This window comes from Bibersteinia trehalosi (genome assembly GCF_004346205.1).
GTDB lineage: Bacteria > Pseudomonadota > Gammaproteobacteria > Enterobacterales > Pasteurellaceae > Bibersteinia > Bibersteinia trehalosi.
In genome coordinates, this window is sequence record NZ_SMAM01000003.1 from 1 (window position 1) to 57,671 (window position 57,671).

At 40.6% G+C, this 57,671-nt stretch carries 51 protein-coding genes, 5 tRNA genes, 3 pseudogenes and 1 riboswitch (1 of these 60 running past the window's edge); of the genes and pseudogenes, 22 read left to right on the plus strand and 37 right to left on the minus strand.

Annotated features, from left to right (window positions below):
- The 5 genes and pseudogenes from EDC51_RS03555 to EDC51_RS11045 form a co-directional block, all read left to right on the plus strand.
- Positions 1 to 1,880, plus strand: a 1,880-nt coding sequence (locus EDC51_RS03555) for a VENN motif pre-toxin domain-containing protein (protein ID WP_170169265.1), incomplete at its 5' end; no start/stop codon positions are given.
- Between the two features lie 9 nt (positions 1,881 to 1,889).
- Positions 1,890 to 2,192 carry a hypothetical protein gene (locus EDC51_RS03560; protein ID WP_131928192.1) on the plus strand — a complete coding sequence of 101 codons (303 nt, stop codon included), beginning with the start codon at positions 1,890 to 1,892 and terminating at the stop codon, positions 2,190 to 2,192.
- Between the two features lie 352 nt (positions 2,193 to 2,544).
- Positions 2,545 to 3,111, plus strand: coding sequence for a hypothetical protein (locus tag EDC51_RS03565; protein WP_131928193.1), 567 nt, complete (start codon positions 2,545 to 2,547; stop codon positions 3,109 to 3,111).
- Positions 3,111 to 4,349: a VENN motif pre-toxin domain-containing protein gene (locus tag EDC51_RS03570; protein ID WP_131928194.1), complete on the plus strand. Its 1,239-nt coding sequence runs from the start codon at positions 3,111 to 3,113 to the stop codon at positions 4,347 to 4,349. Before EDC51_RS03565 ends, EDC51_RS03570 begins: the two co-directional genes overlap by 1 nt.
- A gap of 447 nt (positions 4,350 to 4,796) precedes the next feature.
- Positions 4,797 to 4,976: pseudogene (locus tag EDC51_RS11045) on the plus strand (VENN motif pre-toxin domain-containing protein); the annotation flags it as partial.
- A 196-nt stretch (positions 4,977 to 5,172) separates the two neighbouring features.
- Here EDC51_RS11045 and EDC51_RS03580 read toward each other — a convergent pair.
- Positions 5,173 to 6,558 (minus strand): Do family serine endopeptidase, encoded by a 1,386-nt coding sequence (locus EDC51_RS03580; protein ID WP_015433204.1) that lies wholly within the window; start codon positions 6,556 to 6,558, stop codon positions 5,173 to 5,175.
- A 300-nt stretch (positions 6,559 to 6,858) separates the two neighbouring features.
- On the opposite strand from EDC51_RS03580, the gene EDC51_RS03585 reads away from it, so the two are divergent.
- Positions 6,859 to 8,358, plus strand: a complete 1,500-nt coding sequence (locus EDC51_RS03585; RefSeq protein WP_025266816.1) for a carbon starvation CstA family protein — start codon at positions 6,859 to 6,861, stop codon at positions 8,356 to 8,358.
- A 44-nt stretch (positions 8,359 to 8,402) separates the two neighbouring features.
- On the opposite strand, the pseudogene EDC51_RS11050 reads toward EDC51_RS03585, so the two are convergent.
- From EDC51_RS11050 to thiB, 18 genes and pseudogenes are all read right to left on the minus strand, one after another.
- A pseudogene (locus tag EDC51_RS11050) lies at positions 8,403 to 8,558 on the minus strand (integrase core domain-containing protein); the annotation flags it as partial.
- A pseudogene (locus EDC51_RS03595) lies at positions 8,547 to 8,985 on the minus strand (helix-turn-helix domain-containing protein); the annotation flags it as partial. The pseudogenes EDC51_RS03595 and EDC51_RS11050, both read right to left, overlap by 12 nt.
- A 95-nt stretch (positions 8,986 to 9,080) precedes the next feature.
- Complete coding sequence (locus EDC51_RS03600; protein WP_015433199.1) at positions 9,081 to 10,055, minus strand: GMP reductase; 975 nt, start codon at positions 10,053 to 10,055, stop codon at positions 9,081 to 9,083.
- 134 nt (positions 10,056 to 10,189) lie between these two features.
- On the minus strand, positions 10,190 to 11,830 hold the full coding sequence (pgi, locus tag EDC51_RS03605; RefSeq protein ID WP_025289738.1) for a glucose-6-phosphate isomerase: 1,641 nt from the start codon (positions 11,828 to 11,830) through the stop codon (positions 10,190 to 10,192).
- 23 nt (positions 11,831 to 11,853) lie between these two features.
- The gene (gene ubiK / locus EDC51_RS03610; protein WP_015433197.1) at positions 11,854 to 12,108 is read right to left on the minus strand and encodes a ubiquinone biosynthesis accessory factor UbiK; all 255 of its coding nucleotides are present in this window, start codon (positions 12,106 to 12,108) and stop codon (positions 11,854 to 11,856) included.
- 100 nt (positions 12,109 to 12,208) lie between these two features.
- Positions 12,209 to 12,283: transfer RNA gene (locus tag EDC51_RS03615), tRNA-Gln, on the minus strand.
- 50 nt (positions 12,284 to 12,333) lie between these two features.
- Positions 12,334 to 12,408: transfer RNA gene (locus tag EDC51_RS03620), tRNA-Gln, on the minus strand.
- 24 nt (positions 12,409 to 12,432) lie between these two features.
- A tRNA-Leu gene (locus EDC51_RS03625) sits at positions 12,433 to 12,517 on the minus strand.
- 2 nt (positions 12,518 to 12,519) lie between these two features.
- Positions 12,520 to 12,596 (minus strand) — tRNA-Met (locus tag EDC51_RS03630).
- 142 nt (positions 12,597 to 12,738) lie between these two features.
- Positions 12,739 to 13,557 carry a shikimate dehydrogenase gene (gene aroE, locus EDC51_RS03635; protein ID WP_131928195.1) on the minus strand — a complete coding sequence of 273 codons (819 nt, stop codon included), beginning with the start codon at positions 13,555 to 13,557 and terminating at the stop codon, positions 12,739 to 12,741.
- A 2-nt stretch (positions 13,558 to 13,559) separates the two neighbouring features.
- Positions 13,560 to 14,114 (minus strand): Sua5/YciO/YrdC/YwlC family protein, encoded by a 555-nt coding sequence (locus EDC51_RS03640; RefSeq protein WP_131928196.1) that lies wholly within the window; start codon positions 14,112 to 14,114, stop codon positions 13,560 to 13,562.
- Positions 14,101 to 14,631, minus strand: a complete 531-nt coding sequence (locus EDC51_RS03645) for a DNA topoisomerase family protein (protein WP_131928197.1) — start codon at positions 14,629 to 14,631, stop codon at positions 14,101 to 14,103. Before EDC51_RS03645 ends, EDC51_RS03640 begins: the two co-directional genes overlap by 14 nt.
- Positions 14,631 to 14,945: a N(4)-acetylcytidine aminohydrolase gene (gene yqfB, locus EDC51_RS03650; RefSeq protein WP_025266818.1), complete on the minus strand. Its 315-nt coding sequence runs from the start codon at positions 14,943 to 14,945 to the stop codon at positions 14,631 to 14,633. Before yqfB ends, EDC51_RS03645 begins: the two co-directional genes overlap by 1 nt.
- Complete coding sequence (gene recX / locus EDC51_RS03655; protein ID WP_131928198.1) at positions 14,932 to 15,405, minus strand: recombination regulator RecX; 474 nt, start codon at positions 15,403 to 15,405, stop codon at positions 14,932 to 14,934. The genes yqfB and recX overlap by 14 nt, the downstream gene beginning before the upstream one ends.
- Positions 15,406 to 15,444: 39 nt before the next feature.
- Positions 15,445 to 16,566: a recombinase RecA gene (gene recA / locus EDC51_RS03660; protein ID WP_185735041.1), complete on the minus strand. Its 1,122-nt coding sequence runs from the start codon at positions 16,564 to 16,566 to the stop codon at positions 15,445 to 15,447.
- A gap of 130 nt (positions 16,567 to 16,696) precedes the next feature.
- Positions 16,697 to 17,299 (minus strand): aminotransferase class IV family protein, encoded by a 603-nt coding sequence (locus tag EDC51_RS03665; protein WP_015433190.1) that lies wholly within the window; start codon positions 17,297 to 17,299, stop codon positions 16,697 to 16,699.
- A complete protein-coding gene (locus EDC51_RS03670) occupies positions 17,277 to 18,245 on the minus strand; it encodes an aminodeoxychorismate synthase component I (RefSeq protein WP_131928199.1) in 969 nt (322 codons plus the stop codon). Before EDC51_RS03670 ends, EDC51_RS03665 begins: the two co-directional genes overlap by 23 nt.
- Before the next feature lie 106 nt (positions 18,246 to 18,351).
- Positions 18,352 to 19,338, minus strand: coding sequence for a thiamine ABC transporter substrate binding subunit (gene thiB, locus EDC51_RS03675; RefSeq protein ID WP_131928200.1), 987 nt, complete (start codon positions 19,336 to 19,338; stop codon positions 18,352 to 18,354).
- A 47-nt stretch (positions 19,339 to 19,385) separates the two neighbouring features.
- A riboswitch (TPP riboswitch) is annotated at positions 19,386 to 19,482 on the minus strand.
- Positions 19,483 to 19,582: 100 nt separating this feature from the next.
- Here thiB and EDC51_RS03680 point away from each other — a divergent pair.
- Positions 19,583 to 20,650: a PhoH family protein gene (locus tag EDC51_RS03680; protein ID WP_025289731.1), complete on the plus strand. Its 1,068-nt coding sequence runs from the start codon at positions 19,583 to 19,585 to the stop codon at positions 20,648 to 20,650.
- A gap of 71 nt (positions 20,651 to 20,721) precedes the next feature.
- Here EDC51_RS03680 and greB read toward each other — a convergent pair whose 3' ends face one another.
- Together greB and EDC51_RS03690 are read right to left on the minus strand one after the other, a co-directional pair.
- Complete coding sequence (gene greB, locus EDC51_RS03685; RefSeq protein WP_025289730.1) at positions 20,722 to 21,198, minus strand: transcription elongation factor GreB; 477 nt, start codon at positions 21,196 to 21,198, stop codon at positions 20,722 to 20,724.
- A gap of 2 nt (positions 21,199 to 21,200) precedes the next feature.
- Positions 21,201 to 22,136: a KpsF/GutQ family sugar-phosphate isomerase gene (locus EDC51_RS03690; RefSeq protein ID WP_015433185.1), complete on the minus strand. Its 936-nt coding sequence runs from the start codon at positions 22,134 to 22,136 to the stop codon at positions 21,201 to 21,203.
- Positions 22,137 to 22,296: 160 nt separating this feature from the next.
- Here EDC51_RS03690 and EDC51_RS03695 point away from each other — a divergent pair, with 160 nt between their 5' ends.
- A complete protein-coding gene (locus tag EDC51_RS03695; protein WP_170169266.1) occupies positions 22,297 to 23,127 on the plus strand; it encodes a transferrin-binding protein-like solute binding protein in 831 nt (276 codons plus the stop codon).
- Positions 23,128 to 23,242: 115 nt separating this feature from the next.
- Complete coding sequence (gene gltX / locus EDC51_RS03700) at positions 23,243 to 24,682, plus strand: glutamate--tRNA ligase (RefSeq protein ID WP_131928202.1); 1,440 nt, start codon at positions 23,243 to 23,245, stop codon at positions 24,680 to 24,682.
- A gap of 49 nt (positions 24,683 to 24,731) precedes the next feature.
- Here the strand turns inward: gltX and EDC51_RS03705 are convergent, their stop codons facing one another.
- Entirely contained in the window at positions 24,732 to 25,547 is an 816-nt protein-coding gene (locus tag EDC51_RS03705; RefSeq protein WP_131928203.1) for a helix-turn-helix domain-containing protein, read from the minus strand.
- 128 nt (positions 25,548 to 25,675) lie between these two features.
- Here EDC51_RS03705 and EDC51_RS03710 point away from each other — a divergent pair, with 128 nt between their 5' ends.
- The 3 genes from EDC51_RS03710 (at position 25,676) to EDC51_RS03720 (ending at position 28,095) form a co-directional block, all read left to right on the plus strand.
- Positions 25,676 to 26,512 (plus strand): cysteine hydrolase family protein, encoded by an 837-nt coding sequence (locus tag EDC51_RS03710; protein ID WP_015433181.1) that lies wholly within the window; start codon positions 25,676 to 25,678, stop codon positions 26,510 to 26,512.
- A gap of 92 nt (positions 26,513 to 26,604) precedes the next feature.
- Positions 26,605 to 26,680 (plus strand) — tRNA-Ala (locus tag EDC51_RS03715).
- A 191-nt stretch (positions 26,681 to 26,871) separates the two neighbouring features.
- Positions 26,872 to 28,095, plus strand: a complete 1,224-nt coding sequence (locus EDC51_RS03720) for a uracil-xanthine permease family protein (protein WP_131928204.1) — start codon at positions 26,872 to 26,874, stop codon at positions 28,093 to 28,095.
- A 291-nt stretch (positions 28,096 to 28,386) separates the two neighbouring features.
- Here the strand turns inward: EDC51_RS03720 and EDC51_RS03725 are convergent, their stop codons facing one another.
- The 3 genes from EDC51_RS03725 to EDC51_RS10925 form a co-directional block, all read right to left on the minus strand.
- Positions 28,387 to 28,818: a hypothetical protein gene (locus EDC51_RS03725; RefSeq protein ID WP_131928205.1), complete on the minus strand. Its 432-nt coding sequence runs from the start codon at positions 28,816 to 28,818 to the stop codon at positions 28,387 to 28,389.
- A gap of 451 nt (positions 28,819 to 29,269) precedes the next feature.
- Positions 29,270 to 30,079 carry an ATP-binding cassette domain-containing protein gene (locus tag EDC51_RS03730; RefSeq protein WP_249038462.1) on the minus strand — a complete coding sequence of 270 codons (810 nt, stop codon included), beginning with the start codon at positions 30,077 to 30,079 and terminating at the stop codon, positions 29,270 to 29,272.
- Positions 30,069 to 30,923, minus strand: coding sequence for an HlyD family secretion protein (locus tag EDC51_RS10925; protein ID WP_249038463.1), 855 nt, complete (start codon positions 30,921 to 30,923; stop codon positions 30,069 to 30,071). The genes EDC51_RS03730 and EDC51_RS10925 overlap by 11 nt, the downstream gene beginning before the upstream one ends.
- 745 nt (positions 30,924 to 31,668) lie before the next feature.
- Here EDC51_RS10925 and EDC51_RS03740 point away from each other — a divergent pair.
- Positions 31,669 to 32,652, plus strand: a complete 984-nt coding sequence (locus EDC51_RS03740; protein ID WP_131928206.1) for a dihydroorotate dehydrogenase — start codon at positions 31,669 to 31,671, stop codon at positions 32,650 to 32,652.
- Positions 32,653 to 32,679: 27 nt separating this feature from the next.
- Here EDC51_RS03740 and EDC51_RS03745 read toward each other — a convergent pair whose 3' ends face one another.
- The 3 genes from EDC51_RS03745 to EDC51_RS03755 are packed head-to-tail and all read right to left on the minus strand — an operon-like array spanning position 32,680 to position 34,341.
- Entirely contained in the window at positions 32,680 to 33,450 is a 771-nt protein-coding gene (locus EDC51_RS03745; RefSeq protein WP_457911971.1) for a TPR domain-containing protein, read from the minus strand.
- On the minus strand, positions 33,426 to 33,809 hold the full coding sequence (gene nrfF / locus EDC51_RS03750) for a heme lyase NrfEFG subunit NrfF (protein WP_025289723.1): 384 nt from the start codon (positions 33,807 to 33,809) through the stop codon (positions 33,426 to 33,428). The genes EDC51_RS03745 and nrfF overlap by 25 nt, the downstream gene beginning before the upstream one ends.
- Before the next feature lies 1 nt (position 33,810).
- Positions 33,811 to 34,341: a redoxin family protein gene (locus tag EDC51_RS03755; RefSeq protein ID WP_131928208.1), complete on the minus strand. Its 531-nt coding sequence runs from the start codon at positions 34,339 to 34,341 to the stop codon at positions 33,811 to 33,813.
- Positions 34,342 to 34,582: 241 nt separating this feature from the next.
- On the opposite strand from EDC51_RS03755, the gene EDC51_RS03760 reads away from it, so the two are divergent.
- The gene (locus EDC51_RS03760) at positions 34,583 to 35,104 is read left to right on the plus strand and encodes a DUF805 domain-containing protein (protein ID WP_131928209.1); all 522 of its coding nucleotides are present in this window, start codon (positions 34,583 to 34,585) and stop codon (positions 35,102 to 35,104) included.
- A gap of 42 nt (positions 35,105 to 35,146) precedes the next feature.
- Here the strand turns inward: EDC51_RS03760 and EDC51_RS03765 are convergent, their stop codons facing one another.
- The 8 genes from EDC51_RS03765 to glpA form a co-directional block, all read right to left on the minus strand.
- A complete protein-coding gene (locus EDC51_RS03765; RefSeq protein ID WP_131928210.1) occupies positions 35,147 to 37,060 on the minus strand; it encodes a heme lyase CcmF/NrfE family subunit in 1,914 nt (637 codons plus the stop codon).
- Between the two features lie 94 nt (positions 37,061 to 37,154).
- Positions 37,155 to 39,053 (minus strand): monovalent cation:proton antiporter-2 (CPA2) family protein, encoded by a 1,899-nt coding sequence (locus EDC51_RS03770; RefSeq protein ID WP_015433173.1) that lies wholly within the window; start codon positions 39,051 to 39,053, stop codon positions 37,155 to 37,157.
- Positions 39,054 to 39,328: 275 nt separating this feature from the next.
- Complete coding sequence (locus EDC51_RS03775) at positions 39,329 to 41,830, minus strand: class I adenylate cyclase (protein WP_131928211.1); 2,502 nt, start codon at positions 41,828 to 41,830, stop codon at positions 39,329 to 39,331.
- A 289-nt stretch (positions 41,831 to 42,119) separates the two neighbouring features.
- On the minus strand, positions 42,120 to 43,622 hold the full coding sequence (glpK, locus tag EDC51_RS03780) for a glycerol kinase GlpK (protein WP_015433170.1): 1,503 nt from the start codon (positions 43,620 to 43,622) through the stop codon (positions 42,120 to 42,122).
- Positions 43,623 to 43,625: 3 nt separating this feature from the next.
- Positions 43,626 to 44,405: an MIP/aquaporin family protein gene (locus EDC51_RS03785; protein WP_015433169.1), complete on the minus strand. Its 780-nt coding sequence runs from the start codon at positions 44,403 to 44,405 to the stop codon at positions 43,626 to 43,628.
- A gap of 169 nt (positions 44,406 to 44,574) precedes the next feature.
- Positions 44,575 to 45,852, minus strand: a complete 1,278-nt coding sequence (gene glpC, locus EDC51_RS03790; protein WP_015433120.1) for an anaerobic glycerol-3-phosphate dehydrogenase subunit GlpC — start codon at positions 45,850 to 45,852, stop codon at positions 44,575 to 44,577.
- A gap of 1 nt (position 45,853) precedes the next feature.
- Positions 45,854 to 47,128, minus strand: coding sequence for a glycerol-3-phosphate dehydrogenase subunit GlpB (gene glpB / locus EDC51_RS03795; protein ID WP_025289719.1), 1,275 nt, complete (start codon positions 47,126 to 47,128; stop codon positions 45,854 to 45,856).
- Positions 47,118 to 48,809 carry an anaerobic glycerol-3-phosphate dehydrogenase subunit A gene (gene glpA, locus EDC51_RS03800; protein ID WP_015433118.1) on the minus strand — a complete coding sequence of 564 codons (1,692 nt, stop codon included), beginning with the start codon at positions 48,807 to 48,809 and terminating at the stop codon, positions 47,118 to 47,120. The genes glpB and glpA overlap by 11 nt, the downstream gene beginning before the upstream one ends.
- A 245-nt stretch (positions 48,810 to 49,054) precedes the next feature.
- Here glpA and glpQ point away from each other — a divergent pair, with 245 nt between their 5' ends.
- On the plus strand, positions 49,055 to 50,122 hold the full coding sequence (gene glpQ, locus EDC51_RS03805; protein ID WP_131928212.1) for a glycerophosphodiester phosphodiesterase: 1,068 nt from the start codon (positions 49,055 to 49,057) through the stop codon (positions 50,120 to 50,122).
- Between the two features lie 68 nt (positions 50,123 to 50,190).
- Positions 50,191 to 51,630, plus strand: a complete 1,440-nt coding sequence (gene glpT, locus EDC51_RS03810; protein ID WP_015433116.1) for a glycerol-3-phosphate transporter — start codon at positions 50,191 to 50,193, stop codon at positions 51,628 to 51,630.
- Between the two features lie 154 nt (positions 51,631 to 51,784).
- On the opposite strand, the gene rpe is transcribed toward glpT, so the two are convergent.
- A complete protein-coding gene (gene rpe / locus EDC51_RS03815; protein WP_025289717.1) occupies positions 51,785 to 52,465 on the minus strand; it encodes a ribulose-phosphate 3-epimerase in 681 nt (226 codons plus the stop codon).
- Between the two features lie 249 nt (positions 52,466 to 52,714).
- Here rpe and EDC51_RS03820 point away from each other — a divergent pair, with 249 nt between their 5' ends.
- The 6 genes from EDC51_RS03820 to napG form a co-directional block, all read left to right on the plus strand.
- Positions 52,715 to 52,981 carry a type B 50S ribosomal protein L31 gene (locus EDC51_RS03820; RefSeq protein ID WP_015433114.1) on the plus strand — a complete coding sequence of 89 codons (267 nt, stop codon included), beginning with the start codon at positions 52,715 to 52,717 and terminating at the stop codon, positions 52,979 to 52,981.
- Between the two features lie 9 nt (positions 52,982 to 52,990).
- Positions 52,991 to 53,116: a type B 50S ribosomal protein L36 gene (ykgO, locus tag EDC51_RS03825; protein WP_015433113.1), complete on the plus strand. Its 126-nt coding sequence runs from the start codon at positions 52,991 to 52,993 to the stop codon at positions 53,114 to 53,116.
- A gap of 231 nt (positions 53,117 to 53,347) precedes the next feature.
- Positions 53,348 to 53,896, plus strand: a complete 549-nt coding sequence (gene napF / locus EDC51_RS03830) for a ferredoxin-type protein NapF (RefSeq protein WP_131928213.1) — start codon at positions 53,348 to 53,350, stop codon at positions 53,894 to 53,896.
- Positions 53,886 to 54,158, plus strand: coding sequence for a chaperone NapD (locus tag EDC51_RS03835; protein ID WP_025289714.1), 273 nt, complete (start codon positions 53,886 to 53,888; stop codon positions 54,156 to 54,158). Before napF ends, EDC51_RS03835 begins: the two co-directional genes overlap by 11 nt.
- A gap of 171 nt (positions 54,159 to 54,329) precedes the next feature.
- Positions 54,330 to 56,813, plus strand: a complete 2,484-nt coding sequence (napA, locus tag EDC51_RS03840) for a nitrate reductase catalytic subunit NapA (protein ID WP_015433110.1) — start codon at positions 54,330 to 54,332, stop codon at positions 56,811 to 56,813.
- 150 nt (positions 56,814 to 56,963) lie between these two features.
- Positions 56,964 to 57,671 carry the 5' portion of a ferredoxin-type protein NapG gene (napG, locus tag EDC51_RS03845; RefSeq protein WP_015433109.1) on the plus strand. It continues 207 nt past the right edge of the window, so the window shows 708 of its 915 coding nt (coding positions 1-708); it begins with the start codon at positions 56,964 to 56,966; its stop codon lies beyond the right edge, outside the window.

The following is a 57,671-nucleotide window of genomic DNA, read 5'->3' on the forward strand; positions in this document are numbered from 1 at the left end:
TCTTTGCAGAAGATGGCGGCTATGGAATCAATGCGAATAATGTTGAGTTAATAGCAGGGGCGATAGCCTCAAGCAACCCGGAAAATAGCGAATTGGCAACGAATAAGTTGAGCTTCCGAGATATAGAGAACCAAAGCAGCAGCGAAGCGTTGAGTGCAGGCGTAAGCGCTAGTGTAAACCTAAACAAAGCCGTAGGCACAGAGGCAAAAACCGAGGCACAGGCAGAACAACAAGCCCAAACCGCCAAACTCACTGGCACGCCACAAAGCAACGGCATTAGCCCAAGCATTCCAATGTTTAACAGCAGCGAAGAGCGTAGCATCACCAAAGCGACGCTGACGGAAGGGAAAATCACGCTGAATAAAGACAGCAATCCAACCCAAACCACAGCCAAAGCGCTGGGCATTAATACGGATTTAAGCCAAGCGAACCGAGAAGTGGCAGGGTTGAAAGACATCAATCAAACACTCAGGGAGCAACAGATACTCAGCCAAGCGGCAGGAAATGTGGCAGAAGCAGTGATGACTTATGCGGAAAACCAAAAAGCTGAACTTCAACAAGCGGAACAAAATGCCAGAAAATCCGCAGAACAGGCAGCAAATGCAGGTGATAGCGCAACAGCACGAGCCAAACTGCAAGAAGCCGAACAGTTAAAAGCAGAAGTGGAACGTTGGGAAACCGGCGGCGACCACAAACGAAAAGCGACAGCAGTTGCAGCGGCATTGAGCCTCGCTGTGGCAGGTAAACCGGCGGAGGCGATAGCAGCAGGGGCAGCTTCGCCTTACCTCAACGAAGCGATTAAACATATTACGGAAAACACCGATAACAAAGCCCTAGAAGCTTTGAATGTTCCGCTACATATTTTATGGGGAGCAGTGGAAGCCGAACTTGCAGGTGGTAGTGCCACAGTAGGCGCGGTTGCAGCAGGCGTGGGCGAACTCGGGGCAAAAGTGCTGGCTGAAACGGTTTACGGTAAGCAACCGAGTGAGCTGAATGAAGAGGAAAAACAGAACCTACTTAATGCAAGCAAAGCATTGGCAGGGATTGCGAGCGGAGTGGTAAGTGGAGGTAATGGAGCTGAGACTTTAGCGAATGCAAGTGTTGGAATGGTTGTGGCTGAGAATGCGGTGGAGAATAATGCTTTAAATGCCAGTGATTCTGTCAATTACCTGAGAGATTTGAGTGAAGCTTATAAAAAGGGGGAGTCTCTAGAAGTCGTTCATGAAAAATATGCAATTCTTAGTCAGAGAGAATTTGAAAAGGATATTGATGCTTGCAAAAATGGCGGCTTAATGTGCTATGTAGGTGTTTTATCTGCAATGAAAGCTGGCGTGGACTCGATAGAAGGATACAAAGACTTTTACGCACTACCTACTGAAATCAAACAAGAAGCTGTTGATTGGGTAAGCTCTGAGGCAGCTAAACATAGCATTGAATTTATTGATGGTTCTCCAACAGCAATATATCTTGCATTAACAGCAATAGAAATTGCTCAGGAAATGTATGAAGCCAAGAATGCAGGCAGAAATTTTTCAGTTGATAAGGCACAGGCTAAGTTTGCTCAGAAAATAAATGCTTATAATCCCCACAAACATTCTGTAGGGAATATGAATGATTTCTTGAAAAATAAAGAGTTTGGTCAAAATTTGTCTCAGATTTTAACTAAAACTTCTAAGAGATATCAAGGGCAGACTATATATGAGGTTAATAAAAGTGAGTTAGGATTTAAGAAAGGAGATCAAATATATCTTGATAATTTGCACAAAGATCATTTGGAAGTGTTTGATAGAAATGGAAACTTTAAAGGAGTTTATAATTTAGATGGTTCTTTAAATGCAGAAAAAACTAAGAATTCTTATGGCAGAAAGTTATCTAAGTAGGCGATTTATATGTGTTTAAATAAAATTATAATTATGTTGGTTGAACTTGCGAAGAGTAAAGGGATATCTAAAGAAGAATTATGTAAACTTAGAGATGAAAATAATTTCATGATGTTTGGATTAGATTATTCTCTAGAAGATATTGACTTAGAGATTAACAAAGAATTAGAAGAGCTTTCAGAGCTAATAAATAGATTAAAAGAACATAATGAAGACTTGAATTGGCTTAATATAGCAATAAAGCTACAGGATATAGGGAATTATTTTATATATTTGAATGAAGATATAAGAAAAATAATTTCAATGCAATAAAGAGGTCTTGATAGAGATTAACAATCTATATTCCTAAGCTGGGGCTATTTAAGTTGTATTCGGTTAATTATGTTGAGTATGCTGCAAATAACAGTGACAGCGCAGGCTTCGGTGGACGGGGCAAGGGGCGATAGGCACGGCGTGGGGTGCAAGTGGTTATAGCAATCTGGCAAGTGGCGAAGCAAACCGCAGACAAGTAACCCAACAATCGGGATTATTTGCGGAAGAGGGTGGCTATCATATCAACGCCAACAATGTTGAGCTGATAGCCTCAACCAATCCTGAAAACAGTGAATTAGCAACAAATAACCTCAAATTCCAAGACATTGAAAATTACAGCAGCAGCCACGCAGTGAGTGCAGGTTTAAGTGCTAGCGCCAGCCTAAACAAAGCCGCAGACACAGAGGCGAAAACCGAGGCACAGGCAAAACAGCAAGCGGAGATTGCCAAACTCACCGGCACGCCACAAAGCCACGGCATTAGCCCAAGCATTCCGATGTTTAACAGCAGCGAAGAGCGTAGCACCACCAAAGCGACGCTGACGGAAGGGAAAATCACGCTGAATAAAGACAGCAATCCAACCCAAACCACAGCCAAAGCGCTGGGCATTAATACGGATTTAAGCCAAGCGAACCGACAGGTGGCAGAGCCGAAGGACATTCACCAAACACTCAGGGAACAGCAGATACTCAGCCAAGCAGTGGGGAATGTACTGGGAGCGGTAAGTACTTATGCAGAACAAAAAGCGAAACAAGCGGAAGAAGAAATCAAGCAAGCCGAGGCAGCATTACAAGCGGCTGAAAAAACGGAAGATTTTGCAAAAATCGACGAAAAACAGACCGCTTATGCTGAAGCCAAAGCTCGCAAAGAGAGTTGGGAAGACGGCGGAGCAAACAAGCGCCGAATGGATGCGCGGTAATGGCGATTACCACAGTTTTAAGCGGTGGCAGTGCAGGGCAAGTGGCAGTAGCAGCCGTTTCCCATGAGCTGAACGCCCAAATCCACGAACTGACGAAAGACAGCAAAACGGCAAATTTACTGGCGCACGCTGCACTTTCTGCATTAGAGGCAGGCGTATCCGGCAACAACGTTGGTGCAGGGGCGGTGGCAGGTTTAGTCGGTGAAGGCAGTGCAATGTTACTGGCTGAAACGGTTTTCAACAAACAACCGAACGAACTCACCGCCGAAGAGCGTAATCTGCTGAAAGTAGCAGGACAGCTTGCAGGCGCAGTAGCTGGGCAAACCACGGGTGGCACTACAGCGGATACGGTGTTTGGGGCAGAGACGGCTCAGAGGGCGGTGGAGAATAATTTACTAGCTAAAGAAGATGATGAATATGTATTTGAGAGTTCAAAAATATTCGATAAAGATGGTTCTCTAAATGAGAAAAGGAAGTATAAAACACAGCAACTTTTGATAAAAAGTAAAGAAATTGATCTTTTATTACAGCAGTATCAAAAAGATCCTAGTAGTTTAAATGAAACCCAACGTAACTATTTACATAATGAGTTAATAGAAATATCTAATTCTTATGGAATATCCGTAGATAAATTGTATAACTGGGATTTTAACAGTGGATATAGGAGAGATGATTCTAGTCTATCAAAATATTTAGCATCTGAATATTATAGGCAAAATTTATCTTATGAAGCTAAACAAGGACAATCAATGGCGACAGGTATAGTTTCATTACCAAGTGTAGCTTATGGTTATCGCTTTGTTCCTGAATTAGGAAAATTTGTTTCAGCTAATCCGATTAAATCAGAAACCGCAATGGTTGTAGGATATAAATCAGGAGAGCTTGTGGGTGAAGGAAAAGTTTTTGTTAATGGGAAATTTAATCAACAAGGTGTTGAAGATATAGCTAAAGATGGATTAAAGACATTGGCATTAGGTAAGCTACCTTGGTGGCAACAAAGTTTATATGGAACAGCTATAGATTATGGATATGAAGTAAACAAATCTAATGCAACACCTCAATCTGTAAAGGCGGAAATGATTGGTTCTGGGGCTGGTGTTGCTGTCTCGGGTATATCCGAACTAGGTAGCAAAATAGAGCCAAGATTAAATGGAATAAATAAAATTATTTTTAATGTTATTGGTGGCGATAAAATTTCTGATTATATTAAAGAAGAAGTAAAAGGGGTTGAACAATGAATTTGTTTATTTTTTTTATTATTTTTTATATCCCTGTTTTTTTATCCTATTTTATTATTTTGCTTGGGGTTGATATATTTATTCTTGAAAAAATACATGTAAATTATCAGCGATTATTAGAAAGGTCATTTGATTTTAGTATATATATTTATATTTTATGGTGTTTTCTGAAGTACTTAAGTGCAATTGGAAAAAATGAAAAATGATTATTTTTTGTTAATGTAAGTAAAATTGTAAACCCTGATAGCGTTAGCGTCCACACTAGTGCTATTTAATATAAGTAAAAATCGGTTAATTATTCCAATATTTTGCAAATTTTATCGGTAAATCAAGCGCTTGTTTGGTAATAGTTAAGATGCTCGCATTATCGGGGCCGAACTTGCAGGTGGCAGTGCCACAGCAGGAGCAGTTGCAGCAGGCGTGGGCGAACTTGGGGCGAGAATACTTGTGGAAACGGTTTACGGCAAACAACTGAGTGAGCTTAACGAGGAGGAAAAACAGAACTTACTCAATGCAAGCAAAGCATTAGCAGGCATTGCGAGCGGAGTGGCAAGTGGAGGTAATGGGGCTGAGACTTTAGCGAATGCAAGTGTTGGAATGGTTGTGGCTGAGAATGCGGTGGAGAATAATTTGTTACTGACAGATTATATGATAATGGTTATGTATTTAAAACAAGCAGGTGGCTTTATTGCTACCATAGAAAATAGAATTGTGATATTTACAATAAATACAGGAAGTGAATTGTCTGATCTTCTACAACGGGATATCATTTTGCTCTTATGCCTAAAAATAAGGCGGTGTGTAACCGCCCTATTTTCTCTTTTTACTGCAAGATTACATAGAAATTTGCACCATCTCGTACGACATTTAGTGCCACAACAGACGGTTTTTTATCTAAGATTTTGCGTAATTCACCAATATTTTCAACTTTACTGCGGTTTACACCAACAATGATATCGCCTTTTTTAAAGTCATAACGCTCTGCGATTGAGCCTTTTTCAACTTTAGTGATCTCAACACCTTTTAATCCTTTTTCGTCATAGTTGCTGAATTCAGCTCCTTTTAACGCAGGTAGCAGATTATCGGCGGTCGTTTTTGTTTGTTCATCAGATTGCAAGGTCACTTTAACCGTATCTTCTTTATTATCACGTAGATAGGTTAATTCGATTTCTTTGCCTGCACCAGTGGTTGCGACTTTAGCTCGTAATTCGGCAAAGCTGCGAATTTTTTGGCCGTTTAAAGCAGTAATCACGTCACCTGCTTTTAAGCCAGCTTTTGCCGCAGCAGAATCAGCCATAACCTCGCTAACAAAAGCTCCTTGTTGAGCATCGACATTGAATTCTTTAGCAAGATCAGCGTTTAATTCGCCCCCTTTAATCCCTAGTAAACCACGTTTTACTTCGCCAAATTCAATAATTTGCTGGACAAGGTTATTCGCCATATTACTCGGAATAGCAAAAGCAATTCCAGCATTGCCGCCACTAGGCGAGATAATAGCAGTATTAATCCCGATTAATTCGCCTTGCAAGTTGAGTAATGGGCCTCCGGAGTTACCGCGGTTTACAGCTGCATCGGTTTGAATATAGCTTTCATAACCAGAATCAATACTACCTGTTGAGCGCCCAAGTGCAGAGACAATACCCGAAGTAACTGTTTGTCCTAAGCCAAATGGATTACCGATTGCAACAGTAAAATCGCCTACACGTAGTTTATCTGAATCGGCGATTTTAATTTCAGTTAGGTTTTTAGGATCTTCAAGCTGGAGCAAGGCAACATCTGATTGTGGATCTGCACCAACTAATTTGGCTTTAAACTCACGCCCATCTTCAAGTTTTACCGTAATTTTATCGGCCTTATCAATAACGTGGTTGTTCGTTACTACATAGCCTTTTTCCGCATTAATGATGACACCAGAACCTTCTCCTCGGAATTGCCGTGGGCTACTTTGACGATCGCCAAACATATCTGGGCCAAAGAAGAAATCAAATTCATCTGGTACCATTCGCTGTCGAGTTGAACGGCTCTCTGTTTTACCTTCAACTGCAATACTAACCACCGCGGGGCGAACTTTTTCAATCATAGGAGCAAGGCTAGGTAGTGTTTGTCCATCAACCGCATTTGGTAAGCTAGCGTGGGCATTTATTGGAAATGATAAAGTGCATAAGCCTAAGATGAGTGAAGAGAGTAGTGTTTTATTTAATTTTGTCATTCTATTTCCTTACTATTATTGATTATGAAATGAGCGGAGAACATCCGTAATCTGTAGCCGATATGACAGAGAAAAATTTCAGCGGTTCGAAAAATTGTGTACGATAGCTTGAAATTTCAACAAAAGACAGAGTTTGCTTTTTACAATTCGGCTAAATATGTGAAATGCTTCACATATTATTGACATTAGCATAACTTTTAGACGTGTGGAGATTTATTCTTTAGCATGAAAAAAGTAAAATATCCTGCCTTTCTGGTATTTATTATTCTACTTTCATTTCTGTTTATAGGAAATCCGACTATGTTATGGTTTCTACTTTGTGTAGCTATGTTACTTTTAGGTTACTTTATTTATGGAAAAGTAATTGAAAAGATCTTTGTTATTAAGCCTGAACGTGAGACTCCGGCCTATTCTATGCGAGATGGCATTGATTATGTGCCAATGTCTAAAAAGAAAATTTGGCTCATTCAATTATTAAATATTGCAGGCACAGGGCCAATTTTTGGTCCAATCCTAGGGGCATTATATGGCCCAGTGGCCATGCTTTGGATTGTATTCGGTTGCATTTTTGCTGGTGCAGTGCATGATTATTTAACAGGTATGCTTTCTATCCGTAATGGTGGTGCGAATGTACCATTTTTAGCGGGCAAGTATTTAGGCACTCCGATTAAACATTTTATGAACGGCTTTGCAGTATTGCTACTTTTATTAGTTGGCGTGGTATTTGTGGCTAGCCCGGCATCTCTTCTAACTAATATCACTTCTGATATTATTAATTCAGGAGGAGTAAGCGCAGGGGCAGTAAATGATGAAGCAGGAGCCTCTAAAGGTACTATTTTAATTGTTTGGACAACCATTATCTTTGCTTACTACATCATCGCGACGCTTGTGCCGGTAGACAAAATTATTGGTAAAGTTTACCCATTCTTTGGTGCTCTCTTGCTATTTATGACTTTTGGGATGCTATTTGGCTTAATTTTTAACGGTATTCCATTTTTCCAAACAGTCGGAGGTGATGTTGGTATTGCTGATTTTTTCCGTAATATGCATCCTAATGGTGCACCAATCTGGCCATTACTTTTCATCACTATCGCTTGTGGGGCGATTTCTGGGTTCCACGCAACTCAGTCGCCATTGATGGCTCGTTGTACTCAAAATGAAAAAGAAGGTCGCTTTATTTTCTATGGTGCAATGATTGCTGAAGGCGTTATCGCTTTAATTTGGTGTATGGTTGGCTTAAGTTTCTATGATAGTACAGCTTCATTCCAAGAAGCTTTAAAAGGTACTCCATCTAAAGTGGTTTATGACTCTGCCGTAGGTATGCTTGGCTTAGTGGGGGGAATTATTGCGGTGCTTGGTGTAGTTATCTTGCCAATTACTTCAGGTGATACTTCTTTCCGTGCGGCACGTTTATTAATTGCAGAGTTCTTAAAATTTGACCAGCGTCCATTTGTTAAACGCCTAATGATTGCTGTGCCTCTATTTGCAATCGGTTTTGCGGTATCGTTAGTGGATTTTCAAATCTTGTGGCGCTATTTTGGTTGGGCAAATCAAACTACAGCAACTATTACATTATGGGCTGTAAGTGCATATCTGTATCGCACTAAGAAATTCCACTGGGTGGCAACACTGCCTGCAATTTTTATGACCAGTGTATGTTCAACCTTTATTTTAAATGCGCCAATTGGACTGAGCCTAGATTATACGCTGTCTGTATGGCTTGGTTTTGCGGTAGCATTGTTGTGCGCAGGGCTATTCTTTAAATTACTCAAACCGTTCGATAAAGAAGTCGAAGAGTAATTAAAATACCCTTAAATGATCTGACCCCAAAAAGTTAGACAAATTTAATTCAAGGACTGAGTTCTGTACTCCACAGGGCTCAGTCCTTTTAATTTCACTTGAATACGCTTATGGTTGTAATAATGAATGTCATCGAAAATCGTTTGTTCAAGCTGTTCGAAGGTCTCAAACCGCTCGGTAAAATAACATTTCGTTTTCAGTTCTAAAATGCGATAACGCAAGCGTTCTTCTTCGGTTTTTTGGGGGAGCATTTTCGGGTATTTCGGTTTCATTGACGGACAAGCTTTAGGTTTGGGCACTGAACCGTTTATTACCTTGTTTATCAAAGGCGTGCAGCCATTGGCTGATAATGCCGGAATTGGCAATAGCAAAATAGAGATGCATATTCTGCAGAAAATTGACCATTTTTGACCGCTTGTATCACGGATAATTTGAATTCAGGTGAGTAAGCCTGTTTAGTATGACAAACAGCTAACTCATTGATGCCATTGTGATTATATTGCTGAATCCAACGTCGTAATGTTTTACCTGTAAGCTGAAAATGCCGACGGGCAGTGAGCTGTTTTTACCCTGTTGAAGATAAAATTCAATAACTTGTCGTTTGAAAGATTGGTTGTATTTAGTCATAAAAAATCTGCACCTTAATCTGTTGGTTGTTTAGTCCAACTTTTGGGGTGCAGATCATTTTAGTAAAAATCTAATTTTTTATGGCTTTTATTTGATCATCTGTCTCCGTTATATACGGTATTACGAACGATGACATAATCTACCGTGCGGATTGCTGCTAAATCTCGACCACCAGCGTAAGAAATAGCAGATTGAATATCTTGTTGCATTTCATTCAATGTGTCGGCAAGTTTACCACGAACTGGAATCATCTCTTTTTTGCCTTCCACATTTTTACGCTCGCCTTTTTGGAATTCAGAGGCACTACCGAAATACTCTTTATATTGTTTGCCATTGATTTCTGCATTTACGCCTGGGCTTTCTTCATGAGCAGCAAGCAGTGATCCAATCATTACCATCGAGGCGCCAAAACGTACTGATTTTACTATGTCACAATGGTGACGGATACCGCCATCGGCAATAATTGGTTTACGTGCTGCTTTTGCACATAAGCGAACTGCAGCTAACTGCCAGCCACCGGTACCAAAGCCTGTTTTCAGTTTCGTAATACAAACTCGACCAGGTCCAATTCCCACTTTAGTAGCATCAGCGCCTGCATTTTCTAATTCACGTACGCCTTCAGGAGTACCAACATTACCAGCAATTAGAAATGTAGATGGTAAGTGTTGTTTTATAAATTGGATCATTCTAATTACATCATCTGAATGTCCGTGAGCCACATCAATAGTGATATAGTCAGGAACGAGATTTTCAGCAACGAGTTCTCGTACAAAGTCATATTCGTAATCTTTAACCCCAATACTGATTGATGCGATTAATCCTTTTTCTTTCATCTTTTTGACAAAAGGTTTGCGAGCGCTTTCATCAAAGCGATGCATAATATAGAAGTAGTGATTTTGAGCAAACCATTCTGCAAGTTCTTCGTTGATGACGGTTTGCATATTGGCGGGAACAACAGGGATTTTAAAAGTATGGTTACCGAATTTAACGCTGGTATCGCACTCTTTACGGCTACTAACAATACATTTATTGGGGATAAGTTGAATATCTTCGTAATCGAAAACTTCCATGAGACACTCCTGTATATAAAATAATAAAAGGGTGTCAATACGGTGGTATTGACAAAGAATTCTACTTTGCAACCGTTTGCTTTGCAAGAGGTAAAAATAAAAAAGCCTACAAATTATGTAGGCCTTGATACAAATTATCGCCACGCTTTAAACTGGTTAATTAAGCCATTGGTAGAACTATCGTGGCTTGTGATTTGTTCGTTATTTTCCAGCTCTGGGAGTATGCGGTTAGCAAGTTGTTTACCTAGCTCAACACCCCATTGGTCGAAGCTATAAATATTGAAGATCACACCTTGTACAAATATTTTGTGTTCATACATCGCAATCAATGCGCCAAGCGTGTATGGGGTGATTTTTTGTAGCAAGATAGAGTTGGTTGGTTTATTGCCTGTAAATACTTTAAATGGCACAATATTTGCAACTTCTTCGAGTTTTTTACCCGCTTGTAAGAACTCTTGTTCAACAATCTCTTTTGCTTTTCCGAAAGCTAATGCTTCAGTTTGGGCAAAGAAGTTAGATAGTAATTTGCTATGATGGTCAGCAAGAGGATTGTGGGTTTGTGCTGGGGCAATAAAATCACACGGAATTAATGTTGTACCTTGGTGAATTAATTGGTAGAAAGCATGCTGACCATTGGTGCCAGGTTCTCCCCAGATAATTGGACCGGTTTGGTAGCCCACCGCTTTGCCGTCTCTGCCGACAAATTTACCGTTCGACTCCATATTACCTTGTTGGAAGTATGCCGCGAAACGGTGCATATATTGGTCATAAGGCAGGATAGCTTCACTCTCTGCACCTAAAAAATTATTATTCCAAATGCCGATAAGTGCAAGGGTAGTTGGAATATTTTGTTCAATTGGCGCATTGAGGAAATGTTTGTCCATTGCGTGCGCACCAGCAAGCAGTTGCTCAAAATTTTCAAAACCGAGTGAGAGCGCGATAGATAAGCCAATTGCTGACCAGAGTGAGTAGCGGCCTCCCACCCAATCCCAGAATTCAAACATATTGGCTGTATCAATGCCGAATTTCTCAACTTCTTTTGCATTGGTAGAGAGTGCGATAAAGTGTTTTGCTACCGCGGACTCATCTTTTGCCGCAGCCAATAACCAATTACGAGCAGAATATGCATTGGTCATGGTTTCTTGAGTCGTAAAAGTTTTACTTGCTACCAGGACTAGAGTGGTTTCTGGATTCACTTTGCGTAGAGTTTCGGCAATATGTGTACCATCCACGTTTGAGACAAAGTGCATATTCAGATGATTTTTATATGGGCGTAGAGCCTCTGTAACCATGTAAGGGCCTAAATCTGAACCACCAATCCCAATATTGATGACATCGGTAATTGCTTTGCCAGTGTATCCTTTCCATTCGCCTGAGATTACTTTCTCGCAGAAATCTTTCATTTTTGCCAGTACTGCATTTACCTCAGGCATCACATCTTTACCATCTACTACTACAGGAGTATTTGCTCGATTACGTAATGCAGTGTGTAGTACGGCGCGGTTTTCTGTGCGATTAATTTTTTCGCCGTTGAACATTGCATAGGTTGCAGATTTAAGCTGGCACTCCTCTGCAAGTTGGCGTAGTAGGGTTAAGGTCTGTTGGTTCACCGCATTTTTAGAAAAATCAACCAATATTTGATCTTCAAAGCGGAGGGAGTATTTATCGAACCGGTTTGGTTCATCAGCAAAAAGTTGTGGAATAGTGAGGTTTTCCATTTTATGCTGAGCTAACGCGTTCCAAGCAAAAGTTTGAGTTGGATTGATATTTTGCATTGATAGTCCTCTAAGATTAAAAATTAATTCTGTTCAGATTTGTCATTTAGTAGTGTATCAAGACGTTTTTCTAACTCGTTCAGTTTCTCACGGGTGCGTAATAATACTTGTGATTGAACGTCAAATTCTTCGCGGGTAACTACATCCAATTTCGCGAGCTGAGCTTGTAAAATCTGTTTAAATTTTTCTTCAAGATCGATACCAAGATTTTTTAACGGTTGCGGTAGAGCATTATGAAGCTGCTGTGCGATTGATTCTAAATTTTTGGGATTAAGCATAACATTCTCCTAGAAAAATACAGCGGAGAATTTTAAAGAATTTCAGCGATAAGCAAAAGCAAATAATGCGATATTTATTAAGAAATTTATTGGGAAGAAATGGCTGGGGTACTAGGATTCGAACCTAGGAATGCCGGGATCAAAACCCGGTGCCTTACCGCTTGGCGATACCCCAAATGAAAAAAACTAACTTTAAGTTAGCTATTAGAGATATGATTAATAAGATGGCTGGAGTACTAGGATTCGAACCTAGGAATGCTGGGATCAAAACCCAGTGCCTTACCGCTTGGCGATACTCCAGTCGTATTTTTGCAAGCCATTAAATGGTGCGGGAAGAGGGACTTGAACCCACACACCTCTCGGCGCCAGAACCTAAATCTGGTGCGTCTACCAATTTCGCCATTCCCGCAATGGTGGCTACAGCGAGATTCGAACTTGCGACCCCAACATTATGAGTGTTGTGCTCTAACCAGCTGAGCTATGTAGCCATTTGCGTAACCATATCGGCTTTGCGGGGCGTATTATGCTGATTTCCCCTTTGTTCGTCAAATACTTTTTAAAAAAAAATAAATTTTTGCGTTCTTTTGCATAGAGTTTCGGCAAATTGCGTAAAAAACAGTAGAAAACTGCTTAACTATTCATTTCTGCTGATAATTGTTGTAGTACTGGCACAATTTCTGGAAAGCTTCCCTCCCATAATTGGAAAGCATAGGCTGCCTGACCAACAAGCATACCTAAGCCGTCTTGGCAATTTTCTGCACCATTTGCTCGAGCATAATTTAAAAAAGGGGTCTTTTGCTGAGGCGCATATTGCATATCATATATATTGGCAGACACAAGTAGTGATACGGGTAATTCCACACATTTTCCTTGTAAGCCTAGTGAAGTGGCATTAATGATTAAATCAAATTGTTGCTGGCAGATTTCGTTCCAACAAGCGGCTTGAATTTCACCAAATTTTGCAAATTTTTCAGCTAAATCAACCGCTTTCTGGGGGGTGCGATTATAAAGTGTAATGCTTTGTTGAGCTTGTAATAGTGGATAAAGCACGCCTTTTGTTGCGCCGCCAGCACCTAAAATTAATACTCGTTGTGTCGGTTTTAACCAAGTTAAACGTTTTAAATCTGCGATTAATCCCAGCCCATCTGTATTGTCGGCATATAATCTTCCATCGTCTAAGCGCTTTAATGTATTACAAGCTTGGGCTTGTAAACAAGCTTCACTATGTACATCCGCTAAGGCAAAAGCGCGTTCTTTAAACGGTGCGGTAATATTGGCTCCTTTCGCTCCCGAGTTAAAGAAGCCCGTTAATTGCTGTTCAAATAGGGTTTCATCACCTAATTTAGCAATATAATTGATTGCTTTAGCTGTCTGTTTGGCAAAAAGTTGATGAATACGGGGAGATTTACTCTGTTGGATAGGGTTTCCCCATACGGCATATTGGTTCATTGTTATCCTTTTCGTAAAATCTGTTGTGTGAAAATATCACGAATTTCTGAAGGGTTGCTTTTTCCACCTGTAGGCATATCCAAAACCGGAAAATGGGTTCCAAATTGTGCCAATACTTCAGTGACTGTTTTACAAGGCGGTAAGCCGCTTAAATTAGCACTGGTTGAAGTGAGCGCAAAGCCTACGCTATTGCATAGCTGTTCAACGGCAGGAATTTGACATAGACGCACAGCGATAGAATCAAATTTTCCTTTTAGATAAGATGGTACATTCGCTTTAGCAGGCATAATCCAAGTTATTGCGTTATCTGAAATTTGGTGGAAACGCTGCCATTCCTTCTCGCTTAAACGGTTATCGTCAATATAGGGCATTAAGAAATCTAAATGAGGAGCGATCAATATTAGCCCCTTTTCCTCTGGGCGATGTTTCAGAGCAAGTAACTTCTTTACAGCCTGTTCGCTATTCGGATTACAGCCCAATCCGAACACTGCTTCGGTTGGATAGGCTACGACTTGATCCTGCTTTAGTTTTTCTGCAATTTGTTTAATTGTTGTCATTTGGCTTTTCATTAAAAATATGCTGACATAGTTTATTGGCGCATTGGTATTGCTGTTTTTGGGCAAGAGCCAAAGGGTAATTGCACTCAGGGCAGCACCTTTTTACAGGCTTTATTGCTAAAGTAAATTTACATTTTGGATAGGCATTACAAGCATAGAATGCTTTACCTGAACGCCCTGTACGTTTAACCAATTTACCCGTGCTACATTCAGGACAATCAAATTCTTCTTCCTGTTCCACTTGTTCATGTACGACAAAACGGCAATTGGGATAATCACTACAGCCAATAAAAATACCGAATGAACCCTGTTTCAGTTGTAATAGGGCGTTGCAATCTGGACAAGGCTCATCTAGTGTTTTGATTATATGATAACTCTGTTGCAATGGTTTAATGTAATGGCATTGCGGGTAAGCACTGCAGCTAAGAAATAAGCCTTGCTTGCCACGTTTAATCTGTAACATTGCACCGCATTCAGGGCAAATCTCTCGCTGTTTGCTGGATTCAAATAGACTCATTATTTGATTAGCTCAAATGTAATTACAAAAAGTTGCTGTTCTTCTGGATAAATCTCTTTAATCACTTGGCGTAATTCTGACAAGCTCATATTCTCTTGTTTAGCATGTTGCTCTGAAAGCTGTTCAACGTGGATAGGTTCAACAGATAATACTTGAATTTTGGCAAACAAGCGGTCTGTTTCATTGGTAAAAACACAAAGCTCTTGTCCTGCTTGATAAAAAGATTCTGATTTATCTCGAATTGTAATGGTTTTTTTACCATTAACAATATCGTTTTCAAAGCGTGAGAAAAAGGTAATTTTATTCATCTGTATATTCTGCATCGCAATTATCGCTGTAATCTAAATCCATTAAATGTGAAAAGTGATCATTAGCAAAGCCATGGCTTACCATATATCGCCACATTTTCTGTTTTGACTTGAGATCCCAAACCTGTGGCCGCTTTTTCTCAAAAACGCTTTCGGCTAATTCAAACCAATCGACTTCACAATTATCCAGTGCTTGTTGAATCATCCAATCTTTGATACCTTTTTGCAAGAGTTCTTGACGTAAACGACGTGGCCCATAGCCTTGCAATGCTCTATATCGCAGATAGCTTGCACAGAATCGTTCGTCACTTTGCCAATGATTTTCTTGAGCTTTGCTCATTGCTTGCTCAATTTCATCATTAGTATAGGCTTTCAGTTTGAGTTTACGTTTAAGCTCTAATTCACTATAGTCCCGTTTGGAAAGCAAATAGAGTAAATAATTTAGTGCACTATATTTTGCTGTCATCAATAAAAAATGCGGTTTATTTAAACCGCATTCCCATTCTTAAAACTCTTCGTTAAATTCTTCGCTATTATTAACTAAATCATCGCCATCATCACTAGAAGACTCTGCGATCAAGGCTTTTTCTGGGCTGTTTGTTAGCAATTCACGAATATCTTGTTCAATTTTATCCGCAATTTCTGGATTTTCTTTTAACCACTTAATTGCATTATTTTTACCTTGGCCAATTTTCTCCCCTTCATAAGAGAACCAAGCACCAGATTTTTTGATTAAACCTTGAGCTTCAGCCAAGATTAATAGTTCACTCATACGAGAAATGCCTTGACCATACATAATATCAAACATCACTTCGCGGAATGGTGGCGCAACCTTATTTTTCACCACTTTAACTTTTGTTTGGTTACCCAAAATCTCATCACCTTCTTTTACCACTCCTGCACGGCGGATATCTAAACGTACTGAAGAGTAGAATTTAAGTGCGTTACCACCTGTAGTTGTTTCAGGATTTCCAAACATGACACCAATTTTCATACGAATTTGGTTAATAAATACCACTAGGCAGTTGGTATTTTTGATGTTTGCAGTCAATTTACGCAGTGCTTGTGACATCAAACGAGCTTGTAATCCCATATGAGAATCGCCCATATCGCCTTCAATTTCTGCTTTCGGCGTTAATGCAGCAACGGAGTCCACGATAATGACATCTACAGCGCCAGAGCGAACTAATGCATCACAGATTTCTAATGCTTGTTCACCATTATCTGGTTGAGAAATCAATAATTTATCGGTATTTACCCCTAATTTACGCGCATAGACAGGATCGAGAGCATGCTCTGCATCAATGAATGCGCAGGTTTTATCTGTTTTTTGTGCTTGTGCAATAAGAGAAAGGGTAAGAGTTGTTTTCCCTGAAGATTCAGGACCGAAGATCTCAACGATACGCCCCATCGGTAAACCGCCGATACCGAGTGCTAAATCCAAACCGATAGATCCTGTTGAAACCGCTTCAATATCAAGGGTTTGGGTTTGTCCTAAAGTCATTACAGAGCCTTTACCAAACTGTTTTTCAATTTGTGCTAATGCTGCAGCAAGTGCTTTCTCTCTTGCTTCAGGATCTGTTTGCTTTACCACTTGGTTTTTCTGATTTTTTTTCTCGCTAGCCATAATGTTTCCTATTTTATCTTGCCCAAAATAGTTTGGGCGGGCTGTGCATCAATAACTGTAAATTATTATACTGTTTACTCATACAGTTTCAACTGTTTTTTGTAAATTTTTCGATCCTGATCGTAAAATTTTATGCAAAACGTACCGCTTGTATGGGGAGCGCGCGTGCTAGATCGAACGGATTAAGTGCATTGATTAGCATAATTTGTTCAAAGTTGCCTAAACTTTCTACAGGAATATCAAGTAATTCAACTTGTTTTTCATCTAGTAAGCGACTTAATTGTGTGCCCTTTAGCAGGTAATCTTTTGAGCTATACCATTTTCCTTGTTTTGAAAAAAGCAAATTCCCGATGGTACAATCACTTACTTTTCCATTGTTAATAATAATCACCTCACTATGTTGGTTGATAGGAAAGGTTTGAAAAATAGAGCGATTACTGTATTTAAATTGATAATCTAAATTGTCAGAATAAACAACATCAAAATAATGGAGCTCTTTTGCTTGATAAGGAAAGTATTGAATTTCATAATCATGTTGATTATAGGCTATTTTACAGCGGTATAATCCCTGCTTATATTCCTGTGGAATAGTTAGAATTTTACTTAACTCAAATAATGGAGTTTCATTAAAATAGCCAAAACAAGATTTTTCATATCGTGCTTGATGATATGCAATATTTTGGGCAATGCCATCTTTAATGGCAATGGTTTCAAAGAGTGGAAATTGGGACATAAACTTTCTCGAGAATTTCATTATATTCTTCATCAAGATGACTTAAAAAAGTAATTCCACCACCACTGCGGAAAAATAATTGCTCATCTTGTTGTTCAATATAGCGAATAGCCACAGCACTTTCTAAATGTTCTCCATCAAAATAGCCAAAAATCCCTGTGTAATAGCCTCTTTCCTGCTGTTCTGCTTGCTGAATAATTTCTACGGTTTTCGCTTTGGGCGCTCCGCTAATTGAGCCTGCTGGCAATAATTTTGCCAGTATCGAACCAATATTTTTTTGCCAATATTCCCCTAAATCACCACAAATTTCAGAGCTGGTTTGATAAATTGCACCGCGATGGGTATGTATTTTTTCAACATAGCGATATTTTGTGACTTGGATATTTTCTGCAACCAGAGCAAGATCATTTCGGATTAAATCAACAATCGTATTATGTTCACTAAATTCTTTGGTGGAGTTTAATAATTTTTCTTTTGCATGCTCTTCAGCAGCATTAATTGTGCCTTTCATTGGGTAAGAATAGATCTTATTGTGCTGAATTTTAATAAAGCATTCAGGTGAGAAACAGACAAATTTCTCAGCTAAATAGCATTTATACTTGGCATGGCTTGCTGCAAAAATTTCATCTAAACGATAATTTGTTTTAATCTCTGTCGGAAAGGTTAAATTTAATAAATAGCTGTTTCCTTTCTGAATTTCGCGTTGAACAAAATTAAATGCAGCCTGATAACGTGGATAGTCTAAGGGGATTGGCTGAAAGGTAAATTTACGCTCAACATTTATGCATTCTTGTATGGCTAAATGAGGAAATACAAATTGAAGTGCATGCTGGTTTGCTTGAGCCAATGGGAAAATAATCGGTTTTTGCTGTTCAAAATCGATCAAAAAGAAAAACGGGCATTTTTCTTGCCCGAATTGATTTGCTTGTTGAATAAAATCTTGCATTTTAGGTATGAGAGAGAAAAAGTCGGTTAGTTATAATCTAATTTTCGGCTCTCTGCAAGCGGTGAGATTTTGCCAAAAATTTGCAAAATCTCACCGCTTGTAAGGTCTATTTACTTACTGCCTGTTGCCACGTTGCCAACCAATTTTTTGTTGTTTCACTATTTGGTTGTTTGAAATTCAGGATCGGATAGTTGGGTAATTGCTTAAATGCAGGATCTGCTTGAACCGCATTTACTGGTTTCATTACATTATTGTAAGCAATGGCCTTTTGTGCGGCAGGACTTTGCAGAAAAGCTAAAAATTGCTGTGCGAGAGAGCGTTGCTGTGAACTGGCGAGAATAGCCGCGACTTCTATTTGTAGCAAATGGCCTTCGCTAAATGGTGCGGCAGCATAATCATCATTTTGTTCGTGCCATTGATGGTATAGTGGCGAAGTCGTGTAACTCAGTACGAGATCAGATTCACCTTTTAAGAATGCCCCGTAAGTTTCTGACCAGCCTTTACCTACCGTGACGGTATGTTTTGCGAGCGTTTGCCACGCCTGTGCACTTTTTTCACCATAAACTTGGTTGATCCAATAGAGCAGACCTCGTCCAACTGTACTGGTTCTTGGATCTTGATAAATTACCTTGAGATCTTGCCGCTCAACCAACTCTTTTAAGCTTTGTGGCGGATTAGCGAGTTTTTGTTTGTTGTAAATAAAGGCATATTCGCCATAGTCGTAAGGTAAAAATATGGTACTTTTCCATTCAAGCGGTAAGTTTTTTGCATTATTTTGCAAATGGTGTTCGCGAAATAGACCCGATTTTTCTGCCTCATTCATCACATTTTGGTCGATACCAAGCATGACATCTGCTTTGGTTTTATTGCCTTCTAGGCGAATGCGGTTAAACATAGTTACGCCATCTTGAAAAGGCATGAATTTGATATCGCAGTTGCATTCTTGCTCAAACAGTGCTTCTAAGGTTTTCGCGGGGCCATATTTAGAGGCAAAAGAGTCATAGGTATAAATTGTTAATACCGGTTTTTCATGGGCTAAAACGCTGGTAGAGAGGGCGAAAATCGTAAAAGGGAGGAGTTTGGAAAGTTTCATTCAATGTTCCTTCTAAAAATGGAGATAGAAGGATCTAAAACAGAAATAGTCATTGCTGTCTCAAATCCCTACGCTGATATTAGTCAGATCAGGTTCTATGGGTATTTCTCAGCCTTACATTACAAAGCACCCCAATGAGAACGAAGACATTTTAGGCAAAATACAGACTATTATCAATTGCTAAAATCACTTAGAATATTTGCAAAATTTCGACAGGTTTGAAGCGCTTACATAGGGACTTATTTTGAACGAACTTATTATTACTCTAGAACCACAAGACAATGCTCGTTTGCAAGCATTTTGTGGCGCATTCGATGAAAATCTGGCGTTGATTGAAAAGCAATTCAATCTACTGATTGCTCGCCAAGGTTTTACTCTTACATTACAACCAGCTGAAACCAATCATTACTCCCATCATGTTTTACAAAATACAGCAAAGCTACTCCAGCAGTTGTATAACGAAACTGCACCAATAAAGGGAAAAATTAAAGAACTAGACTTAGAAGATGTGCATCTCGCTATTGCTGAAAGTCGAACCTTATTACAAGGTCAGTGGCAAAATAGCGGAAATGAAATTGCGATCAAAACAAAACGGGGTGTAATTAAACCAAGAAGTGGGCACCAACAAACTTACCTGCGTAATATTTTAAGTCACGATATTAGTTTTGGTATTGGGCCGGCTGGAACGGGGAAAACTTTTTTAGCAGTAGCGGCTGCCGTAGAATCATTGGAACGGCAAGAAATTCGCCGTATTTTACTGACTCGCCCAGCAGTGGAAGCTGGGGAGAAATTAGGCTTTTTACCGGGTGATTTGGGGCAGAAAATTGAGCCTTACCTTCGCCCACTCTACGATGCTTTATTTGAAATGCTCGGCTTTGAACGGGCACAGAAATTGATGGAACGTAATGTGATTGAGATTGCTCCGCTTGCCTATATGCGTGGGCGTACCCTCAATGATGCATTTATTATTCTTGACGAGAGCCAAAATACGACGATTGAACAGATGAAAATGTTCTTAACCCGCATTGGGTTTAACTCAAAAGCGGTGATTACAGGGGATATTACTCAGGTTGATTTACCGCGTTCAACTAAATCAGGATTAAAGCATGCGATCGAAGTATTGAGCAAAGTTCCTGATATCAGTTTTAACTATTTTGATAGCCAAGATATTGTGCGTCATCCAGTAGTCGCAAAAATTGTGCAAGCTTATGATGTCTGGGAAGCGGAAGACGAATTACGTCGTGAACAGCGTAAACTTGAGAAATTGGCGTTAGAACAGCAAAAATTGTTAGAGCAGGCAGAAAACTTATAGCAACTGTATCTCCCCAAAATTTTTGGCAAGATACAGTTGCTAAAATCAGCGCGCGCTATCTCCCGCGTTGATTATTTTTCATACCAAATTCGATTAACGTATAAGGTAACTTTCCCAGTAGGGGTAAGTACCTGCACTTCATCATCGACTTCTTTACCAATTAAAGCTCGAGCGACCGGCGAGTCAATAGAGATCCACTGTTTTGCAGGGTCAAATTCATCACAACCCACAATGCGATATTGTTTAATCTCGCCATCTTCGTTCTCTAATTCAACCCAAGCGCCGAAAAACACCTTACCTTCTTGCGATGGATGGTAATCCACGATTTGTAGAACTTCTAAACGTTTAGAAAGAAAACGCACGCGACGATCGATTTCACGCAGCCGGCGTTTGCCATAAATATATTCGGCATTTTCACTGCGATCACCTAATGCAGCAGCATCAGAGACAGCTTGAGTCACTTTGGGACGCTCTTCTTTCCATAAAAATTTCAGCTCTTGATCGAGCGCTTGCCAGCCTGCCCGAGTGATATGGTTAGATTTCGCCATGATTAGCTCGCAAATTCTACAATACCGGATACTTTACCTTGCTCATCTAAGGCAATAAGTGAGTGAATATGCTGTTCTTTCATGAGCTCTTCTGCATGTGCTAGGAAGGTAGAATCTGCAACGGTTTTAGGGTTTATCGTCATGATATCGGCAGCACTTTTTTGTAAACTTTCTGCACCAAATTTTGCCAAAGTACGACGAATGTCACCATCTGTGATAATCCCGCATAATTGCTCGCCATCCATCACTAACGCCACACCCATTCTACCTTCATTCATAACGTCTAAAAATTGAGTAAAGCGCGCATTAGGTTGAGTGATTGGCAGTTTACGCTGCATAACATCTCGTACACGACAGAGCAATTTACGCCCTAAACTACCACCAGGATGAAAACGCGCAAAATCTTCCGATTTAAAATCTCTTGCTTTAATTAAGGCTATGCCCAATGCGTCACCTAATGCCATCGTAATTAAGCTTGAAGTCGTCGGAGCAAGATTATTTGGGCAAGCTTCACGCTCAATACTAATATCTAATGTTACATCTGCATGTTTACCTAAAGTAGATTTTTCATTACCTGTCATTGCAATAATTTTATTGCCGAAGTTTTTTAGGCTTGGAATGAGCTTATTTACATCATCGGTTTCACCGCTGTAAGAGATTAAAATGACGACATCAATAGGCTTGAGCATACCCAAATCACCATGAAAGGCTTCGGTTGGGTGTAAGAAAAAGCTAGGTGTTCCTGTAGACGCAAAGGTAGCGACCATTTTTTTGCCGACTAAACCTGATTTCCCAATGCCTGCGACAACCACTCTGCCACGACAATTCAAGATCATTTCAACGGCTTGATTGAAATTATCAGATAAATTTTGATTAAGTCGGTTAATTGCTTGTGAATATAAATTAAGCGTTTCGTTTGCACTGGCTAAATGACTCATATAGTAGATCCTTAATCAGAAAATTTCTTGAATTATACGCTGTTTTACAAAAAACGGCATGATCATGAATAGTTAAATCGAGTCTTTTCAACTATTATGCTTAAAAACTTTGTTATACTATCAGAGAATATTTTGGTAATTAACCATGCTAGGAGTAGCTATGAAAACTTTAAAATTAACAGTATTAAGCTTAATTTTAACTTCATGTAGTAATGGCGGCGGAGGTGGAGCTCCAGCTCCAGCTTCTGCATCAAGCCAACCTACTGCTACAGCAAGCAATCAGCCTTCATCAAATTCACCATCAAACCCAGCAACAGATCTAGTTAATGACTCTGAACAACAAGATTCCCAGACACCCCCAACAACAGCATCACCGAAACCTGTTCACGGTTATTATTTAGTTGGTGCAAAGCGTGATAATGTTGGAATTACTGCTTTTACTTTGACTAGTGATCGCTTAGAAATACTAGATCATTTTGGTGGTTCTATTCCACTCTCAGATCCAACACAATCACCTGCCGATGGTTACTATAAAATTGGTAAAGGTATAGTAAATGATAATTCTTTATTAAAAGAAACTAAATTTGGTGTTGTGGAAAACGACCGACAGGTCTATATTTTTTCTCAGGGTAATCGCGCAACGGGTATGCCTGTTTCAGGTACTGCTTCTTACACAGGTGAGGCTATTTTAGTTGCTGTAGATAAAGAAGATGAATTCAAACGTTTGAATTACTTCACTACTCCAGTTAAATTTAACGCCGATTTTGGGCAAAAACAGTTAATCGGTTCATTACAATTAATGGAGCTTGGCGCTGATGGAAATGTTGTTTTTGATGCCGAAATTAACGGCGATAAATTCTCAAAATGGGGAGGTTTTGATGGTATTCAAGTTGACGGTGCATTCTATGGCAATAATGCATCAGAACTAGGAGGTGTTCTCCTGAAAAGAGACGCATTTAGTGGTTCTTTCGGAGCGAAAAAAGATGACTAATCTGGTTCATTAAACATCTCTGCGGGCTAAAGTATTTTAGCCCGCCTTATTTTGCCTCTCCTCCCATTCCGTAGTAAAATAACGCGTTTTTGTCTATTTCAAACAGGTTTAAAAAATGCAAATTGAATCCCTTTTTCCACTTGATCCCAATGTCAAAGTCCGCACCCGTTTTGCCCCTAGCCCAACCGGTTATTTACACGTAGGTGGTGCAAGAACGGCACTTTACTCTTGGCTGTATGCAAAACATAACAACGGTGAGTTTGTATTACGTATTGAAGATACTGACCTTGAACGTTCCACCCCAGAAGCGACAGCGGCTATTTTAGAAGGTATGGAATGGTTAGATTTAGCGTGGGAACATGGCCCTTATTTCCAAACCAAACGCTTTGATCGCTATAATCAAGTGATCGATCAAATGCTAGAAGCTGGCACAGCCTACCGTTGCTACTGCTCAAAAGAGCGTTTAGATGCCGTGCGTGCCGAGCAAGAAGCCAATAAAGAGAAAGCAAAATACGACCGTCACTGTTTAGGCGATCATTCACACGATCCAAGCGAGCCACACGTAGTACGCTTTAAAAACCCGACCGAAGGTTCTGTGGTGTTTGAAGATGCAGTACGTGGACGCATTGAAATTGCTAACAGCGAATTAGACGATTTAATTATCCGCCGTACCGATGGTTCACCAACCTATAACTTCTGTGTGGTGGTGGACGACTGGGATATGGGCATTACCCACGTGGTGCGTGGCGAAGACCATATCAACAATACCCCTCGCCAAATCAACATCTTAAAAGCATTAGGCGCACCGATTCCAACCTATGCCCACGTTTCAATGATCAATGGTGATGATGGGCAAAAACTGTCTAAACGTCATGGCGCGGTGAGTGTGATGCAATATCGTGATGACGGCTATTTACCCGAAGCGTTAATCAACTATCTAGTACGTTTAGGCTGGGGACATGGCGACCAAGAAATTTTCTCACGCCAAGAGATGATTGAACTGTTTGATTTACATTCGGTGAGCAAATCTGCCAGTGCATTCAATACGGAAAAATTACAATGGCTAAACCAACACTATATCCGTACCCTTGATCCAAGCTATGTGGCAAAACACCTTGAATGGCATATGAACGATCAAGGCATTGATTACCAAAATGGTGTGGCATTGGAAGAGATTATCCCAGTATTAGGCGAACGTGCCAAAACCTTAAAAGAGCTTGCGGCAAGTAGCCGCTATTTCTATCAAGAATTTGAAGCTTATGATGAAAAAGCCGTTGCGAAAAACTTCAAACCAGAAGCGGTTGCACCACTTGCAAAATTATTGGAAAAACTGACCGCTTGTAATGATTGGACGGTAGAAAACATTCACGATGCGATGAATGCCACTGCGGCGGAATTAGAAATCGGTATGGGCAAAGTCGGTATGCCGTTCCGTTTAGCGGTAACAGGAAGCGGGCAATCGCCATCAATGGACATCACCGCCAAATTAGTCGGCAAAGAAAAAACACTAACTCGTTTACAAAAGGCGATCGTGTTTATTCAAGAGAATAGTTAACCTAAACAGGGCGAATTTATCGCCCTATTTTTTGAAAAAATCAAAAAAATTACCGCTTACCTGCTAGCCATTCTGTTGGTGTTTTTCCTACTTTACGTAAAAAAATTCTTGTCAGTGCCGCATTATGGCTGTAGCCAACTTTTTCCGCCACAATTGCTACTGGAAATCCCTTAAGTAACAGATTTTGTGCCACGGTAATTCTCCAATGGGTGAGATATTCCAGCGGCGATTCACCCATCATCTCTTTGAAATAGGCGGAGAATTGCGATTTGGACATCAGCGCCGTCTCTGCCATCTGTTCCAGTTGCCACGGCTGCTCGGGAGATTGATGTATCGCACGCAACAGCGGTGCCAGCCGTTTATCTGCCAAGCCTTGCAGCAAGCCTGCTTGAAACAGTTGTTGTTCCAAGCAGCAGCGGACAATCAAAATCGTAAAATAGGCACACAAATGCTGAATGGCGGCTTGATAGCCCAAGCGTTGCTCGGCGCTTTCGCTGAAAATCTGGTTGGCGATGATTTCTAAGCTTGGGTTTTGATCTAAAAACAGCGTGACCGTTTGGTGCAGGCTGTGAATAAGTGGGTTTTGCACCTCTGAACCGAAGTCGAAGCTGATGCAAAACACCTCTAATTCACCGTCTAGGGGCTGAATACTGTGCAGGGTTTTGGTTGGCGAGAACACCACACACGGCCGTGCGATGCTTTGCGGCGGCAGGTTGGCTTGGTTGAGCAGGCACTTGCCGCTGCGGATAAAGTGTAGGTAGCACTTGTTTGGCTCGTTAAATTCGCCTAAGCGGCAGAGCGAGCCGATAAAAAACAGATCGGCACGAAAGCTAAAATGGGTAAACAGGTGGGTAATGGCGTCCATAAATTTCGGTTAAAAAGTTCAGATTTTCGGTTAAAACAGACCGCTTGCGGTTCCTTATAATGTGCCCACTTCAACGATACTGTTGATGTGTGTTCATCACTCTTTATTTTTATTACAAGGACTATTTTATGTCAAACCAAGTAAACGAACAAATCGATCAAGAGCGCCGCAGTGCATTAAACAGTGGTTCACGCATTGCAATGGCAGCCGGCGTATTAGGCGCAATGGGCTTAGCAGGTATGGCGAATGCGGCTGAGAAAAAAGCAGAGAAAAGCATCTACGCCGAGCCAGAGCAGTACGGTTTAGAGCGTCCGGGAATGAAAATCGACCCGAAACGTGTGGCGTTAGTGGTAGTGGATCCGCAAAACGACTTTTTAAGCCCGAACGGTGTAATGTGGGGCGTGTTGAAAGACAGCATTCAAGAGAACAACACCATTGAGAACATCGAAAGCCTGTTCAAAGCAGCGAAAAAAGTGGATATGCCGGTAATCGTTTCTCCGCACTACTACTACCCAACCGATCACCAGTGGGAATTTATGGCGCCGGGTGAAAACTTTATGCACAAAACCAATATGTTTGCTCGCAAAGGCGCATACACAATGGAAGGTTTTGAAGGTTCAGGCGCAGACTTCGTAGAGCGTTACAAACCATACATTTTCGATGGCAAAACTACCATCACTTCTCCACACAAAATCTTCGGGCCGGAAACCAACGATGTGGTATTACAACTGCGTAAACGTGGTATCGACCAAGTGATTTTAGCGGGTATGGCGGCAAACCTCTGTATCGAATCTCACCTGCGTGAGCTGGTTGAACAAGGTTTCGAAGTGGCTGTGGTGAAAGATGCGACCGCAGGGCCACGCATTCCGGAAGGTGACGGTTACTTAGCGGCGTTAGTGAACTTCCGCTTAATCGCTAACGACCTCTGGACAACCCAACAAGCGGTTAAAAATATGGGAGCGTAAGCTCTACTAAGAGTTTTTAGGCACTCAGTACGGATTTATAAAATTTATATTTGACAAACACAAATGTACGCCTTACTATGTCAGCGTTTTCAGGGGGTATAGCTCAGTTGGGAGAGCGCTTGCATGGCATGCAAGAGGTCATCGGTTCGATCCCGTTTACCTCCACCAAATTTTAAGCCTTGAACGTAAGTTCAAGGCTTTTGCTTTTTGTGGAAACCTAAGAAAATTTTGTCGCCTAAAATCAGGCAAAATTTTTTTACATTTTTCTAGCAAACGGTTGCGTTTTGTGTATAATCCCCGCCCCGAACTACTAGCATGGTAGTGGGGCGACTATCAAAAATCCAATAGAGAGTTGAAAAATGACCACAGAAAATATGAGTACGCCAAAGCAGGCGTTTATTGGCTTACAGATGCTTTTCGTTGCATTTGGTGCCTTAGTTTTAGTGCCGTTGATTACGGGCTTAGATCCTAACGTTGCACTTCTTACTGCCGGTGTCGGTACCCTTCTTTTCCAATTATTGACCAAGCGTCAAATTCCTGTTTTCCTCGCTTCAAGTTTTGCTTTTATCGCGCCAATCCAATTCGGTGTTGCCCAGTGGGGGATTCCCGTTACTATGGGCGCGTTAATGAGTGCAGGTTTAGTTTATTTTGCTTTATCTGCCTTAGTAAGATTCCGCGGTGTTGGCATGTTACATAAATATTTCCCACCAATTGTCATTGGCCCAGTGATTATGGTGATTGGTTTAGGTCTAGCACCTGTGGCTGTAGATATGGCAACAGGAAAATCTGCGGGCATTGACACAAATACTGCTGTGTTAGTTTCTATGATCACGCTATTAGTCACTTTATTCGTTGCAGTATTTGCTAAGGGGCTATTAAAGTTAGTACCTATTTTAGCCGGTTTAACAGTGGGCTATGTTTTATCCATCTTTATGGGCTTGGTTGATTTCTCTAAAGTTGCTGAAGCGCCTTGGTTTAGCTTGCCGAGTGTATCAGCTCCAGAATTTCAATTAGATGCCATACTTTACTTATTGCCAATCGCAATTGCACCCGCAGTAGAGCATATTGGCGATGTGATGTCGATTAGCCAAGTAACCGGTAAAGATTTTATGAAAAAGCCAGGATTACACCGTACGCTTTTAGGTGATGGTGTGGCAACAGCTGCAGCATCAATGTTAGGTGGCCCGCCAAATACGACTTATTCCGAAGTCACTGGGGCGGTAATGCTCACGAAAAACTTTAACCCGAAAATTATGACTTGGGCAGCAATTTGGGCGATTGCTTTCTCATTCTGCGGCAAAGTAGGCGCATTCTTATCCACCATTCCAACGTTCGTGATGGGCGGTATTATGATGTTGCTTTTCGGTGCGGTAGCAGTTGTAGGTATGAATACCTTAATTAAAGCCAAAGTGGATTTATCTATACCTCGTAATCTCTGTATTGCATCTGTGGTAATGACTTTCGGTATTGGTGGTATGTTAATCAATATCGGTGAGTTCTCACTTAAAGGTATCAGCCTTTGTGCATTGATTGCTATTGTATTGAACCTTGTTTTGCCTAAAGAAGAGAAAACGGAAGCGTAATTTTAATGGGACGTTAATTTGTTGAACATCCCTTCGTTTTTTAACCTTGAATGGTCAAACAAGTGTAATAAGTGTTTAAAGTCAATTTCATAAGACATTTTCTACTCTGAATGCTTTTTTGATCGTAAATTGAGTTTACCAAGTAGAATAAGCAAATATAGAGAACAGGTAGCCATAACAAAGACATTCAAGGCAATCAGAATAGCTATTATTTGAACGTTGTTATATTGGAACGGCAGGCTCCCACCCGCAGAGGTTTACCTCTGCGGGTGTTTTATGGTTGATTATCACTTATGCATTACGCCATAATTCTTGGTATTTTTTCTCTGTGGTGAACATACCCAAAAATGCGCAAACAGGCTCTAGAATTGATCTGAAGATTTTACCTCTAATCGAACCTTTTTCTAGGTAGCCCATTTGATAGGCAATTTCCCGTGCACGATGATAAGCGATCGGATACATTAATTTTTCGGCTAAAGGTGATTTACGCATTAATCTAACATACGGAATCGCCCATAAATGGTAGCCATTTACCATTGATTGCGGTAAATGCTGTAAGGTATATTCCATATCTGCCCGCCATAATTCTCTTGAGAGCATACCTTTTCGATAGAAATGGGTACAGATAACACGCGATGATGAGCCTCTATCATTATCCCTATCACGAGGATCCCAAGGTTTGCTCACCTCTGGGTGTTCCCATCTTCCTGGGTTATTTACCATATCGCTACCTGCAGCAGCTCCAGCTCTTCTACCGACTTCAGCTCCAACAGCACTGCCAAAGGAGCCTCCAACTGCATTGCCGATAGCTCCACCAGCAAGAGAGCCTATTGTTGATACAGCATCAACGATACCGGCTTTATCTTTATCAGAAACGCCACCAGATATGAGAGTGAGTTCTTCTTCTCTAATTTGTTTTATGATGTAAACCTCTTAAAAGTGTTTAATTTTTTTATGACTAATTCAGCAAACCATAATACAAAGTATATTGCAGAGATAGATATTAATAATCTATATATGATATGAATATCCGTCTTGCTTAAAATCATTGACATTAAGGAAGCTATAATAACTATGAGAAATGTTCTTAAAAGTTTAGGCAATTTTTCCTCCTGTAATGTATTAAACCTGTATAAATTATATTCTTGCTTTTCGGCAAAAAACGTGATCTTGTTCATAAATTTACAATTCTATCTGCACTTTCTATTGTTGATTTCCGATGAGCGACTAGTACTCTTGTAATGGCTAATTTCGATATTGCCTCGTTAATTTTTTTCTCATTCTCCTCATCTAAATGGCTGGTTGCTTCGTCCATAAATAAGATTTTCGGTTTTTTATATAGCGCACGGGCAATAAAGAGCCGTTGGCGTTGCCCTCCTGATAAATTACTCCCTAATTCACCGATTAGTGTTTCATAATTCATAGGCATTGCCATAATTTCATCGTGAACTTGTGCCAGCTTTGCGCATTCAATCGCAAATTCACGGTTATATTTTTCCTCAAAACTGATGATATTCTCTAAAATAGATCCTGAGAAAAATTTATCATCTTGCAATACACAAGCAATTTGTTGGCGATAATTTGCCAAACCAAGTTGTTTAATTTCAATATGGTTAAAGTAAATTTCGCCTTGAGTGGGTTTTAGTAGTCCAGACATTAATTTCAGCAAGGTGGTTTTGCCAAAACCTGATTTTGCAGAAATCGCCACAGATTCGCCCGCTTGTATGTTTAAATTCAGCTCGGTAAAAACCGGTTCGGAAAAAGGGTCATACCGAAAAGCAAGGTTTTTCACTGCAATAGCCGCGCCTTGTTGGCTATTGGTGACTTCTATAGGTTGAGGGTAGTAAATTTCATGTTCTGCTTCTGTGAGTGCTATATCGGCAATCCGCTCACGGTGTAAAGAGAGCATTTTGAAGCTGAAGACTACGTTGATCAGACTCCCCATTCGGGAAGAGAATGAGCCTCGATAGGCATTAAATGCCATAAACATTCCTATGGTTAACCTGTCCCACCGTCACACTAACAGACTCAACTAAACCATCCATTGGAGCATTGATAATTAATTCCGATACTGACTCAAATTCTAACAACCGAATTTCAAGATCATTTTGCTGAAGCTCATAACGAATAATTTGGTTTTGATACTCGGTTTTACGGCTTTCAATCTCGTTTTCAAGTGCAATAATGGAAGATTCCTGTTGAATGAGCTTCTCTCGTAGAGTGTTTCTCAATGTTTTTTGATCAAAATAGCGTGAACGTTGTAATGCGACTTCATCGTTAGCTGAATAACCGTTTTTCATTAGAGTTTCGTATTTCTTTAAGATTTGGAAATATTCTTCCGTACTTTTAGAAACCTCCATCAGATATTTTTCTGTTTCAGAATAAATTTTACGATTTTTAGCTATCTGCTGATTTAAGCTCTCTAATGTCTCGGTTTGATTCGTATGAACCAAATCAATCATCGTATCTAATTTTTTAATTTGTGCTTTAATAGCATTAATAGAATTAATGCCTACATTACCGCTATCGGTAATACGGTCAAGCGTAATTTTGAAAAGCGGATCACCTTTTTTGATAGGCTGATTTATTTCAACATAACGTTCAGAGATATAACCAGATTTTGAGGCAGACAAAATAATCGGGTGAGGTTGCATTACGATCTCACCCAGAATGGTTTCACGACGGGTATAACTTCCCAATGCAACATACAGAATAAAAGAGAGGGTAATGGTAAATGACAATAAAAAAACTAACCAACTGGGTATGGAGGAAATCAGCAACGCCGTACTTTTCCATTTACGATATTCCACAGCTTCTTGTCTAAACATAATATCTCCTCCAAGCGGCTTTTTGAAAAGCATATCATAATGAATTGTTTACATGATAGGGAGTTTTTTATACTTTTCTAGGTTGGTTTGCATACAACCTTCGCAGGTTGAAGCAAACCCAATTCTCCCTTTGTGCAAACTAAAAGGGTATTTTTAATTTAGACATTATCCTAGATAACGATTAAAAATTCTATTTGTGCTAAGATAACCAAGTTGTAAAACAAAATAAGCTAATTGAGCTATTCACTATAGCTATGCTTTGTATCAAGGTTAATGAGTCTAAACAAAACGACTATAGCTTACTATTTTCATCATCTGTGACTATCCATCTATTAAAACTGTTTGCACTCGAAAATAGTTAATGGTGAGATTGAAATTGATGAGTAGGTATTCAGCTATTTTGTTTTAAGGCTATTTGAGCATAAGTAAAAACAGATAGCATAGTTTACACAGATTTCTATCAAGGATACGATGCTCTTAATATAATTGGATTTAATCATCTCATATTAGCTATAACATGTACCTTGGAGGAAGCCGAGTCATATTAACAGAATTGGGTATTAAATAGAATGCTGTTTATGCAAGTTTAGTTACATTTCTAAAGGCTTAACTATATTTAAATGAATATGAATAGTTTTTTAATTATAGTAGCTTAAAATATAAAATTATTTTTATAAAAAAATTAGTTAAGAGAAATTTGGCTCAGTTATCTAAGATAATCACTAAAATAGAGGATATTGATAAAATGCAAAAACTCAACATTACCCCTGCGTTATTAAACACCCCTTGTCCATGGTGCTCAGAATTAGAAAATCTGCGTGAACTATACGCTTGTGAATATACGGGGGCGGTGACAACCCGTACCTCAATGCTTGAACCTTATCCGCACGATTGGGCGAAAAATCAGTATGTGTTGTTCGATTCTAACGCTCAGAAAGCTGCGAGTGTCAATACTCAAGATGCAACTATTGAACAAACCGCTAGTTTAAATACCATTGGTTTAAGCCCAAATAATTTAGCCAAAACAATTAGTTGGGTGCGTACAATCTCTGATGAATTGTCCGCTCCCTCAAACAAACCGTTTATTATTTCTGTGTTTGGTTCGCCAGAAGAAGTGGGCGAATGTTATGAGCAGATCGTCGCATTACAAAGCGAAGTAAAAATGCCATTAGCAATGGAAGTCAATATCTCTTGTCCAAACATTCCGGGTAAAGTTTCCCCTGCTTATGATGCGAATGAGTTAAGCCCCTATTTGAGCGCATTGCAAGCCACCTTGAAAAAACTTAACTTAGGTGAAAATGCTCTCCCAATCGGGATTAAAATTCCGCCATTTACTTACGAAAATCAATATGACGAATTGCTAAAAGGCTTGTTACAAGCGGTAGAAAATGGCGAAAATTTACCAATTTCTTTTATCACTTCAACAAATACACTAGGTTCTTCACTTGTGATGCAAAATGATAAAGCAGTGCTGAATTCAGAGCTTGGTACAGGTATTGGCGGTATGGCAGGAACAGCCATTCACGCTCTTTCACTCGGCAATGTGTATACGATTCGTCAAATGTTAGATAAGCAGCCAAAATTACAACATCTACAAATTATTGGTGTTGGTGGCGTGAATGATAAGGCAGGCTTTGAGCGTATGAAATCGGTTGGGGCTGATTTTGTGGGGCTGGCAACCGCACTTGGCGTGAAAGGCATTAAAGTGTTTGAAGAAATTTCTGCATAAAAAGTCGGGACAATAGTCCCGATTTTTTTATTCTGCTGTATTCAAACGCTGTTTTGCCATATTGATACTTTTAATTAACTCTCGGCGATCAATTGCTTGGTTTTCGCTATTGAGCACCTGTTCCCATTGTTCAATGGCTTGCTTAAAATCATTACGTAAAAATGCATCGGTTGCTAAAAGTAAACGACTGGCACTTTCATTGGCATCTTTTGCTAAGGCTTTATCAATTAAAGCACTGACTTCGGGAGTAATTTGGTGTTTATGACGATAGTATTCCACCGTTGCTTTTCCGCCTAAAATTGCAGCTGTCTGCCCTAAGACTTTCTCTGCATTGTGATAACAGATTAAAGCACTCTCAAAATCATTATCCAACGCATAGGCTTGGGCAAGCTCAAACCACAGATCGCCATCATTAGGATTTTCTCGAAGTTTATTTTGCAGATTGAGAATATAACGCTCGTTACGAGTGGTACTATCGCTTTCACTCTGTTGTTGCTGAAATTCACTAAAGGCTTGGCTACCAGCATTGACTGTTTGTAAACGATTTGTTTGCCAATAAAACACGACACAACCAGCCAATACTAAGGCTAACAGCCCAATACCTTTTTTGGTAAGCGGTGCATTTTGTGTATTTTTTTGCAAAATATGGCTTTGTTCAAAAGCATTACGCTCATTGGTTTCTTGCAAAAATTCGGCTTTTTCATCTTTGGTAAAATTATCGGCAAAACGCACCGCTTGATGGTAATGAGCTTGATTTAATTTCTCTCTTTCACTCATTTTTTCTTCCTTGCTCGCCATAAAACCGCTCCTAATAATAGACTGAATAAGCCAAATGGCACACCCCATAGTACCCAAGTTTGAGCATTTACAGGTGGTTTATAATTGACAAAATGCCCAAAACGATTCGTCATTATTTGGATAATTTCTTGGTTGCTTTTACCTTGCTCAACCATTTCATAGACTTCTAAACGCAGCTGAAAAGCTTGTGTTGCATTTGATTCAACCAAGTTCTGGTTTTGACACTGTGGGCAACGTAATGATTTTGCTAATGCTACCGCTCGCACACGGTTTTCAGCATTGCTAAATTCAAAGGTATCAACCATTTCTGCTTGAGCAATACCACAAATAAAAGCAAATAATGCTAACCATTTTTTCATGCTATTCTTCTCTTAATGCTTGTAAGCGAGGTAAAAAATCCTGTGCCAAATTCGGATTATAACCTTTTTGCTGATAGCGAATAACACCGTTTTTATCAACCAAATAGCTCATCGGTGCCGAATTCACCGCAAGCGTTTGGATTAAAAATGCACGTTCATAATCATCAATAATCAGCTCAAATGGGTTACCCCAGCGAGCCAGAGCTTGACGAGCATCAGAGGGGCGATCGGCATAAGTCAGCCCAACCACTTTCACGCCTTGAGCTTGCATCTCCTGTAAAATCGGAAACTCTTTAATACACCAAGTACACCAACTCGCCCACACATTTAAAATAAACGGCTCTTTAGGCAAGCTCTCTTTGCTTAGGCTTGCGTGGCTATCAAGTAAATGTGGCAAACGAAATTCAGGAAACGGTTTACCCCGCCAATCTTCACTGGGTGAAATAGAGTCAGGATCTTTGAGTTGGTAAACCAAAAAAAAGACCACCGTTAAAAGTAAAACGAGCGGTAAGAATAGGAGTGATTTTTTCATATTCGAAATGATGTTGTTAGGAAAGCACTTACCTCGGTGAATAAGAATATCACTAAAATTGACTTTTTTCACTCGTAAAAAGTATTGTGTATGCTGAATATTTAGTAAGAGAAGCATGCAACAATTTGAAATATAGATAGCCGTATTAGAACCAATTATTTTCCAAATATTTAACTTTTTATTTCAGCTGTTATGCTAGAATTTGCAAAATTTTATCATTTTCTTACCGCTTGGAGGGGATATGGACTGGTTTATTTTAGCACTTCGTAACACATTGAATTTTAAAGATCGGGCAAGACGCAGAGAATATGGCTGGTTTTTAATTGGGAATTTTGTTATTAACTTCTTTTTGGGTTTTATTGAAGCTGGGAGTGATAGGTTAGGATTAGATGGTTTTTCTCTTTTTGTAGGTGTTGTGAGTCTGATTGTTGCTATTCCCTTATTTGTTGCTTCGGTTAGTGTCACTGCTCGTCGTTTACACGACTTAGGCTATTCAGGCTGGTGGCAACTTGGTGTGCTTGGTATTTTATTGCTCGTTTTATTAATGCTTTTTGCTCTGATTGATTTTATGCCAAAGAGTGCCATTATTACTGGTATTCTGCTTTGTGTTGCGGCTTATTTTATCTTTGGTCTATGGCTACTTTTCAAAGATGGGCAACGTTTTACCAATAGATATGGTCTCGATCCTAAAGCAGAGACTGTTTCCCATGCGGAAATAGTGAGTGATGAAAAACAGAATGAAAATAAACTGGTGAAGTTTTAGTAAGTTAAACGGCACGCAAAACGTGCCGTTTTTGTGAGATACTCACGATAATTTGGTCTTTCTTTTCGTTAATCCAACAACTGCCATTACTGCGGCAATCACCATCATCATTCCTCCGAGCCAAAGTAAGCGCACATAGGGTTTGTAATGCAAGCGAAATGCGTATTCTTTGATGCCAAGTTTATCGCCCATGACGATGTAAATATCATCAACGCCGTGATGGTATAAGCCTACTTCAGCCATCGTCATTGTGTGGACATCATAATAACGGCGTTCTGGTTTCACACTCGCAAGCAGGTGATTTTCGCTATTTAGAATATCAAAAGTGGCAACTTCAGCAGTATAATTTTGCCCAATTTCGTTATCAAAATGGCGGTAATGGAACTTAACCCCCGCTAATTCTGCATGGTCGTTTGGCTTCATTCTCACTCCCATTTCATCACCATAAAAGCTATTCATCATCGCGCCAATGACGCATATCGCAAAGCCGGTATGAGCCAACCGCATTGCAAGCGGTCGAATTTGCCACATAAAACGCAAATAAGGCAGATGGGTTAAAATTAACCAAATCGCAAGGCTTACAAAAACCAAAGGGATTATTTCAATTTGATGAACGTGTGTTTTTTGAATGGTTTGCCAAATCATTCCCGTTGAAAGAGCAACAGCCATAGGTAAGGCGAGCAATTTCCATTTGAAGGTGGTTTTTTCAATACTTTTCCAACGCAGTAGTACGGCAAAAACCATAATAAGCATAAGTAATAGGACTAGCGGGGTGAATACCGTATTGAAATAAGGGGCACCAACGGAAATTGATCCCCAACCCATTGCGGTGAAAATCATAGGATAGAATGTGCCTAATACGACTACCACTGTTGCTAACACAAATAAACCGTTAATCAGCAAAAAGGCGGTTTCTTTAGAAAGTAAACGAAAACGCACATCACCTTGCCAAAAATTCGCGCGGAAAGCGAAGAGGGAAAGAGCGATAAAACTTAAGGTAAAAAAGAGGGCGAGTAGGGCAATGCCACGATCAGCATCCACGGCAAAGGCGTGCACAGATGTCAGTACTCCCGAACGCACAATGAAAGTACCGAGTAAGCTTAAGGCGAATGCGAAAATTGCCAATAAGATAGTCCAATAGCTGAAAATCCCTCGTTGTTCGCTGACAATGAGGCTATGAATTAATGCTGTACCGAGTAACCATGGCATTAATGAGGCATTTTCAACAGGATCCCAGAACCACCAGCCTCCCCAGCCAAGTTCATAGTATGCCCACCATGCGCCCAGCATTATACCCGCGGTTAAGAATCCCCATGCAATCATTGTCCATGGGCGAATCCAGCGCGCAATGGCATAATCAAACACGCCGCCAAGTAAAGTGGCGACACTCATCGCAAAGCTTACCGCAAAGCCAACATAGCCAAGATAGAGTAGGGGCGGGTGGAAAATTAAGCCAATATCTTGCAGCATCGGGTTGAGATCTCGCCCTTCGGGCGGCTGCGGATAGAGGCGTTCGAAAGGGCTAGAAACCCATGCAATAAATAGTGCAAAACCGAAGATGATCAGCGCAAGTACGGCTAAGGTACGGTGAGCAAACAAGCGGTCGATTTGACGAGAAAAAATGCAAAAAATCCCCGTCCACAGGCAAAGTGCGGTGAGCCAAAATAGCATTGAACCTTCATGTCCCCCCCAAGTTGCTGCAAATTTAAAAAAGGTGGGTAACTGACTATTAGAATGGGCTGCCACATAGCTTAGGCTAAAATCGTCTTGTAGAAAGCCGTAGGCTAGGGCAATGAAGGAGAAAACCCCTAAACCGGCTTGCAGCAAACTCAGTAAAGGATTTAAGGCAAGGTAATCAGGACGTTGGCGAATTTCGCCCCATAACGAAAGCAGGACTTGTAATCCTGAAACCCCCACTAAACAGATCAAACAAAAATAGCCTAATTCGGCAAACATAGCTGTTCTCTTATTTTGCAAAAAACTTGGTTATTGTAACCGCTTGTTATTCCATAAAAAAGGGCGATGGTTCGCCCTTTTGATCTGGTTCGATTTATGCCGTTTTGTTCTCTCCAGCATCTGGGTTTTGCTCAATTTCAGGCTCTTTAATTTCAACTTTTTCGCCCAAGCCTTCTAGCATTTCAGCTGTTTTTTCATCAAGCGCAACGGCAATGCTGTCGTCTTGTGGTTTTAGATATGGCTCAATTGCCCAGTATTTGCGGATAGTTTCATCAGTCATACCGTGTAATACTTCCTCATTAATACGTTCTTGGTCTAGGCGACGAACATAGTTGATTACATCTTGAGATTCTGTTTCTGTTGCCCCCAATTTTTCCATTACAGCACGCCCAAGTACTAATGCAGATTCAAAGGTTTCACGTACTTGGAAATCAATGTGTTGTTTTAATAATTTAACTGCTGAACGGCGATCGTAGGTACGAGCAAAGACAGGGACAAGTGGAAATTCATCTTTAATCAGCTCGACAATATGCTCTGAGCGTTCAGAGCTGGCTACACCTACGATCACGGCTTTGGCATTTTCTAAGCCACTGGCACGTAATACATCAATACGAGATCCATCGCCATAATATACTTTAAAGCCAAATTTAGCGGCGATACGCACTTTTTCGACATCAGCATCAATAACTGAAACACTCACGCCGCGTGCAAGTAATGCTTGGCAGACGATTTGGTTAAAACGACCAAAACCAATCACAAGTACACTGCCTTCTAGATTTTTTGCTATTTCAACGCCATCCAAATTAGGTTCGTTTGGCGTATTTGCTTTTCTGCGATTCGCTAATTTTTGCATAGCAAGTAAAATCAATGGCGACAGGAGCATAGAGACAATGACTGCGGCGGTAAATGTGGCTTGGCTATCAGCGGAAAGCACGCCTGCGGCAGCTGCAGCAGAAAAGAGTACAAAGGCAAATTCCCCGCCATGCGACATGATTGCCATGCGAGCAATGGCTTCTGCTTTTCGTAAGCGGGTGAGTAGCGCGACAATAAATACAGATAGCGCTTTCCCCATGACATATAAGCCAACAATGCTAAATAGCCAGAGCCAATTATTTGCTACCAGCATTAAATCAAGAGACATGCCCACGCCCATAAAGAAGAGGCCAAGCAAGAGTCCTTTAAATGGTTCAATATCGGCTTCAAGTTGGTGGCGGAATGAAGATTCAGAGAGCATTACCCCTGCTACGAAAGCGCCCATTGCCATAGATAAGCCACTAAGCTCCATCAATAATGCAGAGCCTAAGACGACAAGCAGTGCGGCAGCGGTCATCATTTCTCGGATATGAGCCTTAGAGATAATTCTAAACATTGGATTCATGAGCCATTTCCCTAGAGCAACTAGAATTAACACACCAAGTAAGCCTGCACCTATGGCTGTCCAGTTAGTGCCATTGTCTATATGGGTTTGCTCAGGGGCTAAAAAAGCGATAGAGGCGAGTAGGGGGACAATCGCTAAATCTTCAAAAATTAAGGTAGCAACAATACGTTGTCCTTTTGGCGTGGTACTAATGCCTTTTTCTTCTAATACTTGCATGACGATGGCGGTTGAAGACAATGTAAACCCCATGCCTGCAATAAATGCAGTTTCTTTAGTAAGACCTAAGATAAAAATCCCTGCAGAAGTTAATAACGCACCACATAACGCGACTTGTAGTAAGCCGCGTCCAAAAATGGCTTTTCGCATACTCCATAAACGTTCAGGGTGCATTTCGAGCCCGATAATAAATAGGAACATGACAACCCCAAGTTCTGCCATATGCACAATAGATTCGGGGTCTTCAAATAAGCCTATGCCTGAAGGGCCAATTAATGCTCCTGCAACGAGGTAACCTAATACACTTCCTAAGCCCAGACGTTTAAATAGTGGGACAACTGTGATACTTGCTATCAATAACACCACAACTTTAATTAATTCTGGGTTCTCGATGGTCATATTTTTTCCTTTATTTTGTAGGGCGTGTTGATGTTTCAAATGGAGTAGCGGCTTCGGCAAATTTTTGCTGTAACAAGGCAAAAAATGTGAAGTCTAGTGGGCTAAACAAACATTTTTTTTAACGCAGTGACGGCAAAAATCTGCCAAGCCTCGCAGGGTTGTGCTTAAAAATGACACACTCAGCGTCAGAAAATTTGTAAAGGGGGACACCATTCACTACATTTTCTTCCTTGATTGTGTCATTTTTAAGCGACAACGCTACTCCATTTGAAACATCAACACGCCCTAGTGTTGGTTTGCTCTTTTAAAAAATCACGGTGCTGTTTACTTTGAAATGGCACAATGAAAAGCTGCCTGTCTTGATGTAGAAGTTGATAAAATTGTGGGAAATTAAAGCTCCCAAAGGCATTTTGCTCTTTATTTTTTAATCCTTCTGCATAAAGGCGGCTAACTGTTTTTATTTTATCTTCTTTTTTTCCTTGGCAATAGTAGTAGCATTCGACTTTATTGTCTTTATCTAATACATAAACATTAAAGGTCGCATTGTCATTATCTTCAAAAAAGAATTGTAAAAAACCTTCACTAGCAAAAGTATAGATTTCTTGTGGAATGATATTGTTTGTTTTATCAATAGGATCTTCAATAATTTCCGTTAATGTTTGTTGCTGATTAAAAACTAGCTGCCATTCTTTACCAGCCATTCGAACCACTGCCGGTTGATAGCGTTGAAAAATAGTGCCTGTTTTCACTGTAATACAACGATTGACCAAATTAAAAACGAATTGTTGTAATTCATCATTAAGTCTTTCACTATAAGAAAAGACTTTTACTGATTGCGGAGGCGCAGAGCTTAAATAAATTTTATTTGAGATTAATTTTAAGGCTTTTAATAATGCATTAGTATTTTCAAAGTGACGTGTAATGATTTCATTCCACATATTGCGATAGATAATACTAATACTACCAATCACGCCTTCTTTTGAAGAGCTTAAATTAAAGAGATCCAGCTGTTCAATATCTGCATGAGTAACGGTATTGATATGTTTAGTTGGATCACGGGTTAAGTTTATTGCAACCACTAAATTACGAATTTCATTTGGATGATCTAGTGCATGTCGGCACAATTTAGGCGCTTTTAATGGGAAAGAGAGGCGCAAATCATTAATAAAACGGCATAATTTGGGTAATTCAACACCTTGATTAACCAAATGAATTTGGCTTGTTGAAGTAATTAAGCCGTTAAAATATGCCCAAGCAACAGACATAATGAGATTTGGCTGATAAAGTACATAACGTTTAGTTGAATCATATTCAGCAAAAGGGGCATGGTTAAGCATGTACCAACCTGCTTTAACAGAGCTGCCTTCCCCAACATTAATGAAGGTTATATTTTCTTCGGAAAGATTACTGATCGCTTTTTCATTAATTAATTCTACTTTTCCCTGTGCATGTTCGAAAGCAGAGTAGAGCTGACGCATTAAAAAATCAGCATCTTGTGGCATGATATTTGGATCGATCTGAAATTTGCGCGCGAATTGTAATAAATTGCGATAGCTCAATAGCAATTGTTCGACGATTTTTTTCTGTTGTGCGGCAACCTGTTTGACTTTCCAATGACGACGATTATTCAGGATATGTACTTCTTTATCGCTCCAATGCCATTCATTGACTAATTGCTTTAATGCTTTTTGGCGACAAGGATCTGTTTGCCCTTCATTTGCTTTAATATAAAAGCAGTGGCGTAAAAAAGATAAACGCCCAAAGGCATTTTGTCGTGAGAGATAAATAGTTACTTGCTCTAACATTGCCTGATAAGGATCGAAGTGATAACAGATCCCTGTAGGAGAAAGCAGTAATTTTTTAAATCTTTTGGAAATTAAATCTGTTTCTGGATAAGTTTGCGCATAGCTTTCTAATAATAAAATTTTTATAACAGATTTATATGGACTGCGAATACCTTTATATAGCTGCCATAAACTTGCACCAAAAAATTCACCGATAGAGAGCGCAGAAAAGTCGCCAAAATCGATCCAATCTTTTGCATTTAATTCTCCATTTTCAACCGCTTGCTCAACTAAGGTTTGATAATTTAAGCCTTGTTTTTCAATATGTAGCCATAAAATACGTTTTCCCGCTAAGCGAATAGCAGAGCGATAGAACTCATCAAGCAGAAAAAAATGTTGAGCGGAGCCATTATGCTCATCGCCAATATCATTATGGTAGGTTTTGCTCTTAAACTGTTGAGGGTTCATTAGGAAAAAATTGACCTCAACACCTAATGTTGCCGCCCATTGCTTAATAAGATCTAATTTACATTGTAGAAGAAATTGTTCTTGTGCAGAAAAGGTTTTGGAATGGCATAACCAGAGATCTAAATCAGAAAAACAGGTTTGTGTAATAGAGCCAATACTGCCCATGACATATAGCCCATCAAATGCGGCTGAAGAGGAGAAAAAAGAATGATCAGAGATAACTTTAGAAAACTCTGCGCTACCAAGAATTCTTAACAAATATTCTTGTTGGATGGTTGTGAGAGTGAAATGAGAAATACCTTTTGGGCTATTTTCTACATAGGCAGGTAATAGCGGATGGTTATATTGAAGTAACAAAGGCAATAAACAGAAAACCTGTTTAAAAGATTCATCGCTATTTTTTAAAATATTATATATGCGATGATTTTCTAGTGCATCAATTCGCTTTTTTGCCCATTCAAGTCGCTGTGAAAACTGTGAATAATCAACATTAGGCGGTAGCGGTTCTAATGTCAGCTCTCTCATCTGATTTTTCTCGGTATTGGAAAGGTCGTCAATTTATCACCTAAATCCGTGATGAGCAACTCTAAAAGGTGTTTAGCCTTAGAGATGGAATAGGAGAATTGTCTATTTGGTTTTTGATATACAAATATATTTTGCTCTTTAGAGACGCTTTTACACTCATGAAAGCAGACGCCAACACAGATGTTGGCGTCATTTTAAGGTTTCAAGCCATCTTAACTAGTGATGAGCATTGTCTATTTTGAGCTCAGCTAATTTGGGTCTTGAATGAACAATTTGTAAGCATTTTAGCTTATTGATGTTCTTCCCAAGCGAGTGCACGTTGTACCGCTTTTTTCCAACCAGTGTAACGACGAGTACGTTTTTCCTCATTGTTATCCGGTTGGAAAGTGCGTTCAATTTCTGCCTTGCCACGCAATTCTTCTAAGTTACCCCAAAAACCTGTTGCTAAACCTGCTAGATACGCTGCTCCGAGTGCGGTGACTTCACCAATTACTGGGCGTTCAACAGGTGTATTAAGGATATCTGCTTGGAATTGCATTAAGAAGTTATTCGAAATTGCACCGCCATCAACACGCAATGCTGCCAATTTTTCACCGCTGTCTGATTGCATCGCATCAAGCACTTCACGAGTTTGGTAAGCAATGCTTTCAAGGGTTGCTCGTACAATATGATTGCGGTTTGAACCTCGAGAAAGTCCAACAATTGCCCCGCGTGCATATGGATCCCAATACGGTGCGCCTAAACCTGTGAATGCTGGTACAACATAAACCCCATTTGTTGAATCTACTTTAGTTGCAAAATACTCAGAATCTTTGGCGTCGTGAATAATTTTTAGCTCATCACGCAACCATTGAATAGAAGCTCCTCCCATAAAGATAGAGCCTTCTAGCGCATAGCATGGCTCACCTTTAGCATTACAGGCAATGGTTGTAAGTAAACCGTTTTGTGATTTAACTGCACGATCGCCCGTGTTCATCAACATAAAACAACCTGTACCATAAGTATTTTTTGCTTGTCCTGCTTCTACGCAGAGATGCCCATAGAGCGCGGCTTGCTGGTCGCCGGCAATACCTGCTACAGGAATGCGAACGCCACCCTTGCCACCAATATTCGTTTCGCCATAAATCTCGGATGAGTTACGTACTTCCGGTAACATAGCACGTGGAATATTGAGGATTTCTAATAATTTATCATCCCATTGTTTAGTGTGAATGTTGAACAGCATGGTGCGAGAAGCATTAGTATAATCGGTAACGTGAACACGCCCTTGGGTAAGTTTCCAAACTAACCAAGTATCTACAGTGCCAAATAGTAATTCCCCTTTTTCCGCTTTTTCTCTTGCTCCTTCAACATTGTCTAAGATCCATTTTACTTTTGTACCGGAGAAATAGGGATCCACCACAAGTCCTGTATTTTCACGAATGTAACTTTCAAAGCCATCTGCTTTTAATTTATCGCAAATATCGGCAGTTCGGCGGCATTGCCAAACAATGGCATTGTAAACGGGTTTACCTGTCTCTTTTTCCCAAACGATGGTGGTTTCGCGTTGGTTAGTAATACCAATAGCCGCGATTTTATCGGAACTAATACCGGCTTTTGCAACAACTTCGTTTAATGTTGAGCTTTGGCTTGCCCAGATTTCCATTGGATTATGTTCTACCCAGCCTGCTTGCGGGTAAATTTGAGTAAATTCGCGCTGTGCAACTTCAACGATGTTCGCGTTTTTATCGAGCAATACAGCACGAGAGCTGGTCGTACCTTGATCTAATGCAATGATATATTCTTTAGTCATCGTTTACTCCTTAGTAGGAAGGTTTTTATGGATTAAGTTTTTATAGCCCCATGCTCCGATTAACGCACCGCAGATTGGACCGAAAATTGGTACAAGGAAGTAAGGAATATCACGCCCGCCTGTGAGCGCAATTTCGCCCCAGCCAGCAAGAAATGCAAAGAGTTTTGGACCGAAATCACGGGCTGGGTTCATGGCAAAGCCTGTCAATGGACCTGTTGCACCACCTAATACGGCAATCAGCAAACCAATTAATAACGGAGCCATTGCTTTATTTGGCATACCGTTTTTGTCATCACCAATTGCTAAGATGGTGGACATTAATACCGCTGTAATCACCAACTCAACAAAAAATGCGAGCGCAATGCTAATGTTTGGGTGTGGATAGGTAGAGAAAACCCCAGCAAAGCCAACTGTTTCGCCTCGAACAATGCCTTGCGCAGCTTCTGCAGCAGCAAAGAGATCGCTGTACATCACATAGATTAATGCAACGGCGCAGAATGCTCCGGCAATTTGTGCGATGATATAGGGCACGACACGGCGTTTATCAAAGTCATAAAATGCGGCTAATGCAAGGGTAACTGCTGGATTCAGATGCGCTCCAGATGCCCCCGCAGACATATAAATTGCCATTGAAACCCCTATACCCCAGATGATTGCAATTTCCCACAAACCAAGATTTGCCCCAGCAAGTTGTGCGGCTGCAACACAACCTGCTCCAAAGAACAAAATGAAGGCTGTGCCGATAAATTCGCCTATACAGGCATTGCGTAAAGATTTGTCCATAGTTCACTCCTATAGAAATGGAAGAGAGGTTAGGCGTACAACTATTTCAAATAAGGCGTTTGGCGGCCGATTTTAAATATCAATACGCCCTAAAGTTTTGCAATTTTTTGTTGAAATTCAAGCGCTTGCGAGGTGGCACCTCCTTATTCTTAGCTAGGTATTTGTTAGGTTATTTTTTCAACGCCATAGCGAGCAAGGTCACAGGATGTAAGCAGGTGACTTGGCTAGACATATCAATTTGCCATTTACAGGTTTCACATTCTGAAATGACAAAATCGAACCCACCGCCATTAATATGCTCAAACAGCGATTTACCAATAGCCTGCGCACTGTCGTAGTTTTCCGATTTAAAACCGTAAGTTCCGGCAATACCACAGCATTGGCTTGGCAATGTCACTACTTCTAAGTCTGGGATTTGTCGCAACAGATCGAGCGTATAAGGTGCCCAACCGGCTTTTTCTACGTGACACGCGGTGTGATACGCCACCCGCAATGGCATTGAGCGGAATGTCGGTACTCTACCTTCTGCAAATTTACGTGATAAGAATTTAGTGATAATGCTGATGTGCGGACGAATTTTCGCATTATCCATCCCTAGGATATGATGATATTCATCGCGTAAGTTCATCGTACAGCTGCTAGATGTTCCCACTACTTCTAGTGCCCGCTTATCAATAGTTTGCTCAATTTGTGCAATATTGAACGCTGCCTGTTTTTTGGCTCTTTCCGGAAAACCGTTTACAGAAAGTGGTAAGCCACAACATTTCTCTTTTTCCAGCAACACCACACCAATGTCCATCGCATTAAGCAAGGTAATCAGATCTTTACCCAGCTCTGGATTGTTATAATTCACATAACAACCGTGATAATAAGCGACTTTTTCTCGGAAGAACGCTTGGCGCTCGGCTTCTTTTTTTAAATACCAGTTACGGAACGAACCAAATGAATATTTAGGTAATGTACGATGACGACTAACATTTAAGGTTTTATCCAGTAAAAAACGGGTAACTTTTAAGCCAGTGATAGTATTAACAATCGGTGCAAACGGCGTATTGAGTCTGCCCATAATATCGGTATTACTCAGCACCGCATCACGCAGTTTATGCATAAGCGGTTTATTTTGTCGCTCGACAAAACGATTACGGGCACGCACGATAATATCGCCGATTTTAACATCCGATGGACAAGCAATTTCACAACGTTTGCAGTTTGTACAATATTTCAATGCCTCATCGTACATTTCTGCACTTTTTAGGCGCAGTCTTTCACCATCTGGACCGGACTGTTTCGGGCCGGCATAGGCTGGATTAACTCGAGATACAGGACAGACGGCAGTGCAAGCGGTACATTTTATGCAACTTTCAAACGATTCATCAAAGCCATGCATAGGTAGAGGCTGATGGCTCTGTTGTTTGGCTTGTTCAATTAATTGTTGAATATTGCTCATATTATTGCCCCCCGATCTGTTGTGCCACTGTTAAGGCGGTCACTACGGCAACACCGGAACCGCAATTTTCAGCGATGCCGTTATAGCCACCAATTACACTGCCTGCTGCATAGAGATTCGGCAGAAATTCCCCATTTTTACGCACTTGGCAATGGGCATTGATAATCACCCCTGCACTTTGATACGGCTGAGTAGCGCTAAAACGATGCGCAGTCCAAGACAAGCGATCTTGTGGATTAAATTCACCTAAACCTTGAATATCTGCACCAAAAAGCGGATCGCAAATGCGATCAAATTCGGAACTCAATCCACCACTGAAAAAACTGCCAGAAGCAAGCACAAAATGGGTAGCTGATAAGCCGTGTTCAGCGTGCAAGCGGGTGAAAATCCGCAAAATTTTACCATTTTCATCAACTTCAGCCCGTTCGGCTTTATCGCCGTTAATCATCACGCCGCCTGCACGTTCAAATAGCTGGCGTAAGGCTTTGCGTTGGCGAATACCAAGCAGTGAAGGAGGTAAAGTTGGGAGTTCAAACAGCGTTGCTTGGCTGGCTTGTTGTAAACGTTGGAACAGCTCATCGTGATCAATACCAAAACAGGCTGGCAGGAATATCGCATCAGCGCCTTGAGCGCGCTGACGAATTTCGCGCACTAATGCATCAAATGCAATTTGTTGTTCTAGACGTTGAGAAATATGTACGCTGCGGAATTCACGTCCACTTTGGCGGAGCTCGTCCAATTCTGGCAAATGTAGATAATCTGTGATGATCTCGCATTGAGCAAAAGTGGGTTGCTGTTTTAGATTATCGGCAAACAGCTCTGCTTGGTAATCGTGATAACCTTCAATACCCAAAATAGCCAACTTGCGATAGGCAAAATTTTCTGTCCAGCCTAGCATTGGTGAATTTTCTGGTGAAAGCCAAGCAGGGCGTAATCCACCGAGAGGCGTTACGCGCCAATGGTTATGGGCGCTAGATCCACTCAGGGCTAACGGTTTGGCAAAATCACGTTCAAATTGCTGTGCCATCGCTAAGCTTTGCGCAAAGCCAAGCACGCGATATGGGTGATTTTCACTTAAACAAGCGGTCTGTTTTTCGTCAAATTTTGCAATTTTTGTTCCGCTTGTTTCGCCTAATAAGCCAAATGCGCCAGATGAAAAATCCATTGCTGCTTGACCATTATTGACGATCACACAGCGTTTACCTTGTTGTTGTAGGCGGATGCCGCAAGTGAGTCCGGCCAATCCGCCGCCAATAATGACTACATCAAAATTCATTGTCGTCTGTCCCCTGTTGCGCTTGATTTTCAAGCGGTTTCACATCATTTAACCCTAACAAGCTGTAATAGATCCAACTGCTAAATTCAGCTTCACGTACGGCTTCTCCCCATGCTATTGGTTCAATTCCGCGCCAACGCTCTTCCATAAAAGAAGCTAATTGCACAGTAGATTGCCGTGGTGTAGCCGCTTTAAAACGGCTCATTAATCCAGCGGCTCGGCAGGCACAAAGCTCAGCTTGGCATGTGCCCATTCCTACGCGGGTACGGCGGCGTAAATCGATAAGGTTATTTACGCTCAGTTCTTCTACTGCATAGCGAACTTCGCCAGCAGTCACCGCTTCACATTCACAAACCAGCGATTTATCTAAACGCTCGTTTTCCAACATTTTTGGTGTGCGTGCGCCGTGGCGATAAACTGCAGAGTAGCGTAATGTATTTGGTAATGAGGTGATTTTACGATTGGTTTCGACTCTTGGTTCATCAGAGCCGGGGAGTGGACGCTCATGGGTGGTACAGCGCTCGGTTTTGCCTAATTTTTTACAAACCAAGTCGGTTGCCCATTCCGCCATTAAACGGTAGGTCATCAACTTACCTCCCGTGATGGTAATAAAGCCTTCTAAGCCATCACGTTCTTGGTGATCGAGTAATACAATACCACGACTCACATTCCGTCCAGATGGATCATCATCTGTGGCGACTAATGGGCGTACGCCTGCATAAGCGCGTAACACCCGTGTATGGCGTAAACTTGGAGCTAGTTTTTCACCTTCGCGGAAGAGAATATCGACCTCTTCTGGAGTTACGACCATATTATCAATTTGATCGTAAGGGATACGATCAGAGGTTGTACCAATCACACAAATCGTGTCCCCTGGCACAAGAATATCGGCATCGGCAGGCTTACGGCAGCGGTTGATCACCATATTATTGATACGATGCCCCATGACCAGTAATGCCCCTTTGGCTGGGAACATTCGGATTTTTAAATCCGCATATTCGGCAATACCTTGTCCCCAAATTCCACCAGCATTTACCACAATCGGCGCAAAAAATTGGCGTTCTACCCGATTTTTATGATCATATGCTTTCACACCAATGACTTTACCCCCTTCACGAATTAATCCTTTTACTTCGCAATAGGTAAAGACTTTTGCCCCACGCTCGGTAGCATCCAGCATATTGGCAGCGGTTAAACGGAAAGGATCAATAGAGCCATCAGGCACAACAACCGCACCAATCAGGGAAGGATTGACCGAAGGCTCCATGCGTTTTGCAAGATCAGGTTCAATAGCCACCGCTTCAATACCTGATGCATTGCAAGCATCAATAAAGGTTTTTTGATAGTTGAGATCATCTTCAGGCAACGTAATAAATAAGCCCTCAGTTTCCTCAATACAGTGAGATGCGACACGGCGTAGGATTTGGTTTTCTTTAATACATTCTTCGGCAGATTCTCTGTCATTTACTGCGTAGCGCCCACCGCTGTGTAATAGCCCGTGGTTGCGCCCAGTTGCACCCGTGGCGATATCGCGCCTTTCGAGTAGGATACAATCTATGCCACGCAACGCACAATCGCGTGCCATTCCCGCACCCGTTGCCCCACCACCGATGATAATGACATCAGTACTGATTGGCGAAAAGTCGCCCGCATTTTTATAAAGTTGAGGTGATAAGACCATACAACCTCCCACAAATGAAAGTAAAACAAATAAATTGGGTGTATTTTATGCTTAATGTTCGAATGCGCTCAATATTTTGGTTGAAAAAGAGTGTAAAAGTGTGAATGAGATCACGTTATGATTTTTTTTGAAAAATAAATTAAAAAAATAGTGTGATATGGCTCACAAAATTTCACAATAAATATGCATTTGTTGATGCAATCTTCTATGATATTCGCCACCTAATTTATGAAGGAGTAATAACAATGAAATTAAGCAAGTTGATGTCTGGACTAGTGTTAGGTATGGCAATGTTTGGCTCTATCGCAGCGCAAGCGTCTAGTGAAAAACTCATTATCGCGCATCGTGGTGCGAGCGGCTATTTACCTGAACATACGCTAGAATCAAAAGCGTTGGCTTTTGCACAACGAGCAGATTATTTAGAACAAGATTTAGCTATGACGAAAGACAATCGTCTTATTGTCATTCATGACCATTTTTTAGATGGTTTAACTGATGTGGCTAAAAAATTTCCTGAGCGAAAACGTGCAGATGGCCGTTATTATGTGGTGGATTTCACTCTAGATGAGATTAAATCACTCGAAATGACAGAAAATTTTGAAATGAAAGAGGGTAAACAAGTGCAAGTTTATCCTAATCGTTTTCCAATGTGGAAATCACATTTTGTGCTTCATACGTTAGAAGAAGAGCTGGAGTTTATTCAGGGGCTAGAAAAATCGACAGGGAAAAGAATAGGTATTTACCCTGAAATTAAAGCGCCATGGTTACATCATAAAGAGGGCAAGGATATTGCACTTGAAACACTGAAAGTGCTGAAAAAATACGGCTATGATAATAAAGATGCGCCAGTTTATCTGCAAACCTTTGATTTTAATGAACTAAAACGAATTAAAACCGAATTGTTGCCGCAATTGGGTATGGATTTAAAATTGGTTCAGTTAGTCGCTTATACTGATTGGCATGAAACAGAAGAACAAGACAAAGATGGCAACTGGGTTAATTACAACTATGACTGGATGTTTGAGGACGGCGCAATAGCTGAAGTCGCTAAATATGCAGATGGTGTAGGTCCTGGTTGGTATATGCTAATTGATGATAAGCAATCTAAAGTGGGTAACATTGTCTATACGCCGCTCGTGAAAGAGCTAGAAAAATATAAAATGGAGCTACATCCATACACCGTGCGTAAAGATGCGTTACCTGAATTTTTCACGAATGTGGACGAAATGTATGATGCCTTATTAAATAAAGCTGGTGCTACAGGTGTGTTCACTGATTTTCCTGATACGGGGGTGGAGTTTTTAAAGAAATAATTAACGTATATTGATTTGAGTTTAACGAATTTACTACATTTATATAAATAGAAGATAGGAGATTACTTATGTTTGGTCCATTCAAACCAGCTCCACATATTGCGGAGCTGCCCGCAGATAAAATTGATTCAACCTATAAACGGCTGCGTTGGCAGGTGTTTGCGGGGATTTTCTTTGGTTATGCGGCTTATTATTTTGTGCGTGCTAACTTCGATTTAGCTCAACCAGGTTTAATTGAAGCTGGTCTTTACTCTAAAGCAGAACTAGGGGTTATTGGCTCTGCTGCAGGTCTTGCTTATGGATTATCTAAATTCGTTATGGCAGGGATGTCAGATCGCTCAAACCCTCGTGTTTTCTTACCTTTTGGTTTATTGCTTTCTGGTCTATGTATGACTTTAATGGGGTTATTCCCATGGGCAACTTCTGGTATTACCATTATGTGGATTATGATCTTCCTAAACGGTTGGTTCCAAGGTATGGGCTGGCCACCGTGTGGGCGTACAATGGTACACTGGTGGTCTAAATCTGAACGTGGAACAATAGTTTCTGTTTGGAATACTGCACATAACTTAGGCGGTATGATGCCAGGGGCAATGGTTCTACTTGCTAGTGCGCTTTTCTATAGTACTCACGGCGTGGAAGCAACGGCAAAAGATGTATGGCAACAATCACTTTACTTCCCTGGTATTGCTGCGATGATCTGTGCAATTCCTGTGTACTTTGTCATGCGTGATACTCCACAATCTTGCGGTTTACCTCCGGTCGAAAAATGGCGTAATGATTATCCGGATAACTACGATGAAAAAACTGCAGAACACGATCTTAGCACCAAACAAATTTTCGTGGACTATGTGTTGAAAAACCGCCTGTTGTGGTACATCGCTATTGCTAACGTCTTTGTATATCTCATTCGTTATGGTGTATTGAAATGGTCACCGGTATATTTAAGCGAAGTGAAACATTTTAATATCAAAGGTACAGCTTGGGCTTATACCATTTATGAATTAGCTGCAATTCCAGGTACATTACTTTGCGGTTGGGTATCAGACAAAGTCTTCAAAGGTAAACGTGGTTTAACAGGCTTTATCTTTATGATCTTAACCACTGCAGCAGTTGTAGCTTATTGGCTCAACCCTGCAACACCAGAAGCAGAATTGGCAAGCTATGCCGCTTGGTATGAAAACCCATATCAATTAATGGACTTCTTATTAATGACCCTCATAGGCTTCTTAATCTATGGACCTGTGATGCTCATTGGTTTACACGCTCTTGAACTTGCACCGAAAAAAGCTGCAGGAACCGCAGCTGGCTTTACTGGCTTATTCGGATATCTTGGTGGAACAGTAGCAGCTTCTGCCGTAGTAGGTTGGGCTGCAGAAACCTACGGCTGGGACGGCGGTTTCTATGTCATGATTGGTGCGGGTGTTCTCGCTGTATTATTGACATTCATCACCATGATTGAAGAAGGCAAGCATAAAGCGAAATTAGGCGAAACCTATGGCCAATAATTAATATACAGCTGCACCTTATACGTTATGCTAAAATGCGACTTAAGGTGCAGCTCTTGGTGAGCTCTTTGAGCTAGCCTAGAAAAACAAAAAATGCAAAGCGTAAATGCTTTGCATTTTTTTATACAAAATTAACCGCTTGTTGATGGCTTATCTATTTTTTTATTTTTGCTAATTCTTGACGCATTTGGCTAATGACAGCTTGATAATCTGCTTGATCAAAAATTGCAGAGCCAGCAACGAACATATCTGCCCCTGCTTGTGCAATATCCGCAATATTATTGACTTTCACGCCACCATCGACTTCCAGACGGATGTTATAACCACTTTCATCAATGCGTTTACGTACTTCACGTAATTTATCTAATGTAGAAGGAATAAATGCTTGTCCGCCAAAGCCAGGGTTTACCGACATTAATAAAATTACATCAACTTTATCCATCACATAATCTAAGTAATGTAATGGGGTAGCAGGATTAAAGACTAAACCAGATTTGCAACCGTTATCTCGGATAAGCTGTAATGAGCGGTCGATATGTTCTGTTGCTTCAGGATGAAAAGTTATGTAATTCGCGCCGGCTTTAGCAAAATCAGGAATGAGACGATCAACAGGTTTTGCCATTAAATGCACATCAATAGGACATTCAATACCGTAATCACGTAATGCTTTGCAAATAGCTGGACCGAAGGTGAGATTAGGTACATAGTGGTTGTCCATCACATCAAAATGGATCAAATCTGCGCCTGCATTGAGAACATCTCTTACATCGTCACCAAGACGAGCAAGATCAGCGGAAAGAATGGAAGGAGCAATTAAAAAGGGTTGTTGAGCCATGTGTTATCCTTATTGTCATTCACAAAAACTGTTAAGGCTAGTAATCGTTAATTTAGATTATCTAGGGACCTAAAGTGGATACCCTAGCATATTTTCCCTCGCTAAACTTCGATTTAGATCGCAAAAATTAGATTATTTATTGCCTTTTAATAAAATTTAGCTAAAAACCATAAAAAAATTGTAGCTTTTGTGATTTAACTGAGGCAAAATAATCCCACTTTCTAATTATGGTTATTTGAGGAGATAAATATGAAAAAGGGCATTCACCCTGAAAACTACAGAGAAGTATTGTTTTATGATGCCAGCGTACAACAAGGCTGGGTTATTCGTTCTTGTGCAAATACTAACAAAACAATGGTATGGACCGATGGAAAAGAGTATCCACTTTACAGCTTAGATACTTCATCGGCTTCTCACCCTGTTTATACTGGTAAGCGCCGTGAAGCTAATAACGAAGGTCGTGCGAGCAAATTTAATGAGAAATTTAAAGGTATTGCGAGTTTAACTCGTAAATAAGGAGAAAATATGCAGGTATTGAATTCATTGAAATCTGCCAAAAGCCGTCACCCAGACTGCAAAATTGTACGCCGTAAAGGCAAGCTTTACGTGATTTGTAAAACAAATCCACGTTTTAAAGCTCGTCAAGGTTAAGGTTAAAAAAGCGTAAAAAATCTGTTAAGTCTAAGACCGTTTATCGAATAAAATAAGCGGTCTTTTTTTATTCAAAACAGAGAGAATAAAAGCTATTCCTATTTTCAACTCATTGTTTTTATTGATTAATATCAAGAAACCTCCTATTAGTTTGTTTTAACAATTTTATGCTCTTTGCCAAATTGTTAAAATCCAATATCCATTAATATCCTACTATTTTACTAAACTATTTTGGCTGATTTCACCGAACAAACTTTACCTCGCCGTCAATTTTTACGCGGACAGTTTTTAAATACATTAAAGGCTGAGCAGGTGAAACGCCAAGGGCTGAATGCGATTCGTCCCCCTTGGGCAGATTTGGCAAATTTTTTACAAAAATGTACCGCTTGTGATGCTTGTATTAATGCTTGCGAGATGCAGATTTTAAAACGTGGTGCGGGTGGTTATCCCGAAGTGGATTTTAGTGTCGGGCGTAAAGAGTGTAGCTTTTGTGCTGCCTGTGTAAATGTTTGCCAACAAGGTGTTTTTCGCGTAACAAGTGAAATAGCATGGGAGCATAAGATAGAAATTCAGCAAGGCTGTTTAACTCACATCGGAGTCGAATGCCGAGCCTGCGAAGATAGTTGTGAACAGCGAGCCATTCGTTTTAAACGAACAGTTGGCGGTATTGCAAAACCGATATTAAATTTAGACAACTGTAATGGCTGCGGAGCTTGTTTAGCAAGTTGCCCAAGTGATGCAATTCAATTATTGCAAGAGGGAAGAAAGAGTGCAGAATAATTTTAATCCAGAGTTAGGAAATTGGTATGTGGCAAGCCTTGTATTACAGGTAAGGCCTGAATATATCAATGAGGTAAAAGATAAATTAGCGACAATGCCATACACCGAAATCCACGGTGAAAAACCGGATGAAGGTAAGTTGGTTGTGGTGATGGAAGCAGATAAAGAAAAAGCGTTGGTGAGTAAAATGGAAAGCCTACAAACTTTGGAAGGAGTGATGGCGGTTTCATTAATTTATAGCCAACGAGATGAAATTAATTAACACACTCTCCCTTTTAGGTAGCGTGACAGCTCCGGATAACGTTAGGTTATTTTGAGTAGAGAGGGTTAGGCATATTCTCTCCTCCCTCTGAAAATTCTACAAATTTTCTCCTCCCTCTCCTCAAAGAGAGAAGGGGTAATTTAACTAATTTATTTACAAGTGGGGAACACTATGGAACTCAATCGTCGAGACTTTATGAAAGCCAATGCTGCCGCAGCGGCGGCAGCGGCGGCAGGTATCGCCATTCCAATTAAGAATGTCTATGCCGATGATAACAAAATCAAATGGGACAAGGCTGCATGCCGTTATTGCGGGACTGGCTGTTCTGTTTTAGTGGGGACACAAAACGGCCGAGTGGTGGCAACGCAGGGTGACCCAGATGCAGAGGTGAACCGTGGTTTAAACTGTATCAAAGGTTACTTCCTTGCCAAAATTATGTACGCCGAAGACCGTTTAACTTCACCAATGTTGCGTATGAAAAATGGGAAGTTTGACAAAGAAGGTGAGTTTACACCAATTTCTTGGGATCAAGCTTTTACCATTATGGCAGACAAAGTGAAATCTATCATTAAAGAGAAAGGCCCAAATGCCGTAGGTATGTTCTCATCTGGTCAATCTACTATTTATGAAGGCTACGCTAAAGTAAAACTTTGGAAAGGGGGATTCCGTTCTAATACGATTGACCCGAATGCACGTCACTGTATGGCATCAGCAGCGGTTGCGTTTATGCGTACTTTCGGTATGGATGAGCCGATGGGCTGTTACAATGATATTGAACATGCTGAAAACTTTGTGCTTTGGGGTTCAAATATGGCAGAAATGCACCCAATTTTATGGAGTCGTATTTCTGATCGCGTACTTTCTAATAAAGAATGTAAAGTGGCTGTACTTTCAACCTATGAGCATCGTTCATTTGAGTTAGCGGATACGCCAATTATCTTTAGACCACAATCAGACCTTGCGATCCTAAACTACATCGCAAATTACATTATTCAGAACGATAAAGTAAACTGGGATTTCGTCAATAAACACACTAAATTCAAACGTGGTGAAACTGACATTGGTTATGGTTTACGTCCAGAGCATCCATTACAACAAAAAGCAGCAAATGCAAAAACAGCTGGCAAAATGTATGACAGTGATTTTGAAGAATTTAAGAAAATCGTTGCACCTTATACATTAGAAGAGGCTCATCGCATTTCTGGCGTACCGAAAGATCAATTAGAAACACTTGCGAAAATCTACGCCGATCCGAACCAGAAAGTGGTGTCATTCTGGACTATGGGCTTTAACCAACATACTCGTGGTGTGTGGGTGAACCATATGATTTATAACGTTCACTTATTAACAGGTAAAATTGCATTACCTGGTAATGGGCCATTCTCATTAACCGGTCAGCCATCTGCTTGTGGTACTGCTCGTGAAGTTGGAACCTTTATCCATCGCTTGCCAGCGGATATGGTGGTAGCAAATCCAAAACACCGTGAAATCGTAGAAAAAGCGTGGAAATTACCAGAAGGCTTTATCTCTTCTGAATTAGGCTATCATGCAGTGGGTCAAGACCGTGCATTAAAAGACGGTAAACTCAACTTCCTATGGACAATGTGTACCAACAATGTTCAAGCAGGTCCGAATATCAACCAGGAGCGTTTACCAGGTTGGCGTAACCCTGAAAACTTCATTGTCGTTTCTGACCCATATCCAACCGCTTCAGCATTAACCGCCGACTTAATTCTCCCAACCTCAATGTGGGTTGAAAAAGAGGGGGCGTATGGTAATGCAGAACGTCGTACTCAAGCGTGGCGTCAAATGGTAAAAGGGCCGGGAGAATCTCGTTCAGACTTATGGCAATTAGTAGAATTTTCTAAATACTTCAAAGCTGAAGAAGTATGGAGTGACGAGATTATGGCGAAAGTGCCAGAATATCGTGGCAAAACGCTTTATGAAATCCTTTACTTAAATGGTGAAGTAAACAAATTCCAAGTACCTAGTGATATTCCTGAATACCTCAATGATGAAGCAGAGCATTTTGGCTTCTACCTCCAAAAAGGTCTCTTTGAAGAGTATGCACAATTTGGGCGTGGGCATGGACATGACTTAGCTGACTTTGAAACCTATCACCAAGTACGTGGTTTACGTTGGCCTGTAGTCGATGGTAAAGAAACTTTGTGGCGTTATCGCGAAGGTTATGACCCATATGTGAAAGCAGGTGAAGGCGTGAATTTCTACGGCAATGCAGATGGTAAGGCTGTTATTCTTGGCGTACCTTATGAAGAGCCTGCAGAATCACCAGATGAAGAGTACGATTTATGGCTTTGTACTGGACGCGTACTTGAACATTGGCATACAGGGACAATGACTCGCCGCGTACCAGAGTTACATAAAGCTTTCCCAAATAACCTTGTGTGGATGCACCCAACGGATGCACAGAAACGTGGGTTGCGTCACGGTGACAAAGTGAAGGTTATCTCTCGTCGTGGTGAAGTGATCTCCCACTTAGATACTCGTGGTCGTAATAAATGCCCTGAAGGCTTAATTTATACTACCTTCTTTGACGCTGGTCAGTTAGCAAACAAAGTGACCCTTGATGCAACCGACCCAATCTCCTTTGAAACCGATTTCAAAAAATGTGCGGTTAAGGTGGTTAAGGCATAATGATATGGGGCGAATGTAATTCGCCCCTACAAAATGACCGTTTAATGTTGAGTGATGTTTTCCTTCTATCGTAATGTAGGAGCTAAATGACATTCCTCCAATAAAACAAGCGGTCAATTTCAGCCAAAATTTTGCAAAAAGAAGGCTATCGTGAAACTAAATCCAAATCGTCGTCAATTTTTAAAAGATGTCGGTCGTACCGCAGCTGGTGTGTGTGGCGTGGGCATTGTGTTGGCGATGCAACAAAATCAAAGTCTTGCGCGGGAAGGTGTGGCACTTCGGCCACCAGGTGCAATCGCAGATGATAAAGAATTTTCTGCCGCTTGTACTCGTTGTGGACAATGTGTTCAGGCTTGCCCATATGATATGTTGCATTTGGCAAGTTTATTATCGCCAGTGGAAGCCGGTACGCCTTATTTTACTGCGCGTGATAAACCTTGCGAAATGTGTCCTGATATTCCGTGTATGAATGCTTGCCCAAGTGGAGCATTAGGCGGATTAGAAGAGATCGATCAAGCAAGAATGGGGCTAGCGGTATTGCTAGATCACGAAACTTGCTTGAACTGGCAAGGTTTGCGTTGTGATGTATGCTACCGTGTTTGTCCATTGATTGATAAAGCGATCACTCTTGAGCGTGTACATAATGATCGCACGCAGATTCATGCGAAATTGATCCCAACTGTGCATAGCGATGCTTGTACTGGTTGTGGTAAATGTGAGCAGGCTTGTGTATTGGAAGAAGCTGCGATCAAAGTGCTGCCAATGGATCTTGCCAAAGGCTTGCTTGGCAGACATTATCGTTTAGGTTGGAAAGAAAAACAGAATGCAGGTAAAGCATTATTGGAAGACTACCATCCA

Coding starts and splice junctions, on each gene's coding strand:
- thiB (WP_131928200.1), bottom strand. CDS start 19,338: ATGAAACTTTCCAAACTCCTCCCTTTTACGATTTTCGCCCTCTCTACC.
- glpC (WP_015433120.1), bottom strand. CDS start 45,852: ATGAGCAATATTCAACAATTAATTGAACAAGCCAAACAACAGAGCCAT.
- gltX (WP_131928202.1), top strand. CDS start 23,243: ATGCAAATTGAATCCCTTTTTCCACTTGATCCCAATGTCAAAGTCCGC.
- EDC51_RS03580 (WP_015433204.1), bottom strand. CDS start 6,558: ATGACAAAATTAAATAAAACACTACTCTCTTCACTCATCTTAGGCTTA.
- EDC51_RS03740 (WP_131928206.1), top strand. CDS start 31,669: ATGCAAAAACTCAACATTACCCCTGCGTTATTAAACACCCCTTGTCCA.
- EDC51_RS03775 (WP_131928211.1), bottom strand. CDS start 41,830: ATGAGAGAGCTGACATTAGAACCGCTACCGCCTAATGTTGATTATTCA.
- glpA (WP_015433118.1), bottom strand. CDS start 48,809: ATGGTCTTATCACCTCAACTTTATAAAAATGCGGGCGACTTTTCGCCA.
- EDC51_RS03705 (WP_131928203.1), bottom strand. CDS start 25,547: ATGGACGCCATTACCCACCTGTTTACCCATTTTAGCTTTCGTGCCGAT.
- EDC51_RS03600 (WP_015433199.1), bottom strand. CDS start 10,055: ATGGAAGTTTTCGATTACGAAGATATTCAACTTATCCCCAATAAATGT.
- ubiK (WP_015433197.1), bottom strand. CDS start 12,108: ATGCTTAATCCCAAAAATTTAGAATCAATCGCACAGCAGCTTCATAAT.
- EDC51_RS03570 (WP_131928194.1), top strand. CDS start 3,111: ATGGCGATTACCACAGTTTTAAGCGGTGGCAGTGCAGGGCAAGTGGCA.
- EDC51_RS03730 (WP_249038462.1), bottom strand. CDS start 30,079: ATGGCATTTAATGCCTATCGAGGCTCATTCTCTTCCCGAATGGGGAGT.
- glpT (WP_015433116.1), top strand. CDS start 50,191: ATGTTTGGTCCATTCAAACCAGCTCCACATATTGCGGAGCTGCCCGCA.
- EDC51_RS03770 (WP_015433173.1), bottom strand. CDS start 39,053: ATGACCATCGAGAACCCAGAATTAATTAAAGTTGTGGTGTTATTGATA.
- EDC51_RS03755 (WP_131928208.1), bottom strand. CDS start 34,341: ATGAAAAAATCACTCCTATTCTTACCGCTCGTTTTACTTTTAACGGTG.
- EDC51_RS03765 (WP_131928210.1), bottom strand. CDS start 37,060: ATGTTTGCCGAATTAGGCTATTTTTGTTTGATCTGTTTAGTGGGGGTT.
- greB (WP_025289730.1), bottom strand. CDS start 21,198: ATGGCGAAATCTAACCATATCACTCGGGCAGGCTGGCAAGCGCTCGAT.
- ykgO (WP_015433113.1), top strand. CDS start 52,991: ATGCAGGTATTGAATTCATTGAAATCTGCCAAAAGCCGTCACCCAGAC.
- EDC51_RS03745 (WP_457911971.1), bottom strand. CDS start 33,450: ATGGCGAGCAAGGAAGAAAAAATGAGTGAAAGAGAGAAATTAAATCAA.
- EDC51_RS03760 (WP_131928209.1), top strand. CDS start 34,583: ATGGACTGGTTTATTTTAGCACTTCGTAACACATTGAATTTTAAAGAT.
- EDC51_RS03670 (WP_131928199.1), bottom strand. CDS start 18,245: ATGCAAGATTTTATTCAACAAGCAAATCAATTCGGGCAAGAAAAATGC.
- EDC51_RS03560 (WP_131928192.1), top strand. CDS start 1,890: ATGTGTTTAAATAAAATTATAATTATGTTGGTTGAACTTGCGAAGAGT.
- EDC51_RS03720 (WP_131928204.1), top strand. CDS start 26,872: ATGACCACAGAAAATATGAGTACGCCAAAGCAGGCGTTTATTGGCTTA.
- EDC51_RS03695 (WP_170169266.1), top strand. CDS start 22,297: ATGAAAACTTTAAAATTAACAGTATTAAGCTTAATTTTAACTTCATGT.
- nrfF (WP_025289723.1), bottom strand. CDS start 33,809: ATGAAAAAATGGTTAGCATTATTTGCTTTTATTTGTGGTATTGCTCAA.
- EDC51_RS10925 (WP_249038463.1), bottom strand. CDS start 30,923: ATGTTTAGACAAGAAGCTGTGGAATATCGTAAATGGAAAAGTACGGCG.
- rpe (WP_025289717.1), bottom strand. CDS start 52,465: ATGGCTCAACAACCCTTTTTAATTGCTCCTTCCATTCTTTCCGCTGAT.
- EDC51_RS03640 (WP_131928196.1), bottom strand. CDS start 14,114: ATGACAACAATTAAACAAATTGCAGAAAAACTAAAGCAGGATCAAGTC.
- EDC51_RS03710 (WP_015433181.1), top strand. CDS start 25,676: ATGTCAAACCAAGTAAACGAACAAATCGATCAAGAGCGCCGCAGTGCA.
- EDC51_RS03665 (WP_015433190.1), bottom strand. CDS start 17,299: ATGTCCCAATTTCCACTCTTTGAAACCATTGCCATTAAAGATGGCATT.
- recX (WP_131928198.1), bottom strand. CDS start 15,405: ATGACAGCAAAATATAGTGCACTAAATTATTTACTCTATTTGCTTTCC.
- EDC51_RS03690 (WP_015433185.1), bottom strand. CDS start 22,136: ATGAGTCATTTAGCCAGTGCAAACGAAACGCTTAATTTATATTCACAA.
- EDC51_RS03820 (WP_015433114.1), top strand. CDS start 52,715: ATGAAAAAGGGCATTCACCCTGAAAACTACAGAGAAGTATTGTTTTAT.
- EDC51_RS03785 (WP_015433169.1), bottom strand. CDS start 44,405: ATGGACAAATCTTTACGCAATGCCTGTATAGGCGAATTTATCGGCACA.
- glpB (WP_025289719.1), bottom strand. CDS start 47,128: ATGAATTTTGATGTAGTCATTATTGGCGGCGGATTGGCCGGACTCACT.
- glpQ (WP_131928212.1), top strand. CDS start 49,055: ATGAAATTAAGCAAGTTGATGTCTGGACTAGTGTTAGGTATGGCAATG.
- aroE (WP_131928195.1), bottom strand. CDS start 13,557: ATGAACCAATATGCCGTATGGGGAAACCCTATCCAACAGAGTAAATCT.
- pgi (WP_025289738.1), bottom strand. CDS start 11,830: ATGCAAAATATCAATCCAACTCAAACTTTTGCTTGGAACGCGTTAGCT.
- glpK (WP_015433170.1), bottom strand. CDS start 43,622: ATGACTAAAGAATATATCATTGCATTAGATCAAGGTACGACCAGCTCT.
- recA (WP_185735041.1), bottom strand. CDS start 16,566: ATGGCTAGCGAGAAAAAAAATCAGAAAAACCAAGTGGTAAAGCAAACA.
- EDC51_RS03725 (WP_131928205.1), bottom strand. CDS start 28,818: ATGGTAAATAACCCAGGAAGATGGGAACACCCAGAGGTGAGCAAACCT.
- EDC51_RS03585 (WP_025266816.1), top strand. CDS start 6,859: ATGTTATGGTTTCTACTTTGTGTAGCTATGTTACTTTTAGGTTACTTT.
- EDC51_RS03645 (WP_131928197.1), bottom strand. CDS start 14,631: ATGAGTCTATTTGAATCCAGCAAACAGCGAGAGATTTGCCCTGAATGC.
- napA (WP_015433110.1), top strand. CDS start 54,330: ATGGAACTCAATCGTCGAGACTTTATGAAAGCCAATGCTGCCGCAGCG.